A 54,188-nucleotide genomic window follows, 5' to 3' on the forward strand; every position below is an offset into this window, starting at 1 on the left:
GCCCAACCCCTTGTCTTCCCTCGGGCTCCGCCCGCCCCCGCCATCCCCGTGGTGGCCCGGAAGCGGGCGCTTTGCGCTCCCAGCCCAACGACCTCACGCCCACGGGACCGCCAGCACCAGCGTGTAGGAACTACCGCCCTAAAGACTCTCAAGGGCCTAGACCAAACCCGGCAGGGCATGTTCGGCACGAAGCCGATGCCTCGTCCGCTCGCGCCGGCCTCGCCCACCGGCAAGAGTCTGCAACAACCCGGTCAAAATCAGCTGGAGAAGCCCTCCTTTGGCATTTCCAGGTCGGGTTTGGCGAGTTCTTCGACGTTGACGTCCTTGAAGGTGACTACTCGGACGTTCTTCACGAATCTTGCTGGGCGGTACATGTCCCAGACCCAGGCGTCCTGCATCTTGACGTCGAAGAAGACGTCGCCGTTCTCGGCGGTTCGCACGTCGAGGTCTACCGAGTTGGTCAGGTAGAAGCGGCGTTCGGTCTCCACGACATACGTGAACAGGCCGACCACGTCGCGGTACTCGCGGTAGAGCTGCAGTTCCATTTCGGTCTCGTATTTTTCGAGATCCTCCGCGCTCATGCCGGTCCTCCTGTTCCACACCCCGTCTGGGCCCCTGACCCATTCTCCCGCATGTCCATACCCAGCCTCGTCCGCGCCACTGTCACGAACGAGAACCGATGATGCGGGCTGGGTCCGTGGGTCGCCAGGGCCCTGCGGTGCGATTGGGTCACATATCCCTTGTGCAAGGCGAATCCGTACTCCGGGTGGACGTCGTGGAGCTCGGTCATCATTTGGTCACGTGTCACTTTGGCCACGATGGAGGCGGCGGCCACGCAGGCGGCGACCTGGTCGCCCTTCCAGACCGCCAGGGAGGGGGCGGGGAGGCCGGGGACGGGGAAACCGTCGGTGAGGATGTAGCCGGGCAGCAGGCCCAGGGCGGCGATCGCGCGGCGCATGCCGGCCACGTTGGACTTGTGCAGGCCGCGGGCGTCCAGCTCGTCCGGAGGGATGATCACCACGCTCACGGCGCGGGCGGTGGCCATGATCTTGTGGTGGAGTTCCTCGCGGCGGGCGGGGGTGAGCAGCTTGGAGTCCGCCAGGCCGTCGATGTCGCGGCCGAGGACGACCGCCGCGACGACCAGCGGGCCCGCGCACGCGCCGCGGCCCGCTTCGTCCACGCCGGCGACGGGGGCCAGGCCACGCCGGGCGAGGGCCCGTTCATATCCGTAGAGCCCCGAATCGCGACGTACGACGCTGGGACGGGGTCGATAGGCAACTGTCATGACAGAAGCAGCGTACGCCCCATCATGGGATCTTGGAGAACGTCTCCGGACGAGAGAAGAAAGCCAATCGGTCGAACGGCCAATACCGGGCAAAAGCCGTGCCAATCACGTCAGCTTCGGCGATGGTGCCGGTGAACTCGTCTTCCATGAAGGAGCGGGAGTCCATCGAGTTGGTCCGGTGGTCGCCCATCAGCCAGAGGCGGCCTTCCGGGACTTTGACCTCGAAGGTCTTGCCGGCGTAGTCGCCGGGATAGAGGTAGTTGTCCTCTTCCTGGATGGGGGTGCCGTTGACGGTGATGCGGCGCTGGGCGTCGCAGCACTTGACCGTGTCGCCGCCCTTGCCGATCACCCGTTTGATGGTGTCCTCGCCGTCCCAGCCCTTGAACACGACGATGTCGCCGCGGTCGATGCCGCCCAGTTTGAACACCACCACCCGGTCGTTGACCAGCAGCGTGTTCTCCATCGACTCGGACGGGATGTAGAACGACTGCATCACGAACAGGTGCACCAGCACGGCCACGACGATTCCGCCCACCGTGAACATGACGGTTTCGCGGAGGGTGGAGCGCTTCTTCTTTTTGGGCGCGGGGGGATCGGTCTCTTCAGCCACGGTCACCTGCGGTAGGTTACCGCCTCACCCGTATGCGGCGTCTAAGCGCCACAAGCGGGAAGGCCATTGTGAATCCGAGAAGGAGGGGGGCGGCGCCCGAGGCCGCCTGAGCCGCGTGCAGGGCGGGCTGGTCGAAGGTGTCGGGGATGGGCAGCACGGCGGCCCGGTCGAACGGCCAGACGATGACGAAGGCGCGGCCGATGACCTGGCCGATCGGGATGGTGCCGCCGCCGGGGTCGCCGCCGTGGGAGCGGGAGTCGAGCGAGACCGCGCGGTGGTCGCCCATCACCCAGAGGCGGTCGGCGGGGACGACGATCTCGAAGTTGCCGATGGACGGGACGTCGCCGGGGTAGAGGTAGGACTCCTCGTTCAGGGGCACGCCGTTGACGGTGACGCGGCCCTTGGCGTCGCAGCACTTGACCGTGTCGCCGGGGACGCCGATGACCCGCTTGATGTAGTCCTTCTCGCCGGGGACCACGCCGAAGGCGGTGCCGACCCAGCGGAAGAAGGCCGCGACGGGGTTGCCGGGCTCCTCGTATTCGGCTTCGCCGCCCCAGGAGTCGACGCCGGAGAACACCACCACGTCGCCGCGCTCGATGTCGCGGACCCGGTAGACGAGCTTGTTGACCAGCACCCGGTCGTTCTTGAGGAGGGTGTTCTCCATCGATTCCGACGGGATGTAGAACGCCTGGACCACGAAGGACTTGATGAGGAGCGCGAGCACCAGGGCGACGACCACCAGAACCGGCAGTTCACGCCAGAACGAGCCCTTCTTATCCTTGCCGCCCTTGGCATTCTGCTGGGTGTCTTCCGCGACCACGTCCACCCCGTCCTGGTCAGGGTCGATTGACCCCGCTTCGCTAGTCACAAAACACGCGAGCCCGCGACATGCATCGGGCTCGCCTGCTCATGAGCCTAGATGATGCCCGCGTCGCCGAGCGTTGCCGACGCGGCATCGACTTGCCAAATGCGGTGCCGGTGAATGGGAAACGCCCCCAAAACGATGAAAAGCCCGTACCGGCGCGGCACGGGCTCCTCATCTTCGCCGCCTTACTTCGCGGCGGGCAGCGCGTCGCGCTTCTCGCGGATGCGAGCCTTCTTGCCACGCAGGTCACGCATGTAGTACAGCTTGGCGCGACGGACGTCACCGCGGGTGACGAGGGTGATCTTCTCGAGTACCGGGCTGTGCACCGGGAAGGTGCGCTCCACCCCGACGCCGTAGCTGATCTTGCGGACGGTGAAAGTCTCACGGTTGCCGCCGCCCTGGCGGCGCAGGACGAAGCCCTTGAACACCTGGATTCGGGACCGGTTGCCTTCGACGACGCGGACGTGCACCTCAAGGGTGTCACCCGGGCGGAACGCCGGGATGTCCGTGCGGAGGGAAGCTTTCTCAAGCTCCTGGATCTTCGTGTGCATGACGGCGGTTCCTCATCGAAGCGAGCACACGGAGGTCCATCCGGCCTGTCCTCCGTGGGCAGGCGGCGTGAGGGACGCGCGTGCTGAGCTGAATAGTTCTGATCGGGCGCGATGCCCCGACCCTGCTGTGCCAACGTAGGCAACAGCAACTAAGTTTGCCACATCTTCAGGACTGAGGCGAAACGAGCCGCGTAATCGGCTCACCCGTCGGGGTTGAGGTCTGCTAGGGCCTGACGGTCCGCTTTGTCCAGATCTTGTACGGCCGGGAGCAGGTCAGGCCGTCTGATGTACGTGCGCCGAAGGGCTTCGTCACGACGCCAGCGGGCGATCTTGCCGTGGTGACCGGAAAGGAGGATTTCGGGAACCTCGTGGCCTCGCCAGACCGGAGGTTTGGTGTAAACGGGACCTTCAAGAAGGTTCTGCATGGCACCAGGGGCGAAGGAATCGTCGGTGACCGAGTTGGCGTTGCCGAGGACGCCAGGAAGCAGGCGGGCCACGGCCTCCACCATGACCAGAACCGCGGCCTCCCCACCCGCCAGCACGTAGTCGCCGATGCTGACCTCGTCGACCCGCAGCCGGGAGGCGTACTCGACCATGACCCGGGAGTCGATGCCCTCATAGCGGGCAGGCGCGAACAGCAACCACGGCTCCGCGGCGTATTCCAGCGCCACCGACTGCGTGAACCGGCGCCCGCTGGGCGTAGGAACGATCAGGCGTGGGGTACGGCCGGCAACCGGCCCCCCGACGGCGGCAACCTCGCCCTCAAGCCCAGAAACCAAACTTTCGCCAGCGATTCCACCTGAAGAGCCTGCGACCACACCATCACCAGAAGTTCCTCCCGAAGCAATCGAAGCGCCAGGGAACTCACCCGCGGAACGCGCGATGACAGCATCGATGGCCTCGCCCCACACCTCAGGCTTCATCACCATGCCAGGCCCGCCCCCATAGGGCGTGTCGTCGACGGTGTGGTGGACGTCGTGGGCCCAGTCACGGAGCTGGTGGAGGCGGATATCGAGGATGCCGCGTTCCCGGGCCTTCCCCATCAACGAGACGGAAAGCGGCGCGAAATACTCGGGAAAGATCGAGATGATGTCGATACGCATGATCAAGTGTCCAGGTCGAACAGACCAGGAGGCGCGGCGACGACCAGGAAGCCCCGGTCCAGGTCGATGTCGGGGACGAGCGCCTTGACGAACGGCACGTACGCGTCATCGCGACCTGCACGCCGTACCACCAGGAGATCCTGGCCGTGATGCAGGACGTCCGCGACCTCCCCGACGGCGGAACCGTCAGGGGTCTGGACGGCCAGACCGATCAGCTGGTGATCGTGGAACTCGTCGGGATCCTCGGAGGGCGGCAGGTCCGCGGAGTCGATGACCAGCAGCGTGTCCCTGAGGGCCTCGGCGGCCTCGCGGCCCTCGACGCCGGCCAGGCTGAGCATGAGGATGCCCTTGTGCCAGCGGGCGCCCTCGACCACCAGCGGCCCGCGCGCGGCGGGCTCGGTGGTCAGCGTGGTGCCGGGGGCGAAACGCTGATCGGGCGCGTCGGTGCGGACCTCCACGGTGACCTCGCCGCGAACGCCGTGCGGACGCCCGATCCTGCCCACGACTAGCTGCATGCGCTCTCCACAGTTACCCCCAGAAAACAAGCCAGGGGACCCCCGTGGGGGGTCCCCTGGTCTCGTGCGATTGTTCAGCGGGCCTCGTTCAGGTCGACCAGGTCGACCCGCACGTACTTGCCGTCGGCGAGAGCGTTGACGACAGTGCGCAGCGCCTTCGCCGTGCGACCCCCACGGCCGATGACCTTACCGAGGTCCTCAGGATGAACCCGGACCTCTAGGACGCGCCCGGTACGGATCTTCCGAGCCCGGACCTGGACCTCGTCGGGATGTTCGACGATGCCCTTAACCAGGTGTTCGAGGGCCTCTTCCAGCACCTCAGGCCTGGGCTTCCGGCTCAGCCTCGGCGGCGGTCTCGGCCTTCGGCTCGGCCTTGCGGGCCTTGCGCGGCGTGGTGGCGGCGCCGGCGGAGTCGCCGGAGAGCGTCTCCTTGGCGGCGGCCTCGTAGAGCGCGTGCCGGTCCGGCTTGGGCTCGGCGACCAGGAGCGGCGGCGGCGCGGCCTCGCCCTTGAACTTCTGCCAGTCGCCGGTCAGCTTGAAGATCTTCAGGACCGGGTCGGTCGGCTGCGCGCCGACGCCCAGCCAGTACTGCGCCCGCTCGGAGTCGACCCGGATCAGCGACGGGTTCTCCTTCGGGTGGTACAGACCGATCTCCTCGATCGCCCGGCCGTCCCGCTTGGTGCGGCTGTCGGCGACGACGATGCGGTATTGCGGGTTGCGGATCATGCCGAGCCGCTTGAGCTTGATCTTGACTGCCACGGGTGTGGTCTCTCCTGCTTCAGCAAGTGGGTGAGCGGTGTCTCATCGAGTGGGGCACGACGTGTCGACCGCCCGAGGGACAGGCGCGACAGGCGGGGGTGAGAGGGCACCCACCAGATCACGATGTTCCAACACCCCATTCTGCCAGATGTTCGTGCCTACTTCTGCCCAGGAAACTTGAACTTGGACGGATCGAAACCTGGCGGCAGCTGCTGGCCGAGGTTGCCGAGCGCGCCGGTCCCGGGTTTGGGCGTTTCCGCGACGGGCTTGGGCAGCCCGGCCTTGCGCGGGTCGCCGCTGACCCGGCGGCCCTTCTTGGGCTTGATCGCCTTCTGCTGGCGCCGCCCGCCGGGCATGCCGGGAATGCCCATGCCCTGGGACATGCGCTTCATCATCTTCTGCGCCTCGAAGAAGCGGATGACCAGGTTGTTGACCTCGGTCACGGTGACACCGGAACCACGCGCGATGCGCTCCCGCCGGGAGCCCTTGATGATCTTCGGTTCGGCCCGCTCGCCGGGCGTCATCGAGCGGATGATGGCGGCGATCCGGTCCAGGTCCTTGTCGTCGACCTGGTTGAGCTGGTCCCGCATCTGCCCCATGCCGGGCATCATGCCGAGCAGGTTCTTGATCGGCCCCATCTTGCGGACCATCATCATCTGGTCGAGAAAGTCGTCCAGCGTGAAGCCGTCGCCGGAGGCCATCTTGCTCGCCATCTTGGCGGCCTCGGCCTCGTCGAAGGTCTTCTGGGCCTGCTCGATCAGGGTGAGGATGTCACCCATGTCGAGGATGCGGCCCGCCATCCGGTCCGGGTGGAAGGCGTCGAAGTCCTCGAGCTTCTCGCCGGTGGAGGCGAACATGATCGGGCGGCCGGTGACGTGCCGGACCGACAGGGCGGCGCCGCCGCGGGCGTCGCCGTCCAGCTTGGTGAGCACGACGCCGTCGAAGCCGACGCCCGTCATGAAGGCCTGCGCGGTGGTCACCGCGTCCTGGCCGATCATGGCGTCGACCACGAACAGCACCTCGTCGGGGCTGACCGCGTCGCGGATGTCGGCGGCCTGCCGCATCAGCTCCTGGTCGATGCCGAGGCGGCCGGCGGTGTCGATGATGACCACGTCGTGCTGCTGCCGCTTGGCGTGCTCGACCGAGCGGCGGGCCACCTCGACCGGGTCGCCGACGCCGTTGCCCGGCTCGGGCGCGAACACGGCCACCTCGGCCCGCTCGGCCATCACCGACAGCTGCTGGACCGCGTTGGGCCGCTGCAGGTCGCAGGCGACGAGCAGGGGCACGTGGCCCTGCTCGCGCAGCCAGCGGGCCAGCTTGCCGGCCAGGGTGGTCTTGCCCGAGCCCTGCAGACCGGCGAGCATCAGCACGGTCGGCGGGGTCTTGGCGTAGCGGAGCCGCCGGGTCTCGCCGCCGAGGATGTCGATCAGCTCGTCATTGACGATCTTGACGACCTGCTGGGCGGGGTTGAGGGCCTGGGACACCTCGACGCCGCGGGCCCGTTCCTTGACATGGGCGACGAAGTCCTTGACCACCGGCAGCGCGACATCGGCTTCCAGCAGCGCGATGCGAATCTCGCGGCAGGTCGCGTCGATGTCCGCGTCGGACAGTCTGCCCTTGGCGCGAAGCGAGGAGAAGACCGAAGTCAGCCGGTCGGAAAGCGTCTCGAACACGTGATTGGCCAGCCTAGAAGTCGTGGGTCAGGGGACTACCCCAGGATCCCCAGCCTATCCGCTTACCAGCCGGGCGAGCCCACGCGCGTGGTGAGCGCGTGTTCCACCAGCGTGATGAGGGTGCTCTTCACCGACTCGCGGGTTCTGGCGTCGGTCTTGACCACGGGGATGTGCGGGGAGAGCGACAGGGCTTCCCTGATCTCCTCCTCGCCGTGGGCGTAGACGCCGTTGAACCCGTTGACGCCGACCACGAAGGGCAGCTTGGCTTCCTCGAAGTAGTCCACGGCGGGAAAACTGTCGGCCAACCGGCGGGTGTCCACCAGGACGACCGCGCCGATCGCGCCACGCACCAGGTCATCCCACATGAACCAGAAACGGTGCTGACCAGGCGTGCCGAACAGATACAGGATCAGATCCTGGTCCAGCGACACCCGGCCGAAGTCCATCGCCACCGTCGTGGTCGTCTTGTTGGGCGTCAATGCGACGTCGTCGATGTCCTTGGAGGCGTCGGTCATCACCGCCTCGGTCGTCAGCGGCACGATCTCCGACACCGCTCCGACGAAAGTCGTCTTGCCAACTCCGAAGCCGCCGGCAACGACGATCTTCGTCGAGGTCAGGCCACGGCTGGCAGTGCCGTGGCTATAGACGTCGAAGTCCACTGAGTACCCTTTCCAACAATCCCAAGTCCGGCTTCCCGGCGTCCAGCTGTGGCTGGTGCACGTGCACGAGCCCCTCCGCCGCCATGTCGGCGATCACCACGCGAGCCACGCCCAGGGGCATCCGCAGCAGCGCGGACACCTCGGCGACCGACCGCACCTGGCGGCAGAGCGAGCTGATGGCCCGCTGCTCGGGCGGCCGGTTGGACAGATCCTGGTGCATCGACGTCGCCGAGGAGACCAGGGCCTCCAGCGCGAGCTGCATGCGCGGCGCCGTCCTCCCGCCGGTGACCGCGTACGGCCGGACCGGCGAGGCGGGATCCCGCGGCGGGATCGGGGCACCATACGGCGGCCCCCACGAGTCCATGATTATCTCCTCGGGTGGGTGGCCTGGAGCTCAGCCCGCACCGCGGGAGTCAGAACCTGACCCGCACGTTCGACCAGGAGCGTCATCTGGTAGGCCACGAGGCCCATGTCGCAGTCGCTGGCGGCCAGCACGGCCAGGCAGGAACCGTCGCTGACCGACATGATCAGCAGCAGCCCGCGCTGCATCTCGACCATGGTCTGGGTGACCGGGCCGCCCTCGAACACCCGCGAGGCGCCCTGGGTGAGGCTGATCAGCCCGGCGGCGACGGCCGCGAGCTGGTCGGCCCGGTCCTTCGGGAAGCCGTCGGAGTACGCCAGCGGCAGCCCGTCGGCGGACACCACTACGGTGTGCGCCACGCCGGGCACCGAGCTGACGAAGTCGCTGATCAGCCAGTTGATGCCGCGCGCGGCATGGCTCATCTCTCGCACGGAACACCCCTGTACAGATAGGTAGATGTCGGCACGCTCACGGCTTTTCTCCTCTGCCGGCGCCCGGGTATCCCTCGTCTTCGCTGATCTCGCCTCTGGCTACCGCGCGGCCTTGCCGTACCCCCTGCTGGAGGCTGGACAGGCGGCTGCGCGCGCGTTCCGGCGAGAGGGCGGGCATCGGCGCGATGGCCGGCTTGCCCGCGTCGGCGGAACCGGGCACCAGGTTGGCCTTGGGCACCCGCTTGGGCAGGCCCGAGGAGGTGCTGGCCTCCCAGGAGGGCTGCTGGGCGGCCGCCTCCCAGCCGTTGTCTGCGGGTGTCTGGTTCCAGCTCTTGTCCTCGGGGCTGCGCTGGAACCAGGCCGATTCCACCGCCGCGAAGATGGGCAGGAAGTCCTCCGGCCGTTCTTCTCGTACGGCGGGCAGCGGGCCGGTGCTGTCCACATCCATCCCCGACATCCCGGGCATTCCCGAGAACCCAGAGATACCGGACAGACCGGAATCCCCACGCCGCTTCGGCAGCGGCGGCCCGTTGGAGACCGGGCCTGGCGCGCCGGGCGGGGTGCGCGGGTCGAACGGGGAGCGCATGACCTGCCCGGTGGCGGGTGCGTCGAACGGCGACCTGGCGGGCTGCTGGTCGAACGGGTTCTGCTGCCCCGGCGAGGTGCCGAACGCGCCCCGGCCGTCGAACGGCGAGGGCGGCAGGGCGCCGGCCGGGCCGCCGCCCAGCGCGTTCCGGCCGTCCGCGGGACCCCGGCCGTCGAACGCGGACCGCTGGGGTCCCCCGTTGTCGCCGCCGAACATGGCCTGCGGCAGCCCCGGCGGCGGGAAGGACGGGTGCTGTCCGCCGGGACCCGGCGTGGCGAAGGGCCCGCCGGGACCGTTCGGCGCGGGCGCCGACAGGGCCAGCGGCGGGGCGCCCCAGGCCACGGGCTCGGAGGACTGGCCCTGCGGCGACCAGCTGGGCGCGAAGGTGCCCGCGTACTGCTGCTGGGAGTACGCCGGAGCGCCCATCAGCGACTCCGGCAGCAGCACCATCGCGGTCAGGCCGCCGCTGTCGTGCGAGCGCAGCTGGACCCGGATGCCGTTGCGGAGCGCGAGCCGGCCGACCACGAACAGGCCCATCCGGCGGGACACCGACACGTCCACGACCGGCGGGTTGGCCAGCCGCCAGTTGGTCGCGGCGATCTCCTCCTGGGTCATCCCGATGCCGCCGTCGGTGACCGAGACCATCACGCCGCCGCCGTCGATCCGGTTGCCCGAGACGACCACCCGGGTGTCCCTGGCGGAGAACGAAAGCGCGTTCTCGACCAGCTCGGCCAGCAGGTGGATGACGTCGTTGACGGCCTGCCCGGCCAGCGCCACGTCGGACGGGATGTTGATGGCGACCCGCTCGTAGCCCTCGACCTCCGACAGCGCGGCCCGGATGACGTCGGTGAGCTCCACCGGCTGGCTCCACCGGCGGGCGGGTTCCTGCCCGGCGAGGACCAGGAGGTTCTCACTGTTACGGCGCATGCGGGTGGCCAGGTGGTCCAGCTTGAACAGGTTGCCGAGCCGCTGCTCGTCCTGCTCGCCCTGCTCCAGGCCGTCGATCAGGGCGATCTGCCGTTCCACCAGGGTCTGGGTACGGCGCGACAGGTTGACGAACATGGCGCTGACGTTGCTGCGCAGCTTGGCCTCGTCACCCGCCAGCCGGACCGCCTCCTGGTGGACCTCGTCGAAGGCCCGGGCCACTTCCCCGATCTCGTCGGTGGAGGAGACGCCGATGGGCTGCGGTTTCACCTCGGGGGTGTTGCCGGTGCCGTCGGAGTCGCGCAGCCGCTGGACCAGCTCGGGGAGCTTGTGGCCGGCGATCTCCAGGGCTTCGGAGCGGAGCCGGCGCAGCGGCCGGACCAGCGATCGGGCCATCGCGGTGGTGATGACCAGCACCAGGCCGAGGATCAGCACGACCACGATGATGTTGGCGATGGCGCCGCGCTGGTCGGCGGCGGCGAAGCCGTTGCTGCGGTCGACGATGGAGGCGATCTGGAGCTTCTCCACCTCGTGCATCTTGTCGATGCCGGCGCTGCTGACCTGGAACCACTCGTCGCCGTCCGGGCCTGGGCGGTCGTCCAGGTTGTTGAGCAGGCGGCGAGTCCTGATCACTTCGAGCGCCGACAGCCGGAGGAACTCCGCCCTGTCGATCTCCGGACCGGTCACGAGGTCGGCGTAACGCTGGCGTTCGACCGGGGTGGCCACCGTGCGGAACGCGTTCAGCTCGCTCTCCTGCCGCTTGCGGGCGGCGGTGAACGCGTCCAGTTCGAGCGGGTCGAGGCGGCCGACGGTGGTGCCGAGGGAGAGCGTGGACCGGACGAGGGAAGCCTCGTTCTTGGCCCGGGCCAGCGAGCCGAGGGCGGTGGCGCTGGCGTCGAGTTCCTCGTCGACGCCGCCCTGGCCGTTCTCGTCGTACAGGCGGATCAGGTCCGCGATGAACGCGGAGTACTTGTCGATCGCGAGCAGCGCGGGGAGCTGAGTTTCCACGGTCGTCTTGCGCAAGTTGGCCAGCTCGCCGAGGCGCCGGTCGAGCCGGGAGAGATTCTGCCGGCCGACTTCTCCGAAGGAGTCGGCGGCGGTCTCGACGCGGCCCCGGACCGCGTCGGCGAGCACATCTACCGAGCCGCGCTGGTTGCGGACCAGGCCCAGGGCGGGTTCGCCCGGCCGGCCGGTCTCGATGTAACGCGCCGTCAGATCGCGTTCCAGCTGGAGCTCGTGGATCAGGTCGCTCAGAATGCCGGTGAAGGCCGCCACGTCGCTGACCCTCTGATATTCGGCGGCGCTGTTGATCGATGTCACCACACGAAGCCCGCCCAGGAGCACCGCTCCGATGGTGGGGACCAGGATCAGGGCGACAAGGCGGCTGCGGACCCGCCAGTTCTTCAGCGCCATCCGGCTGCGCGTGTCTTCTTCGCCTTCGGGACCGGGAAGGGCCATCTGGGGCGTTTCGGACACGGTGCGGTGATCATTGTCGATCGTAGCCGTCCTCACAGGCCGCACCTTCCGCTAAAGAAAAATCAATTTATCCCGGGAAACCTCCCATAAGCCACGGGCAATTGGAGCATAAGACCACGAGATAGACCAATAGCCGTGACCGGATTGCCACGATCCAACACGTTGCGCTCAGTAATGTCGAGAGGTCAGAGCGAACTTCCCTGGTTGAACCCCAACTACGAACCTTCCATGGGATCACGCGTTCGATGGACCGGTCCAACCCCCCGAAACGCCTCATTTTGCACAAAAGTCGCCAACAGCCGACTTGTTTACAAGTTTGGTGACATAGTGCTCTCATTCCTGTTGAGGGGGTTTTTCCTCCGCTACGCTCGTCGCTCGTCGCCCGCCGTGTTCGAGATCATCTGACGATCCGCGGGCCATTCCCCCAGCTAAAGGAGACTCCATGAGACGCCTATTCCTGGGCCGACCGCTCGTGGTGAGCGTCCTGGCCGCATTGGCACTCACGGCATGCGGCGGCGCCGATACGAATACGACGGCGGACACCTCGAATAACGGCTTGGAAAAAACCGCCCTTACGGTCGGTATCCTTCCTATACCCGACTCGGCGCCGATCCAGATCGCGATCGACAAGGGTTTCTTCACCGCCGAAGGGCTGACCGTACGGACCTCCATCGAGGTCGGTGGCGCCACCGCCACACCCAAGCTGGTCGCCGGCCAGCTGGACGCGATTCTCAACAACTACGTCTCCCTGTTCTCCGCGCAGGAGAAGGGCGTGGGCAAGTTCAAGGTGGTCGCGGACAGCTACCAGGCCGCGCCCGACAACTTCGTCCTGATGGCCAACGCGGACGACGCCAGCATCTCGAGCCCGGCTGACCTGGGCGGCAAGAAGATCGCGGTCAACACGCTGAACAACATTGCCACCTTGGCCGTCACCGCCTCCGCCAAGGTGTCCGGCGTGACCATCGACCCCAAGCAGTTCGTGCCGATGCCGCTGCCGGACATGGGCGGCGCGCTGAAGAACGGCACCGTGGACGCGATCTGGGTGGCCGAACCGTTCATTTCGGCCTACTCCCAGCAGGGCGCCAAGAAGGTCGCCGACACGATGAGCGGCCCGATGGCTGACTTCCCCATCGCCGGCTGGGTGATGAACGACGAATTCGTCAGCAAGAACCCCAAGACGGTGGCCGCCTTCCAGCGCGCGCTGGCCAAGGCCCAGCAGCTGGCCGCCTCCGACCGCAAGTCGATCGAAGAGGTCCTGCCGAAATACACCAAGATCGACGCGGCCACCGCCTCCGTCATCGCGCTCGGGGTCTACTCCACCACCCTGAGCGAGGCGCGCCTGCAGCGGGTCGCCGACACGATGAAGGAGTACGGCTACCTGCAGGCCGGGTTCGATGTGAAGTCGGTGCTGCACGCGCCGACCGCGGGGTGACGTGTCCAGATTGATCAGCTCGACAGTGCTCCGTGGCGTCGTGGGCGCCACGGGGCTGCTTGTCGTTCTGGAGGCGGCGGGCAGGACCGGCCTCATCGACACCACATTCCTCCCGCTCACCTCCACCGTTCTGGGCAGGGCCGCCGAACTCGCCGTCGACGGGGAGTTCCTCGGCCACGCGCTCGCCAGCCTGGAGGCCTGGTTCTGGGCGCTCGCGCTGACCATCGCGATCGCGGTGCCGGCCGGTCTGCTGCTCGGGGTGGCCCGGCCCGCCGAAGTCGCGGCCCGGCCGCTGATCGAGTTCCTCCGGCCCATCCCGTCGGTGGCCCTCATCCCGCTGACTATCATGATCTTTCAGAATCCGGTGCACATGCGCATGTCGGTCGCGGTGTACGCGGCCACCTGGCCGGTGCTGATCAACACCATCTACGGCGTACGGGACGTCGACCCGCTGGCCAAGGAGACGCTGCGGAGCTTCGGTTTCGGTCCTGGCGCAACGGTGTTTCGGGTCGTGCTACCCAGCGCGGCTCCGTTCATCGCCACCGGGGTACGGCTGGCCGCCTCGGTCGCCATCATCCTGGTGGTCACCGCCGAGGTGGTGGCGGGCGGTATCGCCGGCATCGGCGTCTTCATCAGCACGGCGGGCAGCGGCAACCGGGTCGACCTGATGATCGCCGCGACCGCCTGGGTGGGCCTGTTCGGCATCGCCGTCAACTCGCTGCTGGTGGCCGCGGAGAAACGACTCTTCCGCTGGCATCACAGCCGGATGGCGGGTGTGTCGTGACCCGCGTACGCTCCAAACGGAAAAGCTTCGCGAGCAGGGTGGCCGGGCTCTGGATCGTGCCGGTGACGCTGGTGCTGTGGGAGCTGGCCACCCGGCTCGCCACCCAGCCCTACTTCCCCGCGCCGAGCACGATCGCGGTGCGCATCCAGGAGCTCTGGTTCTCCGGGCCGCTGACCCGGGGGCTGCTCACCGACGAGGCGATCGAGGCGTTCGCGCCGAGCCTCGGCCGGCTGTTCGCGGGCTGGATCCTGGCCAGCGCGGCCGGAATCCTGCTCGGGGTCGCCATCGGGCGGTCGGCCAGGCTGGCCGACTACCTGGACCCGATGTTGCAGTTCGGCCGGGCGGTGCCGCCACCACTGCTGGTGCCGATCTTCTTCGCGCTGTTCCAGATCGGCATGGCCACCCAGCTGGCGATCATCGTCTTCGGCGTGATCTGGCCGGTGCTGCTGAACACCGCGGACGGCTGCAAGACCGTGGATCGCCAGTATCTGGAGACGGCCCGGGTCTTCGGGTTCTCCCGCGCCGACGTGCTGTGGCGGGTGGTGATCCCGGCGGCCATGCCGAAGATCTTCGCAGGTCTGCGGCTCAGCCTGTCCCTGGCGCTGATCCTGATGGTGGTGTCCGAGCTGATCGGCAGCACCAGCGGGATCGGATACGGCCTGATCACCGCGCAGCAGAACTTCCTGTTCGCCGACGTATGGGCCTACATCGTCCTGCTCGGCGTGCTGGGATTCCTGCTCAACGCCTCGTTCCTCCTGCTGGAGGGCCGCATCCTGGCATGGCATCAGCGTGCCCGGCGGACGATCTAGAAGATCTCGGAAGATCTAGGAAGCTCCGGTGCTTGAGTTAGTCGATCTGACCCACAGTTACGGCGCATATCGCGCCATCGACCGCATCAATCTGACCGTCAAGCAGGGCGAGGTGGTCTGCGTCGTCGGCCCCTCCGGCTGCGGCAAGTCCACCCTGCTGCGGTCCATCGCGGGGCTGATCAAGCCCAGCGGCGGCGCCGTCCTGCTGGAAGGCCGGCCGGTCGAGAGCACGCCGGACAACCTGGCCGTGGTCTTCCAGGACTACAGCCGATCCCTCTACCCGTGGCTGTCGGCGCTGGCCAACGTCGGCCTGCCGCTGCGCCGCCGCGGCCTGGACCGCAAGGCCAGGGACGAGGCGGCGATGGCCGCGCTCACCGAGGTGGGCCTGGGCGCCGCCGCCGCCAAGTTCCCCTGGGAGCTGTCCGGCGGCATGCAGCAGCGAGTGTCGATCGCCCGGGCGCTGGCCTACCGGCCGTCGCTGCTGCTCATGGACGAGCCGTTCGGCTCGGTGGACGCGCAGACCAGGGAAGAGCTGGAAGACCTGGTGCTCCGGGTCTGCGCGCATCACGGCATGACCATCCTGCTGATCACCCACGACGTGGACGAGAGCGTCTACGTGGGGGACCGCGTGGTCGTGCTCAGCAAGGCGCCGGGAACCGTGGTGGGCGACCTCACCGTCGACCTGCCGGGACCCCGCGATCAGATCCGCACCCGCGAACTCGACGCCTTCGTCAAGCTCCGCGCCGACGTCGGCCGGATGGTTCGCGGCATAACCACCAATCATGAGATGGAGACCAGGTGACCGCTAACCCCGCCGACGCCGTCTGGGACGCGATTCACGGCATTTCACGCTTCGCCGCGCTGTCCACGATGGCCGAACTCGACTTCGCCGCCCATCTGCGGGACGGGCCGCTCAGCGCCGACCAGTTGGCCGCGCGCTGCGACGCCCACCCCCAGTCGGTCCGGCGGGTCCTCCGCGAGCTGGCGGGCATGGGGTTCGTCCGCAGCGTGCCGGAGGGCTATGAGGTCACCGAGGCAGGGCTGCTCCTGGCGGACGACTCGCCAGGCTCGTTGCGGTCGGGCATCCGGCTGGTAGGCGAGGAGGCGTACTGGAACGGCATGGGCAGGCTTCCCAAGACGGTCAAGTCCGGCGTCTCGGCCTTCCGCGAGCTGCACGGAGGGGTCTACGGCTATCTGGGCGCACACCCGGAGACCGCGGTCATCTTCGACGACTACATGTCCCGCCGGGCGATCCCGTTCGCCAGCGGCCTGGCCGACCACTACGACTTCGCCGGCGTCGAGCGGGTGGTGGACGTGGGCGGCGGGCGCGGGCATATCCTGTCCGCCGTGCTGGCCGCCCACCCGCGGACCCGCGGTGTGCTGTTCGACCTGGACCGGGTGATCCCGTCCGGGCGGGAGGCGATCGCGGCGGCCGGTCTGGCCGATCGATGCGAGTGCGTGGTGGGCGACTTCTTCGTCCAGGACGACATCCCGGTCGGGGACGTGTACATCCTCGCCAATGTCATCCACAACTGGGGCGACGACGACTCGGTCCGGATCCTGAGCAACATCCGGGCCGCGATGCCCTCCACGGGCAAGATCCTGGTAGTGGAGATCGTCCTCCCCGACGACGATTCTCCGCATGTCGGCTTGGACGCCGACATGCGGATGCTGGGCCTGATCGGGGAGGGGATGGAGCGGACCCGGGCGGAATATCAGACGCTGCTGGAGAAGAGCGGCCTGACCTTGTCCGAGATCGTCGAGCTGCCCGCCTGGGCGAGCGCGATTGTGGCGACTCCGATCTAACGGAGATCTAGCGGATTCCGCGGCTCAACCGGAATGACCGAAACCGCCGTCCCCGGCTAGCGCTGCCAGCCGGGGACGGCCACCCGCATGGTGAGCGCGTGCTCGACCAGCGTGATGAGCGTGCTCTTCACCGAGTCCCTGGCCCGCGCGTCGGTGCGGACCACGGGGATGTGCGGAGACAGCGTGAGCGCCTCCCTGATCTCGTTCTCCCCGTGCGGGTAGGTCCCGTCGAAGCCGTTGACGCCGACCACGAAGGGCAGCTGGGCCTCCTCGAAATAGTCCACGGCGGGAAAACTGTCGGCCAACCGGCGCGTGTCCACCAGGACCACCGCGCCGATCGCGCCACGCACCAGGTCATCCCACATGAACCAGAAACGGTGCTGACCAGGCGTGCCGAACAGATACAGGATCAGATCCTGATCCAGCGACACCCGGCCGAAGTCCATCGCCACCGTGGTCGTCGTCTTGTGCGGGGTCAGCCCGACGTCGTCGATTCCGGCCGAGGCGTCGGTCATCACCGCCTCCGTGGTCAGCGGCACGATCTCCGACACCGCTCCCACGAAAGTCGTCTTCCCGACCCCGAAGCCGCCCGCAACGACGATCTTCGTTGAGGTGAGGCCCCGGCCGGCGCCCGCGGCGCCTGCCCCGGGGTTATAGCCGTCGAAGTCCACTGAGCACCCTTTCCAACAAGCCCAAGTCCGGCTTACCCGCGTCCAGCTGCGGCTGGTGCACGTGCACCAACCCCTCGGCCGCCATGTCGGCGATCACCACCCGGGCCACCCCGAGCGGCATCCGCAGCAGCGCCGAGATCTCCGCCACCGAGCGCACCTGCCGACACAACGAACTGATCGCCTGGCGCTCCGGGGTCAACGTCGAGAGATCGACGTGCCCGGCGGTCGCCGAGGAGACCAGGGCCTCCATAGCGAGCTGCATCCGCGGCGACGTCCGGCCACCGGTTACCGCGTACGGCCGTACCAGCGAGCTGGTTTCCGCCGGGGGCTCGCCTGTCCAGCCGCCTGCCACCGCGTCCTCCTAGTGTCGATCAACGGGGATGCGAGGATTGGAGCTCGGCCCGCACCGCTGGCGTGAGAACCTGACCCGCGCGCTCGACGAGGAGCGTCATCTGGTAGGCCACCAAGCCCATGTCACAATCGGCCGCCGCCAGCACGGCCAGACACGAACCATCGCTGATCGACATGATCAGGAGCAGCCCGCGCTGCATCTCGACCACCGTCTGCGTGACCGGGCCACCCTCGAACACCCGGGACGCGCCCTGCGTCAGGCTGATCAGACCGGCGGCCACCGCCGCCAGCTGGTCGGCCCGATCCTTGGGGAACCCCTCGGAGTACGCCAGGGGCAATCCGTCGGCGGAGACCACCACGGTGTGGGCCACGCCTGGGACGTTGTTCACAAAATCAGTGATCAGCCAATTGACGCCGCGAGCGGCCTGGCTCATTTCCCTCATGCCTCATCCTTATCGCTCTCAGGACCGCTGTGGACGGCCCCAGGCCATCCTTGCTCCTCGCTGATGTCACCCCTGGCCACCGCACGGCCTTGCCGTACGCCCTGCTGGAAGCTCGACAGGCGGCTGCGCACCCGCTCGGGGGAGACCCCGGGCATCGGGCCGGGCGGTGCGGCGGGAACGGCGGCGGGCGCAACGGCGGCCGCCGCGACCGCCGAGGACGGCTTGGAGTCCGCGGAACCGGGGACCAAGTTGGCCTTGGGCACCCGCTTCGGCAGACCGGAAGAGGTTACCCCGCCCAGGGCGGGCTCGGCTGCGGCCTTGGCGGCCTGCCAGCCCGCGTCAGCCGGGGACGACCAGGCCTTGCGCTCGGCCGGACCGCCTTCCGCGTCCCCGTCGGGCTCTTCCGAGCTGGGCGCGGACCGGCGGAACCAGTCGGACTCGACCGCCGCGAAGATCGGGAGGAACTCGTCGATCTCCTCCAGCGGTGAGCTGCGGACCACCGGCAGCGGGCCGGTGTTGTCCACGTCCGGCTCGAACGGGCCGCGTAACGGCCGCCCCGGCCAGCCGTTGCCCCGCTCTCCTGGAGCGCCCTGCGGCCCGCCAGGCCAGCTGGGGCTGCCGGGCGTGGGCGGCTGCCCGGGCCAGGACGTCTCGGGCGGGGCGCCGTTGTCGAAGGGTCGGGGGGAGGCGTAGGAACCGGAGGAGAAGGCGCCGGAGTCGAACGGGTTCGGCCCGGTCGTGTTGCCGGCCCCGAATCCACCGGAGGTGCTGGGATCGAACGGATTGGGACCGGTCGTGTTGAATCCGCCGGAGGTGCTCGGGTCGAACGGGTTGGGACCGGTCGCGTTCCCGGCGCCGAAGGCACCGGATTCGAACGGGCTGCGCCCGCCCGGGTCGAACGGATTGCGGTTGGGCCCGGTGTCGAACGGGTTGCTCCCGGCAGCCGGTTCGAACGGGTTGCGCGTGCCGAACGGGTTGGTGGTGGACCCGGTGTCGAACGGGCCGCGCTCCTGGCCACGCTCCAGGGCGGGCGGCGTACGGTCGAAGCCGCCCTGCTGGTTGCGCTGCTCGAAGTTCTCGAACCGGCCACGCCGCCACGGCTCGGGCGCGCCCATGCCAGGGGCGTCCGCGCCGAAGACCGGCGGGCGGGCCATCGTCTCGAACGAGGTGGGGCTGGCCAGCGCGGGCTGCCCGAACGCCGGAGCGGGCGGCAGGCCGTACTGCTGGGGGCCGCCGGGCAGCGCGGCGGGCTGCTGCGGCATGCCGGGGAACGCGGCGGGCTGGGAGAGCAGCGACTCGGGCAGCAGCACCATGGCGGTCAGGCCGCCCATGTCCTGCTGGCGCAGCTGCACCCGGATGCCGTGCCGCAGGGCCAGCCGGCCGACCACGAACAGGCCCATCCGGCGGGACACCGACACGTCCACGACGGGCGGGTTGGCCAGCCGCCAGTTGGCGGCGGCGAGCTCCTCGCCGGTCATGCCGATGCCGACGTCGCTGACGGAGATCATCAGTCCGCCGCCGTCGATCCGGTTGCTGGAGACGGCGACCTTGGTCTCCCGGGGGGAGAAGGAGATCGCGTTCTCGACCAGCTCGGCGACCAGGTGCACGACGTCGTTGACCGACTGGCCGACGACGGCGACGCCCGGCTGGATCTGGATGTTGACCCGCTCGTAGTTCTCCACCTCCGACAGCGAGGCGCGGACCACGTCCACCACGGGGACCGGCTGGCCCCACCGGCGCGCGGGCTCCTGCCCGGCGAGGACCAGGAGGTTCTCACTGTTACGGCGCATGCGGGTGGCCAGGTGGTCCAGCTTGAACAGGTTGCCGAGCCGCTGGTCGTCCTGCTCGCCCTGCTCCAGGCCCTCGATGAGGGACAGCTGGCGTTCCACCAGCGTCTGGGTGCGGCGGGACAGGTTGACGAACATCGAGTTGACGTTGCTGCGCAGCTTGGCCTCGTCGCCCGCCAGCCGGACCGCCTCGCGGTGGACCTCGTCGAAGGCCCGGGCCACTTCCCCGATCTCGTCGCTGGTGGTGACCCCGATCGGGAACACGTCGGGGGCCTCGGCGGACTCGCCGGACTCGCGCAGCCGCTGGACCGTGTCCGGCAGCCGGGATCCGGCGATCTCCAGGGCCTCCCGGCGCAGCCGGCGCAGCGGGCGGGTGAGCGAGCTCGCCACCAGGGCGGTGATGGCCAGCACGACGGCCAGCAGGACCAGGATCAGGACGCCGGAGATGATGGCGCTGCGCTGCTCGCTGTCCTGCAGCGACTGGCTGTGCGTGACCACCTCGGCGCCGAGGTCCTTCTCCACTTCGCGCATCAGGTCGATGGTGGAGGAGGCCGCGTTGTACCAGCTGGAGGCGTCGTTGCTGCGGAGCAGGTCGAGGTTGCCGATGAAGGTGCCCGCGCGGACCTGGGCGAGCGCGAGCGCGCGCATCGAGTGCGTGCGCTCGACCTCGGGACCCTGCACCGTGCTCTTGTAGAGGGCGGCGATCGCGGGCGACGCCTCCTTCTGGAAGGTCACCAGGTCCGCGTCGTGGTTGCGGACGGCCGTGAGGAAGTCGGAGAGGTCGTCGTAGTCCAGCTTGCCCTTGGCGATGATCGCGACGGTCAGGATGCCGCGGCTCCTGGACAGGTTCTCCTTGGCCCGGCTGAGCGCGGTCAGCGCCAGGCTGTCGCCGAACAGCTGCTGGTCGGCGCCGCTGCGGCCGAGGTCCTCGTGGAGCACGCTGATGTCGGCGATCATGCGCGTGTACATGCCGATGGCGCCTCGGGCGGGCACCTGGCTGTTGATGAGGCCCTTGCGGTGCCCCTCCAGGCCCTGGAGCCAGCCGGTGATGCGCTTGGCCTGGTTGAGCACGCGGGTGGGCTGCGACTCGTCCAGCGTCTGGAGCGACTCGATCACCCGGCCCCGGATGCCGTCCACCTTGTTCTGCTGGTTGAGTACCTGGTTCTTCCGGGAGTTGCGGAAGCCCTCGGCGCTGTACATGGCCATCAGGTCGCGTTCTCTGGCCAGCTCGTGGTTGATCTCGTCCAGCTGGACCACGAGTTCGGCGACCTGGGTGAGCCGGCGGTACTCGGCCGACGTGCTGATCGCCGCGGTGAGCTGAACACCGGCGAACAGCACGCCGACGACCGTCGGCAGGAGGATCAGCGCGACCAGGCGGGAGCGCACCCGCCAGTTGCCCAGCCGCATAAACGCAGCGCGGGAGCCGGAGGAAGCCGCCGAAGCCGTGGGCTCCGGCCCGTTCCCTATCGCTCGGCCACCTCGCGGGTCGTGCGTTGTCACTGGCTTCTAAACCTCTCGCCTGTCACGCGTGTGCCTTCTGTGGCATCAGAAATTGGAACACACCATTACCAGATCGGCGAATCACACATCATGCACGAATCCGGACGTATGGCATGTTATTACTTGGCAGCGACCTTCTCGATGACATCTGCGGCAACCCGCAACCCGTCCCGGCGGCGGATCTCCGCGCCGGCGACGGCCAGGCGTTCGCGCAGCTCGGTGTCGCCGAGCAGGCGGTCGAGCGCCGCGTAGAGCTCTTCGTCGGTGAACGTGTAGGTGTTCAGGCGGACGCCGTAACCGGTCTCGTGGACCCGCTGGGCGTTGTCGTACTGGTCCCAGAACAGCGGCAGCACGATCATCGGCTTGCCGAAGTGCAGCGCCTCGGTGGTGGTGTTGTTGCCGCCGTGGGTGATGACGAGGTCGACCAGCGGAATGATCTTAGTCTGCGGCACGAACTCCGCACCCCACATATTGGGCGCGAGCTCGATTTCCGCATGCAGCGGGCCCTTGGAGACGATGTATTTGTGCGGTGTACGGCCCAGCGCGTCGATCACCCGCCGCATCAGCTCCACATCGGCCGAACCGAGCGAGCCGAGCGAGAAGTAGATCAACGCCTCATCGCCGCGCTCGAACGGAAGCGTGAAAGACTCATCGGTCTCGCGGACCGAGGAGTCCAGCCGGGTCCACGACGGATCCAGCGGGCGCTCTGCGGTGTAGTCGATGATCTCGGGGTAGACGTAGAGGTTGGCGTCGCCCTCGTGGATGAAGTCCAGGTCCGGCAGCGGCGGGGCGCCCTGCTCGACCACCCAGGCATTGAACGCGGTCCAGATCTCCCGGTGGGTGCGGTCGTACTCGGCCCGGAACTCCGCCCAGCCGGTGCCGTCGGCGGGCAGGCCGGAGAAGACCGGGGCCACGCCGTCGCCGCGCACCTCCAGCGGGTTGCACGACATGATCCGGACGAACGGCACGCCCGCGGTCAGCAGCGCCGGGAAGGTGATGACGTTGTCCTCGACGATCACATCCGGCTTGACCCGGGCGATGATGTCCTTCAGCTGCGGCTCGCAGTACTTCGCGCCGTCGATCAGCGCGTCCCAGATCGGCTTGGTGACCGTCTCCAGCTGCACCTGGGTGGACTTGCGGTATTCCGGCGCGGTGTCGCGGATGAAGTCCTTCCAGAACTGGCCGGCGTCCTGCTCCCCCGCGTCCTCGGCGGGCTCGGCCAGGTCGACCAGGTCCTCCTCGAACCCGAGGGCGGTCAGCTTGCCCTTCCAGGACGCCTCCGCGGCGAAGACCACCCGGTGCCCGCGGCGGCGCAGCACGTCGCCGATGCCGATGCAGTTGTTGGTGGGCCCGTAGGCGCTCTCCGGCATGAAGAGCACCGTCAGCGGCTGCTCAACCATTCGTCTGTCTCCCGATCGCAATCAATGTCCGGTGGGGACGGCAGGGCGGCGGGCGCCACAAGCGCCCGCCGCCACACCAACGGCCTTACTGAGCTGCCTGGACCTCGGTCGACAGGCGGGTGTACTTCACCGAGTCCTGGCCGAGGTCGATGATCGACTCACCCTCCAGCAACTTCGCGGGCGTCATCGCGAGCGGCGGGTAGGACGCGTAGAGCGCGGGGTCCACGCTGTCCATCGCGGCCTTGTTGGGGACCTTGTAGAGGATGTTCGCGGCCACCCACCCGTGCACCTTCGGGTCCAGGATGTAGTTGATGAAGGCGTGCGCCGCCTCCTTGTTCTTGGAGGACTTCAGGATCACCATCGTGTCCGCCCAGAGGTCGCTGCCCTCGGTCGGGATGACGAACTTGACCTTCGGCTTGTCCGTCGGGCACCAGCCGTCCCAGGCCACGGCCATGGCCGCCTGGCCCTCGGCCACCTTCGTGCCGAAGGTGGTGTCGTCGAAGGCGAGCATCGTCGACTTGGCCTTGAGCAGCAGATCCTTGGCCGCGGCCAGGTCGGCGTCGGAGGTGGTGTTGATCGACTTCTTGAGGGCCTTCAGCGCGGGCAGCGCGAGCCAGCGCTCGGTGGTCATCATGAGGACCTTGCCGACGGCCTTGCCCTTCGGGACGAGGATGTCGTTCCAGCTGGTCGGCGGCGCGTCCACCAGGTCGGTGCGGTAGCAGATGCCGGTGGTGCCCCAGGTGTAGGGCACGGAGAAGACGTTGCCCTTGTCGTAGGACAGGTTGGCGGCCTCGGGGTAGAGGTTGGCCAGGTTCGGGATCAGCTCGGGGTGCAGGGGCTCGAGCAGACCGGCCTCGTTGAGCGCCTGCGCGTACTGACCGGAGACGAACACCAGGTCGAAGCTGGTGTCCTGGCCGGTGGTCAGCTTGCCCATGATTTCTTCGTTGGTGGCATGCGGAGCGATCTTCAGATCGAACTTCAGATCCTTCTTGATCCGCTCGGGGAGGTCCGGCGGGCTGTACCCCTCCCAGATCGACATGGAGAGGCTCTGCTTGCTGAGATCAGCGTTGGGGTCGAGCTGAACCGTCGTGGCGCTAGGCGCCGCCGCCGCGGTGGAGTCCGGCGAGGTGCTTGATCCACCACACGCGGCCAGCGCGAGGACAAGTCCGGCGGCAGTGAAAGCAGCCGGCAGTTGACGGGTGTACCGGATACGGGACACGACCGCTACTCCTTCATAGGTGCCTTGATGCCTGCGAGCAGCAGACCAAAGAGGGAGTGTTGCAGTCCATATCAAGATAGATCAAGACTTTTCGGGACATTGTTAGCTGGACGTTCACGGTCCGATTTGAATCCGGATTCAGCTCACGTCCCGGTCCACTTTGCAAACCCGGACAAATCACCATAAATCACCATTTAATGATCTTTATCTGGGCAAAGCTAAGGGCCATGTGCCGGTTCCAGCGCATGGCCCTTATTGCCTATTTTCTGGCTAGTACGGTCTCCCGTACGCCGACCGCACCGTCAGCACATATTCCACCAAGGTGATCAAAGTCGACTTGACCGCCTCCCGGGAACGCGCGTCCGTACGGATGACCGGAATGGTGGCGGCCAGCGACAGCGCCTCCCGCACCTCCTCCTCGGCGTGCAGGAACTGCCCGTCCCAGCCGTTCATCGCCACCACGAAGGGCAGCTGGGCCTCTTCGAAGTAGTCGATGGCCGGGAAGCTGTCGGCCAACCGGCGGCTGTCCACCAGCACGACCGCGCCGATCGCGCCCCGCACCAGGTCATCCCACATGAACCAGAAACGGTGCTGCCCGGGCGTGCCGAACAGGTACAGGATCAGGTCCTGGTCGAGGGAGAGCCGGCCGAAGTCCATGGCCACCGTGGTGGTGGTCTTGTTCGGCGTCAGCCCGAGGTCGTCGATGCCGGTGCTGGCATCGGTCATCACCGCTTCGGTCGTCAGCGGAAGGATCTCCGAGACGGCACCGACGAAGGTCGTCTTGCCCACGCCGAACCCGCCCGCCACGACGATCTTCGTCGAGGTCAGGCCGCGACTAGAGCCTGCGAAGTCCACTGAGCACCCTTTCGAGCAAATTGTGGTCTGGTTGTCCCTGGTTGAGCTGCGGCATGTGCAGGCGGACCAGACCCTCGTCGGCCAGGTCGGCGATCAGCACCCGCGCCACGCCGAGGGGGACCCGGAGCAGCGCGGAGATCTCCGCGACCGAACGCACGGAACGGCAGAGCGTCATGATCGCTTCCTGCTCGGGCTCGAGCATCGAGTAGTCATCGCTCATGAACGTCACCGTGGAGACCAACGTCTCCATCGCCAGATGGTAACGCGGTTCCGCACGTCCTCCGGTGACGGCGTACGGACGGAAGAGCGGCTCGTCCTCCGTACCCTCAGGTCCACGCATCACCGAACATCACCGGCGACTGGTCTGCAGTTCGGCCCGCAACGCCGGCGTGAGCGTCTGACCTGCGCGCTCGACCAGCAGCGTCATCTGGTAGGCCACCAGACCCATGTCGCAGTCCGGCGCCGCCAGCACGGTCAGGCAGGAGCCGTCGCTGATGGCCATCACGAGCACCAGGCCGCGCTGCATCTCCACCACGGTCTGGGTCACCTCGCCGCCGTCGAACACCCGGGAGGCGCCCGCCGTGAGGCTGAGCAGCCCGGCGGCCACCGCCGCCAGCTGGTCGGCCCGGTCCGGGGGAAAGCCGTCGGAGTTCGCCAGCCGCAGGCCGTCGGCGGAGACCACCACGGCGTGCGCGACGCCGGGGGTGCCGCTCACGAACTCGGTGATCAGCCAGTCGAACCTGCGCGCCTCGACGCTCAGCTCGTTCACGAGCCCTCCCTCTCATTCGCCGATCCGTCGGCCGATTCGCCGGCCGCTTCCGCGCGGCCCCGCCGTACACCCTGCTGGAAGCTGGAGAACCGATCCCGCACCGCTTCTGGCGAGACCGGCGGGGCCGTGGCGGGCGGGGAGCTCGCCGCGTTCACCGATCCTGGCACCAGATTCGCCCGGGGCGTGCGGCGGGGCAGCCCCGCCGGCGTCACCCCGCCCGCGGCCGGCTCGTTGGCCGCCGCCGCCGCGCGGTAGCCGGTGTCCGCGCTGGACCGCCAGGCACTCTGCGGCGGTACGGCCTGCGGCGGCACGCCCGGCATGGGCACGCCCTGCGGCGGCGTGCTCTGCGGCGGCACGACCGGGGGCTTCTGGTCCGGACGGCGGAACCAGGCCGACTCCACCGAGGCGAAGATCGGCAGGTACTCGTCGCCGCGTTCCAGCGACTCCGCCCGCGGCTCGTACGACGGCGCGCCCAGCACCGGGAACGCTCCCGAATGCTCGGTGAAGGCCGGGAACGCGGCGGTGATCTCCCCCGCCTGCTCCGGCCGGCCCGGCGGCCGGGGCGGCGCGCCGAACGCGGACCACCCGTTGGACGAGGCCGGCTCCCTGGGCATCTCCCGCGGCGCGTGCCGGGGCGGTTCCTGCGGCGGGACCGGCCTGCGCACCGGCAGGCCGCTGGTGGTCGTGGGCATGTGGAACGCGCCGGTGGGCTCGATGGCCGCGGGCGTCGGCCAGGCCGGCACCTCGCCGTATCCGGTGGCCACCGGCTTGGCGTCCGGGTTGGCGATCAGCTCAGCCGGGAACAGCACCATCGCGATCAGCCCGGTCACGTCGCCCGGCCGCAGCTGCACCCGGATCCCGTGCCGCTGCGCCAGCCGGCCGACCACGAACAGACCCATCCGCCGGGAGACCGACACGTCCACGGTGGGCGGCTCGGCCAGCCGCCGGTTGATCTCCATGATCTCCTCGGGGGACAGCCCGATGCCGGTGTCGCTGACCGCGAGCAGGACCGCGCCGCCCTCGATCGGGCTGCTGGAGACGATCACCTTGGTGTCCCGCGAGGAGAACGCGACCGCGTTCTCGACCAGCTCCGCGACCAGGTGCACCACGTCGTTCGCCGCGTGCCCGGCCACGGCCGCGGAACGGTGCACCCGCACGGTGACCCGCTCGTAGCCCTCGACCTCCGACAGCGACGCCCGGACCACGTCCACCAGGCGGGCGGGCTGGCTGCGCTTGCGCGCGGGCTCGTGCCCGGCCAGGACCAGCAGGTTCTCGCTGTTGCGGCGCATGCGGGTGGCCAGGTGGTCCAGCTTGAACAGGTCGGCGAGGCGGGTGCCGTCCTGCTCGCCGCGTTCCAGGCCGTCGATGAGCGAGATCTGCCGCTCCACCAGGGTCTGGGTCCGGCGGGACAGGTTGACGAACATCGCGTTGACGTTGTTGCGCAGCTGCGACTCCTCGGCGGCCAGCCGGACCGCCTGCTGGTGCACCTCGTCGAAGGCCTGCGCCACCTCGCCGATCTCGTCGGCGCTGTCCACGGTGACCGAGTGGTCGTCGGCGGGCTGCTGGGGCTCACCGGCCTCGCGCATCCGCCGCACCACCTCGGGCAGGCGGATCCCGGCGATCTCCAGGGCCTCGGCCCGCAGCCGGCGCAGCGGGCGCACCATCGACCGGGCGATGAGCACGGTGGTGGCCAGCACCAGCAGGATCAGCGCGAGGATGAGGCCGCCCGCGATGAGGGCGCTGCGCTGCTCGGCGGACTGCAGCGCGGAGGCCCGGCCCAGCACCTGGTCGGCCACCTGCTGCTCCACGCCGGTGAGCGCCTCCAGGGCGGCCGTGTTGTCCTTGAACCACTCCTGCGCGGTGATCACCCGGCCGGGGATCGGGCGCAGCGCGTGGTTGCGGGAGCCGAGCGCGACCGCCCACGCCTTGGTCATCTCCACGTCCCTGGCGGCCGGCACGCTGCGGGCCTTGTAGAAGGCCGTGAACGCGGCCGTGTCGGCCTCGGCGTTGAACGCGGTGGTATAGCCGGCCTGCCGGGACCAGGAGCCGAGGAAGCGCTGCAGGTCGTCGGGGGTGAAGGCCTGGCGCGGCTCCAGCAGCTCCGTGGTCAGCACGGCGCGCTGCTGGGAGGCCTCGTCCTTGGCGTGGGCCAGCGCGGACAGGGCCCGGGAGGCGGCGACCACCTGCGGGTCGTCGCTGATCTCGCCGAGCTCGTCGTGCAGGCGCAGGATGGTGGCGATGGCCTGGCCGTAGTCGAAGAAGACCGAGGTCGCCGCGTCCTTGTCGCGTTCCGCGGCGTGGCTGTCGGCGATGACCTCCAGCCGGCTGAGCGTCTGCCTGGCCTCCTCGGCGGCGCGCTCGCCGTAGGACTCGTCGATCTGCTTGACGTCGTCGATGGAGGCGGCCAGCAGGCGGTCGACGGTGGCCTTCTGCTGGTTGAGGTCGTATTCCTGCTGCTGGATGACGCGGCCGGGATCGCGGAGCGAGGCACGCACCCCGATCAGGCCGTCCACCCAGGCCGTGCGGTCGCGTTCCGTCGCGAGCTGCTGGCTCAGGTCGCGCAGCCGGGCCGCGTACTCGGCGGCGGCCAGGGTGCGTTCGTTGGCGGCGATGCTGTCGACTGATTCGGTGACCCGGATGCCCGCCAGGATGACGGCGATCAGGGTCGGCGCGAGGATCAGGGCGGTCAGCCGGGTTGGCACGCGCCAGTTCCGCAGCGCGAAGCGTTTGGCCCGTTCCCGTTCTCCGGTCTTTTGTTCCGTGCTCACCGGCCCCCGCTAAAACGTCAAGTGCCATTGCTAGACAAGCGCGGACAATTCGACCACAAGGTCACGATGGTAAGAGGCCTTACCGATACAAGGGACGCAATCGTTACCAACTGGTAAGAGGAATGATCCCAAGGCACAGGCCGGACAGAAGATCATCTAAGTGCGATAAGCACCTGTTCCCGTACTTGGGTCCGCTGCTGCTCGTCCAGGATGGGCCGGCCGGCCCGGTCCACCACGTAGAAGACGTCGACCGCCTCCGCACCCAGAGTCTCCACCCGCGCCGCGCGTACGTCCAGGCCACAGTCCCCGAACGCCCTGCCGATCTTCCACAGCAGGCCGGGGCGATCGTGCGCGCGCACCTCGACCACGGTGGCCGTGCTGGACGCGTCGTCCACCAGCGTCACCCGCGGCGGCGCCACCGGCACCCGGGGCGGGCGCAGCGATCGGGTCCTGCGGGCCAGCCGCTGCTCGATGTCCAGCCGCCCGGCCAGCACCAGGCGCAGATCCGCCTCCAGGGTCGCCGGGTCGGGGGGTGAGCCGTACTCGGGGACCACCGCGAACTCGATCACGGCCGTGGACCCGGCCGAGGCGGCGGAGGCCGAGCGCACCACCATCCGGTGCGCGGCCAGCACCCCGGCCGCGCGCCACAGCAGCCCGGGCCGATCCGGGGCGACCACGGTGACCGCGCCGCCGTTGACCCGGATCGCGCCGCCGCCGTGCCGGGCCAGCGACGCCTGCTCGGGCGACAGGCTCGGCGCGGGCGCGGGCGGCGTGCCGTTCAGCGCCGACCTGACCCGGCGCACCAGGTCGGAGACCAGGGAGGCCTTCCAGCTGTTCCAGGCGGCCGGACCGGTGGCCTGGCCGTCGGCGACCGCCAGCGCGGCCAGCAGGTCGAGCACCTCGCGGGTGCCGACCGCGCCGGCCACCCGGGAGATCGTCATCGGGTCGTCCAGGTCGCGGCGGGTCGCGGTCTCCGGCAGCAGCAGGTGGTGGCGGACCATGGTGGCCAGCACGTCCACGTCGGCGGCGGGCAGCCCCATCCGGGTGGCGATGTCGCGGACCACCACCTCGCCGGTGCTGGAGTGGTCGCCCGGCCAGCCCTTGCCGATGTCGTGCAGCAGGGCGCCGATCAGCAGCAGGTCGGGGCGGGACACCTCGCGGGTGAACGCGGCGGCTCCGGCGGCCGTCTCGATCAGGTGCCGGTCCACGGTGAAGGTGTGGATCGGGTTGCGTTGCGGGCGGTGCCGTACCCGCTCCCAGTCGGGGATCAGCCGGACCAGCACGCCCGCCTGGTCGAGTTCCTCCCACACCGGCACCGCCGCGCGGCCCGCGCCGAGCAGGCCGACCAGGGCGTCCCTGGCCTCGTCCGGCCAGGGCACCGGCAGCGGCGGAGACTGGGCGGCCAGCATGCTCACGGTGGCCGGGGCCAGCGGCAGCCCGGCCTCGGCGGCGGCCGCGGCGGCGCGCAGCACCAGGACGGGGTCGTTGCGGGGGCTGACGCCGCGCGCCAGCACCACCTCGCCGCCGTGCTCCACCACGCCGTCGGCGAGCGGGCGGCGGCCCCGCGGGGCGGGCCCGGACAGCAGCCGGTCCACCGTCCGCCAGGTGGCGTCGAAGGCGTGCGCGATCGTGCGCCCGGCCTCGGCCAGGCGGCGCATCAGCGCCTCGGCGTCCAGCAGGCCGAGCGTGCCGGCCACCGCGTCCTGCTCCTGCAGCACCAGCCGGTCGGTGCCGCGCGCGGTGACCAGGTGCAGCCCGTGCCGGATGTCCAGCAGCAGCTCGTACGCCTCCCGCACCCGGGGCCCGGGGGCGGAGGCGACCCAGGCGGCGGCCACGGCCTGCATCGCCTGCACGTCGCGGATGCCGCCGCGCGCGTCCTTCAGATCGGGCTCGAGCAGGAAGGCCAGCTCCCCGCTGGAGTCGGCCCGGTTGTCCGCGGCCTCCCGCAGCTCGCCCAGGCGCCGCCGCGAATCGGCCCGCCACTCCACCAGGACGGCTTCGCGCGCGGCCCGGGTGAGCTCGGGATCGCCGCTGATGTGCCGGGCCTGGATGAGGCCGAGCACGGCCTTCAGATCCTCCCGGGCCACCTTGGCGGCCTCGTCGACAGTGCGGACGGAGTGGTCCAAGCCGATCCCGGAGTCCCAGATCGGATACCAGATGCGGTCGGCGATCTGGGCGACGTCGTCGCGGCCGTTGTGCAGCAGGACCAGGTCCAGGTCGCTGCCGGGGGCCAGCTCCCCCCGGCCCAGGCTGCCGACCGCGACGAGCGCGACCCCGCTTCCCGCGGTGGCGCGCTCGCCGCCTCTCTCGATTTCGGGGAGCCCGCTCTTCCCGTTCCGCTGGCTGATCGCCGTGCGGAACAGATCGGTGAGCCAGCGGTCGATATCCGCGGCCCGCTCCTTGCGGGCCGCGGCGAACGAGCGAGCTTCCCCTCTCATCATTCGGTTACAGCGCCTCCGGCCCGCGTTCCCCGGTGCGGACGCGGATCACCGTGTCCACCGGCACGGACCAGACCTTGCCGTCGCCGATCTTGCCGGTCTGCGCGGCCTTGGTGATGACGTCGATGACGTCCTCGGTGTCCTCGTCCTCGGCCAGCACCTCGACGCGGACCTTGGGCACCAGGTCGACCTGGTACTCGGCGCCGCGGTAGACCTCGGTGTGGCCCTTCTGGCGGCCGTAGCCGCTGGCCTCGCTGACCGTGATGCCCTTGACGCCGAACTGCTCCAGAGCGGCCTTGACGTCGTCGAGCTTGAACGGCTTGATGATTGCGGTGATGAGCTTCATGCGTCCACCTTCTTGGCCTCAGCCGGAACCGCCGGCCCGTTCGGCGAGGTTACGCCCGAGGAGTGGATCGTGCCGAGGTCGTAGCCGGTCTCGGCGTGCGTGGTGATGTCGATGCCGGTGACCTCGTCCTCCTGCGTGACCCGGAAGCCCATCGTCTTGTCGATGATCTTGCCGACGATGTAGGTCACGACGAAGGAGTACAGGCCGACCGCCACCGGACCGAGGACCTGGACTCCCAGCTGGGAGATCGGACCGCCGACGAGGATGCCCTTCTCCTGGCCGTCGGCGAAGGGGTAGGCCGAGACGAAGCCGAGCGCGACCGCGCCGATCACGCCGCCGACCAGGTGCACGCCGACCACGTCGAGCGAGTCGTCGTAGTTGAGCTTGTACTTCAGGCCCACCGCGAAGGCGCAGATGCCACCGGCGAGGATGCCGATCACGGCCGCCGCCCACGGGTCGACGAAACCACAGGCCGGGGTGATGGCGACGAGGCCGGCGACCGCGCCGGAGGCGATGCCGAGGGTGGTCGAGTGGCCGTCGCGCACCTTCTCCACGACGATCCAGGTGCCGGCCGCGATGGCGGTCGCGATCTGGGTGTTCATGAAGGCGAGGCCGGTGGTGCCGTCGACCGCCAGCTCGGAGCCGGCGTTGAAGCCGAACCAGCCGAACCACAGCAGACCGGCGCCGAGCAGCACCAGGGTCAGGTTGTGGGGGCGCATCGGATCCTTGCCCCAGCCGGAGCGCTTGCCCAGCACCAGCGCCAGCGCGAGCGCCGCGGCACCGGCGTTGATGTGCACGACCGTGCCACCGGCGAAGTCCTCGATGCCGAGGTTGGCCAGCCAGCCGCCGCCCCAGACCCAGTGGGCGACCGGGAAGTAGACCAGCGTGGCCCACACCGCGGCGAAGACCACCCACGCGCCGAACTTGGCCCGGTCCGCGATGGCACCGCTGATCAGAGCGACCGTGATGATCGCGAAGGTGAGTTGGAAGGCCGAGAAGACCAGGTTGGGCATCCCGGAGCCGTCGTCCTTGGTGGCTGTCTCAACGAGACCGGAAAGTCCCAAGTTGTCCAGACCGCCGACGAGCTTGTTGACGAAGCCCGTGCCATCTCCGGCGGCGTCGAAGGCGAGCGAGTGACCATACAGGACCCAGGCCACCGTCACCACGACGATACTGACCCAGGACATCATCATCATGTTCAGGACACTCTTTGCCCTGGTCATGCCCCCATAGAAGAACGCGAGACCTGGCGTCATGAGCAACACGAGTGCTGTTGCCGCGAGCATCCAGGCAGTGGAGCCGGTATCGATTTCCATCGACGCGGCCCTCCTTCCCATTGGCGTGTGGCCGGTTATCACGTGCGCAGTGGGCTTCACCCAGGCTTCATTGACCGGCTGGCACACTGACGTTTTTCGGATGAGAGCGCCTCCGCCACCGGCTCACACCGACCGCTCGGGTCCTCTTCCGTGGGCGCCAGCGTCTTCTTCTGCCGTTTCAGGTCACGACGTGGCGTGTTTCACATCTGTGAAACTCGTTTGTGGCATGTTTCGGGAAGGTTTCGGATCGTGTGGAAACGCAAAAACGCGCACCCCCAAAGGGGTGCGCGTTGGTAAAACCCTGGTCAAGCCGCCGCGTGGGCCATCTTCCGCAGCCGGGCCAGCGCGTCCCGCTCCACCCGGCGGGCCCGGTCCCTGCCGATGCCATACCGCTCGCCGACCTCGGTGAGGGTGTGCTCGCGGCCGTCCACCAGGCCGTAACGCCAGCGCAGCATCTCCCTGGCCTGCCCCTCCAGGCCGGTCAGCCACTGCTCCAGGCGCTCCTTCTCCAGGGTGGCCATGGCCTGCTGCTCGGGGTCCGCCCAGGTGTCGTCGGCGATCATGTCGCCGAGCTCGGTCTCGTCCTCGTCGCCCACGCCCAGTTGCAGCGAGACCGGATCGGAGGCCCAGCGGCGCAGTTCCCTGACCCGCTCGATCGGCAGGTCCAGCACCTCGGCCAGATCCACGTCGGTGGGTTCGGTGTCGAATTCGGCGAGCATGTCCCGGCGCACCCGCATCAGCCGGGTCATCTGCTCACCGGCGTGCGTCGGCAGCCGCACCGGCCTGGCCTGCTCGTGGATGGCGCGCCCCACCGACTGCCGGATCCACCATGTCGCATATGTCGAGAATTTGTAGCCACGCCGATAGTCGAATTTCTCCACCGCGCGCACCAGGCCCAGATTCCCCTCCTGCACCAGGTCGATCAGCGGCATGCCACGCCCCGAGTATTTCCGCGCCACCGCCACCACCAGCCGCAGGTTGGCCTGGATGAACTCGTCCTTGGCCCGGTGCCCGGAGACCGCGATGCGTTCCAGCTCCTCGTCCAGCGCGTCGCCCACCTTGGGTTCCGCGTCGCCGGCGTCGAGCAGCTGTTCCGCGAAGAGGCCGGCCTCGATGCGCTTGGCGAGCTCCACCTCCTCCTCCGCGGTCAACAGCGGCACACGCCCGATCTCCGCCAGATAGGTTCCCAGCAGATCGCGATCCGCTACCTCTCCGGTGCGATTCCCCGTCGCCATTTCGATGGCACCTCGTTCCGCCGCGGCATCATTCATCAACAGCTTCGTCCTGCAACGACCAACGGATCGATCAGGGCAAAGATTCCCTTAACAAATACGACCCGGGAACGGTTTTGGTTTCCTCCTACAGGAGGATGCGCACCCGGAATTCGGGGCGTCTGCCCCGGGAAACGGGAATCAAACGACGCGCCGCCCCGCCTGCCACACCTGCGCCACCAGCGGAACTCCCGGCCGGTAGGCCAGATGCACGTACGAGGGCGCGTCCAGGATGACGAGATCCGCGCGGGCGCCCGGCCGCAGCGTCCCGACGTCGGCGCGCCGCAGCGCCGCCGCCCCGCCCCGGGTCGCCGCGCGCACCGCCTCCAACGGCGTCATGCCCATCTCCCGTACGGCCAGCGCCACGCAGAACGGCATCGACGAGGTGAACGAGGACCCCGGATTGCAGTCCGTCGCCAGCGCCACCGTCACTCCGGCGTCGAGCAGCCGCCGCGCGTCCGGATACGGCGAGCGGGTCGAGAACTCCGCCCCCGGCAGCAGGGTGGCCACCACCCCGCTGGCGGCCAGCAGGTCCACGTCCTGGTCGCTCAGATGGGTGCAGTGGTCGGCCGAGGCCGCCCCCAGCTCGCAGGCCACCCGCACCCCCGGCCCCTCCCCCAGCTGGCCGGCGTGCACCCGGGCCTGCAGCCCGGCCTTCAGCCCGGCGGCCAGGATCTCCCTGGTCTGGTCCTCGTCGAACGCGCCGCGCTCGCAGAACACGTCCACCCACTTGGCGTACGGCGCGCAGGCGTCCAGCATCGGGCCCGCCGCCAGCCGCACGTAGCGGTCGGGGTCGCCGTCCGGGACGACGTGGGCGCCCAGGTAGGTGGTCTCGGGGGTGAACGCGGAGGCGATCTCCAGGGATCTGCGCTCGTCCTCGACGGTCAGGCCGTACCCGCTCTTGATCTCCATGGTGGTGGTGCCCTGGGCGATCATCTCCGAGACCAGCGCGGCCGTGTTGGCGGCCAGCGCCGGGGTGGTGGCCGCGCGGGTGGCGGCCACGGTGGTGCGGATGCCGCCCGCCGAGTACGGCCGGCCCGCCATCCTGGCCGCGAACTCGGCGCTGCGGTCCCCGGCGAAGACCAGGTGGGCGTGGCTGTCCACGAAACCCGGCAGGATCGCGCGGCCGCCCACGTCCACGTTGCGGTCGGCCAGCGGGGCGGCGGCGGCTTCTCCCACCCAGACCACGGCCCCGCTCTCGACGACCAGCGCGGCGTCCGCGATCTCCTCCCGCTCCGGATCGCCGGTATAGAGGTGCCCGATCCCATGGAACAGCGTTGCCGTCATCTTCCCCACCCTGAATTCCGGCGTCAGCCGCGGACCGCGTCGATGGCGGTCCGCAGCAGCGCGCCGACCTCGCCCAGCGTGTGCCTGCCGTCCTCGACGATCCGCCGCCCGCCCGACACCACCGAGCTGACATCCGCCCCGATCGCCGCGAACATCACCGATTCCACCGCCGAACCGGCGGTCGCGCCAGCCGTACGGACCGAGTCGAGCCGGACCGTGACCAGATCGGCGTGCGCGCCCGGGAGCAGGAATCCGGCGTCGGGGAACCCGAGCGAGGCGTGCCCCGCGGCGGTGGCGGCGTTCAGCAGTTCGGCGGCCTGCCAGTGGCCGCGTTCCTGGGTGGCCAGGCGCTCGTCCAGCTCGACCGCGCGGGCCTCCTCGAACAGGTCCACGATCGCGTGGCTGTCGGAGCCGAGGGTGATCGGGCAGCCTGATTCCCGCAGGTGGCGGGCCGGGCCGATGCCGTCGGCCAGGTCGCGTTCGGTGGTCGGGCACATGCAGACGTGCGTGCCGGAACCGGACAGCAGCGCGATGTCCTCCTCCGACAGGTGGGTGGCGTGCACGGCCGTGGAACGCGGGCCGAGCGCGCCGTGCTCGTGCAGCACCCTGACTGGCGAGGCGGCGTAGGCGGCCACGCAGGCGTCGTTCTCGGCGCGCTGCTCGGAGACGTGCGCGTGCAGCGGGCCCGCCTGCCGGTGCGCGAACTCCACCACCGTGGGCATCTGCTCGGGCGGGACCGCGCGCACGGAGTGAATGGCGGCGCCGATCTCCACGTCCTCCTCGCCGTGATAGGCGGCGGCCAGCTCTTCAGCGCGTTCGGCCCAGCGGTGCGCGTTCCCATCACCGAACCGCACCTGCGGCCCTTGCAGCGCGGCCCCGAATCCGCCGTTCAGGTAGCAGGTGTCCAGCATCGCGACGCGCAGCCCCGCCTCGCGGGCGGCCTGGATCAGCGCGTGCCCCATCTCGTTCCCGTCCTTGTACGGCGTGCCGTCGGGACCGTGGTGGACGTAGTGGAACTCGCCGACGGAGGTGATTCCGGCCAGCGCCATCTCGGCGTACACGGCCTTGGCCAGGGCGTAGTAGTTGTCGGGGTCTAGGCGGGCGGCCACCGCGTACATCTGCTCGCGCCAGGTCCAGAACGAGCCGCGCTCGGTCTGGGTGTGGCCGCGCAGCGCCCGGTGGAAGGCGTGCGAGTGGGCGTTGGCCAGGCCTGGGATGGTGAAGCCGGGCAGCCGCACCGCGCCGGGCGGGGGGTCGGCGTGGCGGGTGACGTCGAGGATCCAGCGGCCCTCGATCGTGATCAGGACGCCGGAGATGACCTCGCCCGGGGGAAGCCAGGCCAGCTCGCACCAGTAGCGGGTCATGTCGCCTCCCCGCACAGGTCGGCCAGGACGGCCGCGAGAGCGGTGACCCCGGCCGCGCAGTCGCCGGGCTCGGCGAACTCGGCGGGCGAGTGGGAGACACCGGTGGGGTTGCGGACGAACAACATCGCGGCGGGGATCCCGGCGGAGGCGAGGATCCCGGCGTCGTGGCCGGCTCCCGTCGGCAGGATCGGGGCGGGGTGCCCGGCGATGGCGGCCACGCGGTCGCGCAGCGCGGCCGGGAAGGTGACCTCCGGGGTCCAGGATTCGCAGACGACCTCCTGGCCCTCGGAGAGTTCGGCCACCAGGCGGCGCACCGCGTCCTCGTCGGCGCCGCGGGCGTCCAGCCAGGCCGAGACCAGGGACGGGATCGCGTTGGCGTTGTTCGGCTGGATCATGACCTTGCCGAAGGTGGCGACCACGCCCAGTTTCTCGGCGACGCCGCGGGCGGCCAGCACCGCCTGCGCGTACTTGAGCGTGGGGTCGTCCCGGTCGGCCAGGGCCGTCGTGCCGGCGTGGTCGGCGGTGCCGTGGAAGTCGAAGCGCCAGCGGCCGTGCGGCCAGATCGCGGCGGCCACCCCGACCGGCGCGGTCAGCGCCCGGCCCTGCTCGATGTGCAACTCCACGAACACGCCCACCCGGGCGAGGGTCTCCCGGTCCCGGCCGAGCGCGGCGGGGTCGCGGCCCTGGGCGCGCATGACCTCGGCCAGCGTGACCCCGTCGTCCCCGGTCAGGCCGCGCGCCCGCTCGGGCGGCAGGATGCCGGTGAGCAGCCGGGATCCGACGCAGGGCACGCCGAACCTGGCGCCCTCCTCGTCGCTGAAGCTGACGATCCCGAGCGGCCGGTTCGGCGTGAACCCGCGCGCCCGGAGCACGTCCACGGCGCGGAAGGCCGACACCACGCCCAGCGGCCCGTCGAAGGCGCCGCCCTCGCGGACGGAGTCCAGATGGCTGCCGGTGACGACGCCCGGTTTCCTGTCCGGGTCTCCCCACCAGGCCCAGAGGTTCCCGTTGCGGTCCTCGTGCCGGTCCATGCCGCGCGCGTCGGCCTCCTGCCGGAACCACTCACGAAGCTCCAGCTCAGGCGGCGACCACGCGTCCCGCCGGTAACCACCGGTCCGCCCGTTCCTCCCGATCCCCGCTAGAACTTCGAGCATGTTCACCACCTTAGTGAATGAAACCATTCAGTGACATGGCCGATCCTCCGGATCGGCGGGCTTGGCCGCCTTCAGCCTGTGTCTTCCCTCGTCACTCCGGGTCGCTTCGCTCCCCTGCGTTCCTCAGTCCAGACACAGGCGCGGCCAAGCCGCTTGATTGCCCTGGATAGGAGTGATGGCCGGGTTAAGAAGGTGCGATTGTCCAGACACAGGCGCGGGACATACGACTAATGGTGCGGGGGTTGCACGGAGGGGCGGATGGTTATTTCGGTGAGGTGGGCGTCTGGGGAGGTGGTGACCGCGGCCAGGACTGCGCGGGCGACTGAATCCGGAGTCAGGTAGCGATCCGGCTGGAACTCGCCGCCTTCATGTTCGCGCACCTCGCGTTGCATGTCGGTGGCGATCCGGCCGGGGTAGATCGTGGTGACGCGGATGCCGTGAGGTTCCTCTTCCTGGCGGAGCACGTCGGCGAAGGCGCGGAGGGCGAACTTGCTGGCGGCGTAGGAGACCCAGCCCGGGTGGGCCCGCAGCCCGGAGCCGGAGTTGATGATCACGACATGGCCCCGGGTGGCGCGCAGTTCCGGCAGCAGGAGCCGGGTGAGTTCGGCGACCGCGATGACGTTCAGCTCGTAGGTGTCGCGCCAGACCTCGGCCGGGGTGTCCGCGACGCTGCCCAGCTTGACCATGCCCGCGCTGTGCACCAGCAGGTCCACCTGGCCGACCCCGGCCACGTCGAACGGGCTGAGCGCGGTCAGATCCACCGGCAGCGGGCGGGCGCCGAGCTCCGCGCACATCAGGTCGAGGCCCGATCCCCCGCGCCCGCCGAGAACGAGGTCGTAATCCGGGGCCAGGGCGCGGGCGATCGCCGCCCCGAGACCGCGCGAGGCACCGGTGACCAGGGCTGTTGGACGTTCGCTCATGCCGGCCAGTTTATCCCGTTGACGTGATCATTCAAATTTGTATATAAATTTGAGCATGTCGTCTACCCGGATCCTCATCCTCGGCACTCTCCTTGACGGCCCGCTGCACGGCTACGAGGTGCGCCGCCGCCTCGAACTGTGGGGCGCGAGCCAGTGGGCCAACGTGGCCTTCGGGTCGATCTACCACGGCCTGGCCAAGATGGCGGAGGAGGGCCTGCTCACGGTGGTCGAGCAGGGCAAGGGCGGGAAGACCGTCTACGAGCTGACCGCGGACGGCCGGCTGGAGTTCCAGCGGCGGCTGCTCACCTCCTGGTGGGAGGTCCAGCCCATCGTGGACCCGTTCCAGGTCGCGCTCACCTTCATGAACCGGCTCGCGCCCGCGGATCTGGTGGTCGCCATGGAGGCCAGGGCCGAGCAGTTGCGGGCGGCCATCTCGATGACCGAGCGGGCGATAGGCGGCAAGCAGGCCTTCGGCGCGCCCCGGCACGTGGACGAGTGCCTGCGGCTCAACGCCGCCCAGCTCACCGCCCAGCTCGCCTGGGTGAGCGAGGCGATCGGGCGGGTGAAGGACGGGGAGCTTCCCTAGCAGCGGAACTTCGCGGAATTGTCGGTGGTGACGGGCAGGATGGGGGGCATGCCGGCGGCCGGGAAAACCCCTTGACCCTCACGCCGGGTCACCCCTCATGCTGGCTATCCCCCTGAATACGGAGTAAATATGATCATCGAAGCGAATGATCTTCGTAAGACCTTCATCGCCAAACGTGGCCGTGGCAAGACCGAGGAAGTCCAAGCCGTGCAGGGCATCGACCTGGGCGTCGAGGAGGGTGAGATCTTCGCGGCGCTGGGTCCCAACGGCGCCGGGAAGACCACGACGGTCCGGATGCTGGCCACCTTCACCGCCCCCACCTCCGGCACGGCCAGAGTGGCCGGGTTCGACGTGGTGAAGGAGGCGGCCAAGGTCCGGGAGAACATCGGTTACGTCAGCCAGGCGGGCGGGGTCGACGACAACGCGCCGGGTCTGGAGAGCCTGATGCTGGCGGCCAGGCTCAGCGGCATGTCGCGTAAACAGGCCAGGATCAGAGCCGACGAGCTGTTGCAGGCGTTCAGTCTGTCCGAGATCGCCAACCGCCCGGCCAAGACCCTGTCCGGCGGGCAGAAGCGCCGGTTCGCGCTGGCCATCGGCCTGGTCACCAAGCCGCCGCTGGTCTTCCTCGACGAGCCGACCACCGGTCTCGACCCGCAGAACCGGGCGAACCTGTGGGACGAGGTGCGTGACCTGCGCGCCCAGGGCACCAGCGTGCTGCTGACCACCCACTACCTGGACGAGGCCGACGCGCTCTGCGACCGGCTGGTCATCATCGACCACGGCAAGATCGTCGCCGAGGGCACGCCCACCGAGCTCAAGAAGGAAGTGGCGGGCGACGTGGTCACCCTGAGGCTCAAGGGCATCGACGAGGCGCGCGAGCTGCTGGCCGCTCAGGACTACATCAAGGAGGTCCGCGCGGAGGATGACGTGCTGCGCGCCTACCTGGACGACGGGGAGCACGGGCTGCCGCATCTGCTGCGGGCGCTTGAGGAGCGCAACCTCACCCTCGACTCGATCTCGCTGGATCGGGCCACGCTCGACGACGTCTTCCTCCGCCACACCGGCCGCTCGCTCCGCGACGCCGCCTGAACCTCGAAGGATTTTCCCCCCATGCTTCGCCATACGTCCCTTTTCCTGGGCTACGAGCTCAGGTTCCTGCTCCGCAATCCGGTCTGGCCGGTGTTCGGCATCGTGCAGCCGGTCATGTATCTGATCTTCTTCGCGCCGCTGCTGGGCAGCACGACCCCGAGCGGGTCGATGCCCGAGGTGCTGGCCATGTTCACGCCCGGCTCGATGATGATGATCGCCCTGTTCGGGTCGCTGTTCGCCGGGTTCGGGCTGATCAACGAGACCCGCAACGGCGTGCTCGAGCGGCTCGCGGTCAGTCCGGCCTGGCCTCCGGCGATCATCCTCGGCCGGGTGGCCAAGGACATGATCACCCTGGTGCTCCAGGCCATCCTGGTGATGGGCGTGGCCATGCTGATGGGCCTGCGGATCGGACTGCTGGCCTTCCTGATCATGCTCGCCCTGATGGCCACGACCGGTCTGTTCGCCGCCAGCCTCTCCTACGGCCTGGCGCTGGCGCTCCGCGACGAGAACGGCATGTCGCAGATCGTGCAGTTCTTCGCCATGCCGCTGACCCTGATCGCGGGCCTGTTCCTGCCGATCTCGCTCGGGCCCGACTGGCTGCAGACCGCCGCCAAGTTCAACCCGCTCTACTACGGCGTCGAAGCCGGTCGCGCGCTCTTCCGGGATGATCTGTCCGACAGCACCATCCCCACCGCTTTCGGCCTGCTCGCCGTCCTCGCCGTGATCACCCTGATCTGGTCGATGCGCTCTCTCCGCAAGATGGCGGGGTGACGAAGACCCCTCGTTGCTCGGTCATCCGCTCGTACTCTTCCAGGCGAGCCTGAGTTCGCAGCGGCGCCGCGTCGGCCATGGCCTCCACCAGCACCATGGCCAGGGCCAGCGGCGCCGCGTGCGAATCGAACACCAGCCGCTCCCCCACCGGCGCGTCCAGGATCACGTCGGCGGCGAACGGCACATCGGCCCTATCCGTGATCACCGCCACCCGCAACCCCAGCTCCCGCGCCAGCTCCAGCGCCGCCACGGCCTCCACCGGATACCTCGGCAACACCACCGCCAGCACCCAGGCCGCCCCCGCCCGCCGCGCACCGTGCAACCCATCCGCCAGCTCCGACCCCCCGTGGGTCAGCAACCGCACATCCGGATGAATCCGCCGCGCGAAGTACGCGAACGTCGTCGCCAGCCCACTCGACACCCGCACCCCCACCACCGGCAAAGGCTCCGACCCCGCCAACGCCACCCCAAGCTCCGCGATCACCCCCATGAGCCCATCAGCAGCCGAACTGGCCGAGCCCGCCACTGACCTAGCCTCCGGCGACTGCCCGCTGATGCGATTACGAAGAGCGGTGAGGTTGCGAATCTCGATATCCAAGGCATCCCGGACCAGCGCCCGCTCCCCCAAAAGATCGGCATGCCCGCCCCCGGCCCCACCGAGAACCAGCGGCCGAAGCGCCTGCCGAAGCTCCGGATAACCCGCGAACCCCAGAGCCGCCGCAAACCGCGTCACCGAAGGCTGACTAACCCCCACCCGCTCCGCCAACTCAACACTCGACAAAAAAATCGCCTCATGCAGATGCTCCCCCAAATAATGAGCAATCCTCCGCTGCACCGGCGAAAGCCGCCTCCCCTCCACCAACCACCCAAGCCCCTCGCTCACACCCACTCCTTCAGCCCTTCTCATGAAGCACCCAACAGAATGAGCAGGTCACCGGGTTACCCGCCGTTATCCGGCGCCGTTAACGCGGGCGGTGGTTCTCACCGCACCGGCGCCAAGCGGCAGCGGCACTCTGCTAGGCGTTTTGGACCACCACACCAGATGGCCATGTCACTCACCGTTATCCGGCACCGTTAACGCGGGCGGTGGTTCTCACCGCACCGGCGCCAAGCGGCAGCGGCACTCTGCTAGTTGTTTAGGCCACCCACACCAGATCGCCAAGTTGCTCACCGGCATCTGACACCGTTAACGCTGGCGATGGTGCTCACCGACTCGACGCCAAGAGCGGCAGCGGCATTTGGGTGTTCTTGGAAAGCGGACCGATGACGGCAGGCCCCCCTTTGGCGCCGGGTCGGCGAGGACTGGTGCGGAGGGGAACGGCGCCGGATGACGGCGAGCAACTTGGGGCCCCTGGGGGCCGCAGAGCAATAACTCATAGATCCTCAAGCCACTGACCTCGGCGAACCCTTGGTGAGCACGCATGTTAATTCTCTGCGGGCCCTTAGTTTTCGTGCATTGGGATGCGGACGCCTTGGGTCGTGGCGACTTCGGTGGCTGAGGTGTAGCCGGCGTCGGCGTGGCGGATGACGCCCATGCCGGGGTCGTTGGTGAGGACGCGGTTGAGTTTTTCGGCGGCGAGGGGGGTGCCGTCGGCGACGGTGACCTGGCCGGCGTGGATGGAGCGGCCGATGCCGACGCCGCCGCCGTGGTGGAGGGAGACCCAGGAAGCGCCGGAGGCGACGTTGACCATGGCGTTGAGCAGGGGCCAGTCGGCGATGGCGTCGGAGCCGTCGGCCATGCCCTCGGTTTCGCGGTAGGGGGATGCGACGCTGCCGCAGTCGAGGTGGTCGCGGCCGATGACCACGGGGGCACTGATGGTCCCGTCGGCGACCATGGCGTTGAAACGCTCCCCGGCGCGGTCGCGCTCGCCGTACCCGAGCCAGCAGATGCGGGCGGGCAGGCCCTGGAATCGCACGCGTTCTCCGGCCAGCCTGATCCAGCGGGCGAGCGGCTCGTTGTCGGGGAACAGGTCGAGGATGGCCTGGTCAGTGGCGTGGATGTCGCGCGGGTCGCCGCTGAGCGCGGCCCACCGGAACGGGCCCTTGCCCTCGCAGAACAGCGGCCGGATGTAGGCGGGCACGAAGCCGGGGAACGCGAACGCGCGCGCGTATCCGGCCAGCTGGGCTTCGCCGCGGATGGAGTTGCCGTAGTCGAAGACCTCGGCGCCCGCGTCCTGGAAGCCGACCATCGCCGCCACGTGGGCGGCCATCGACTCCCGCGCCCGGGTGGTGAACCCGGCCGGGTCCTTCTCCCGGGCCGCCGTCATCTCCTCGAACGCGACCCCGACCGGCAGGTACATCAGCGGATCGTGCGCGGAGGTCTGGTCGGTGACCACGTCGATCTCCGCGCCCCGGCGCAGCAGCTCCGGCACGACCTCGGCGGCGTTGCCCTCCACCCCGATGCTGAGGGGGCGCCGCGCGTCCCGCGCCTCGTAGGCCAGCCGCAGCGCCTCGTCCAGGTCGGCGGCCCGCACATCCAGATACCGATGCTCGATGCGCCGCGAGATGCTCCGCGGATCGCAGTCGACGCAGATCGCCACCCCGCCGTTCATGGTGACCGCGAGCGGCTGCGCCCCGCCCATGCCGCCGAGCCCGGCGGTAAGCGTGATCGTCCCGGCCAGCGAGCCGCCGAACCGCTTGGCGGCCACGGCGGCGAACGTCTCGTACGTCCCCTGCAGGATCCCCTGCGTCCCGATATAGATCCACGAACCCGCGGTCATCTGGCCGTACATGGTGAGCCCGGCCGCCTCAAGCCGCCGGAACTCCTCCCAGTTCGCCCAGTCCGGCACCAGATTGGAGTTGGCGATCAGCACCCGGGGCGCCCACTCGTGCGTCCGCATCACCCCGACCGGGCGGCCGGACTGCACCAGCAGCGTCTCGTCGCCGGCGAGCGTGGTCAGCGTGCGCACGATCGCCTGGAAGGACGGCCAGTCCCGGGCGGCCTTGCCGGAACCGCCGTACACGACGAGCTGCTCAGGATGTTCGGCCACCTCGGGGTCGAGGTTGTTCTGGAGCATCCGGAGGGCGGCCTCCTGCGGCCAGCCCTGCGCGGTGAGCGCGGTGCCGCGCGGCGCACGAACGGTAGGCATCGGCCGTCCTCCTGAATGAAAGCATTCACGTTGGTCACTCGAAGGATACGGCGCGGGCGCCACTCGGGGCACCCCGGTGTCCTGTGATCCCGGGGTGCCCGTACCCGAGATCCCGGCGCGTACCGCACGTACGCGTAGCCCGGGAGCGGGCTGTGGCGAAGGAGAGGCTCCGCACTGACGGAGGTGCCCCCCATTCCGGCGGCAGATCGTCAGCGTGCGGCAAATCTTCGATCACGGTGTCGCGGTGGCCAGGAACTGGGTGGTGGCGAGCTCGCGGTAGAGGTCGTCATCGGCGAGGAGTTCGGCGTGGGTGCCGGTGGCGCGGACCCGGCCTGACTCCATCACGATGATGCGGTCGGCTCCGGTCACCGTGGACAGCCGGTGCGCGATCACCAGGACCGTGGTGTCCGTGGCCACCTCCGCGATGACCTCGCGCAGCCGCAGCTCGTTGACCGCGTCCAGCTGCGAGGTGGCCTCGTCCAGCAGGAGCAGCCGGGGCCGCCGCAGCAGCGCCCTGGCGATGGCGACCCGCTGCCGCTCCCCGCCGGACAGCAGCACCCCGCGATGCCCGACCTGCGTCTCCAGGCCTTCGGGCAGGCGCGCGACCAGATCGTCCAGTTTGGTACGGGCGAGCGAGTGCCGTACCTCCGCCTCGGTGGCGTCCGGGGCGGCGAAGGTGAGGTTCTCCCGGAGGGTGCCGTCCAGGACGGGAGCGTCCTGTTCCACGTAGCCGACGGCGGCCCGCAGTTCGGCGAGATCCCAGTCCCGGATATCCCGCCCCGACATCGTGATATTTCCGGATAGGGGGGAGTAGAAGCGCTCCAGCAGCGCGAACACCGTGGACTTGCCCGCGCCGGACGGCCCGACCAAAGCCGACAACCCGCCCGCGCGGACCTCGAAGCTCACCCCGTCGTGCACGATCGGCCGATCATCCCCGTAGCGGAACACGACGTCATCGAACGTGACCCCGATCGGCGGTCCGTCGGCGCGCAGCGCGGCGACGGTCGGCTCGCCGGGCAGCTCCTCGATCTCCCGGATCCGGGTGATGGCGGCCAGCCCGTTCTGCAGCTGGGTGAAGCTCTGCACCAGCTGCCCGATCGGCGCCACCAGGTAGAACAGGTACAGCAGAAACGCGATCAGCGACGCGACCGCCATCGACCCGTCGGCCACCCGGGCCCCGCCCACGCCGAGCACGGCCAGGAACGCCAGCTGCACCGACATCCAGGCGCTCACCCCGGCGGCCGACTGCCAGGCCGACGCCGTCACGCCACGGTCCCTGGCCTGCCGCGCCGCCGCCGACACGACCTCGATCTCGCGATGTTCCGCGCCGCTCGCCTTCACCGTACGGAATGCCTGCAGCGCCCGGTCCAGCGCGGAACCCATCTCCCCCAGCGCCACCTGCGCCAGCGTGGACGCCTTCCGGATCCGCGGCAGGATCAGCGCGTTCACCAGGCCGACGCTGGCCACCACGCCCAGCGTGATCAGCAGCAGCACCACGTCCATGACCGCCATCAGCACCGCGGCTCCGGCGAACATGAACACCGAGCCGACGGCGGTGACCAGGGCGTCCGTACAGACCGCGCGGAGCAGCGTGGTGTCGGCCGTGACCCGGGAGAGCAGGTCGCCGGGCTTGAGCCGGTCCACCTCGGCCACCCGCAGCCGCAGGATCCGATCCACCAGCCGGGTCCTGGCCCCGAACACGATGCCCTCGCCCATGCGCTCCAGCACGAACCGCCCGACGGCCGAGATGATCGAACCGGCCAGCACCGCCCCGCACAGCAGAAGCAGCGGGCCGAGCAGGGTCTGGCCGGTGCCGAACGCCTCGATCACGCTCTTGGCCAGCAGCGGCATGGCCAGCCCGGCCGCGCTCCCGATCAGGGCGAGCACCGCGCCGAGCACCAGCGTGCCCCGATGCGGGCGCAGGTAATCGAGTAACAGCCGCCACGACGCCCGCTCGCCCAGCGCGTTCAGCCGTCCTTCCGGAACAGCCGCCCCCCGCCGAACTTCTTGTGCACGGCCTGCTTGCTGACCCCCAGGGCCACTGCTATCTGCACCCATGAAATCCCCTGTACGCGTGCCCGCCGCACCTGCACCGCCGCCAGCCGGTCGGCCTGTCGCCGCAGCTCGGCCGCCGCGACGAGCCCGCGCAGGGGATCGTCCCCTTCGGCTGTGGTCACGAGAGCCACGAGTTCTCCGTTCATAAGGGTCAACCTATGTTGACCACCCGGCTTGGTCAATCTAGGTTGACCCGCATCCCCGGGTCAACCCGGGTTGACCCGATTCCGCTCTGCGCGTACGGCGACGGAGGTGAATCTTTCATCGGATTCCAGGGCGACATTTCCCATATCCCGCCGTGGATGTCCGCCACCGGGACGGTCAGCTCCCCGCAACATCCTGTACACACCCGCGAAATCCCCCGAGTCTGGGAGCGCGCCGGGCCGTCCCAAGAAGACCGGTTCACCAGCCCAACCGACCCTGCGGTCAATCCGCCGGGGCACACTTCTCCGGCCATTTGCTTAACCGGTTAATGCAGAAAGGCAGATCATGAGAAAATGGATCGCACTCTCCGGTGCGACGGTCCTCGCCCTGCTCGTGTCCCTGTTCGTCACCGCGCTCCCCGCCGACGCCGCGGTCGGCCTGCGGATCAGCGGCCGGAACATCGTCGAGGCCAACGGCAACAACTTCATCATCCGCGGCACCAGCCACGCGCACACCTGGTTCCCGACCCAGACGAGCTCGATCGCGAACATCAAGGCCAAGGGCGCCAACGCGGTCCGCATCGTGCTCAGCGGCGGCCGGTGGCAGCCCGCCAACAACGCCGCCGACGTGGCCAACATCATCTCGCTGTGCAAGGCCAGCCGGCTGGTCTGCATCCTGGAAAATCATGACACGACCGGGTTCGGCGAGCAGGGCGGGTCGATCAGCCTGGACGCGGCGGTCAACTACTGGATCAGCATCCAGAGCGCGCTGACCGGCCAGGAGAACACGGTCATCATCAACATCGGCAACGAGCCGGTCGGCAACAACGCGGTCACCCCGAACTGGACCCAGGCCACCAGCGCGGCCATCACCCGGATGCGCAACGCCGGCTTCCAGCACCTGCTGATGGTGGACGCCCCCAACTGGGGCCAGGACTGGCAGTTCGCCATGCGCGACACGGCCGCGTCCGTGAAGGCCGCCGACCCGACGGGCAACACCGTCTTCTCGATCCACATGTACGGCGTGTTCGACACCGCGGCGGAGATCAACGCGTACCTGAACGCCTTCCAGACCGCCAACCTGCCCCTGGTGATCGGCGAGTTCGGCCACAACCACTCGGACGGCAACCCCGACGAGGACACGATCATGGCCCAGGCGCAGGCCCGTGGCCTCGGTTACCTCGGCTGGTCCTGGAGCGGCAACGGCGGCGGCGTGGAGTACCTGGACCAGGTCACCAACTTCGACCCCAACCAGCTGACCTCGTGGGGCACCCGCCTGTTCAACGGCCCCAACGGCATCGCCTCCACCGCCCAGGAGTGCTCGCTCTGCGGCGGCACCACCCCCACCGACACGACCCCGCCGACCACACCGGGCGCCCCGACCGCGTCCAGCGTGACCTCGACCGGGGCGACCATCTCCTGGGGCGCCTCCACCGACAGCGGCGGCTCCGGCCTGGCGGGCTACAACGTCTACCGCGAGCAGGGCACCACCGACCCCCTGCTCGGCCAGTCCACCAGCAACTCCCTCGCCCTCACCGGCCTGACGGCCAACACCCAGTACCAGGTGTACGTCCGAGCACGTGACGGCGCGGGCAACCTGTCCGGCAACTCGACCTTGGTCACCTTCACCACCACCGGCGGTACCACCGACACCACGCCGCCGACCACACCGGGCACCCCGACCGCGTCCGGCGTGACCTCCTCCGGCGCGACCCTCACCTGGACCGCCTCCACCGACTCGGGCGGTTCCGGCCTGGCCGGCTACAACGTCTACCGCGAGCAGGGCACGACCGACCCGCTGCTCGGCTCGCCGACGACCAACTCGATCACCCTGACCGGCCTGACCGCCAACACCCAGTACCAGGTCTACGTCCGGGCCCGGGACGGCGCCGGGAACCTGTCCGGGAACTCGTCCCTGGTCACCTTCACCACCACCGGCGGCGGCACCGGCGGCGGCTGCACCGTGGTCGCCACCACCCAGAACACCTGGAACAACGGGTACGTGATCCAACCGGTCACCGTCACGGCCGGAAGCTCGCCAATCACTTCGTGGACGGTCACCTTCACCCTCCCGGCCGGCCACACCGTCTCCGGGTCCTGGAACGCCACCTTCACGCAAAGCGGCCAGACCGTGACCGCCAAGAGCGTGAGCCACAACGGCAACCTCCCGGCGGGAGGCAGCGGCAACTTCGGCTTCCAGGGCAGCCGCCCCAACGGCAACACCGCCGTGCCGACCGGCTACACCTGCACCACTCCATAATCCTGACCAGCGGAAATGTGGCCCCGGGACCCCTGGGGCCACACTTTTTGAAAAAGAACCAATCCGCGAGCGTCCATGGGGCGAATAGGCGGTCGAGGAGTCCGGCCGGACACCTCATCTGACCCAAACCTCCCTACCGTCCCGAGAGGACCGTTTGACATGGAGCTCCGGATTAACCGGCGATCCCTGATCGCCGTTGGGGTCGCGGGGGCGCTGGCCGCCTCCTCGATCCTGCTTCTTCGCCCGGCCGCCCCGAGCGCCTCCTCGCACCGCGAGGCTCCGCTCATCTCCGGCGACCCGCGCAACGACAACACCGACGTGTACGCCTTCGTCAGCCCCGACAAGACCGACACGGTCACCCTGATCGCCAACTGGATCCCGTTCGAGGAGCCCAACGGAGGCCCGAACTTCTACTTCTTCGACACCAACTCCCGCTACAACATCAAGATCGACAACGATGGCGACGCCAAGCCCGACGTCACCTACCAGTGGACCTTCAAGAACATCGACAAGCGCGGCAACGGCAGCGGCACGTTCCTCTACAACAACGGCCCCGTGACGTCGCTGAAGGACGAGAACCTGCTGTTCAAGCAGAAGTACACGCTCAAGCGCATCACCGAGAAGGGCACCACCACGATCGGCACCGGCACCGTCGCGCCGAGCAACACCGGCCCCGCGTCGTTCCCCGACTACGCCAAGGTGCGCAGTGAGGCCGTAGACGGCATCAAGGGCGGCGGCAAGCAGTTCGCCGGCCAGTCCGACGAGGCCTTCTTCCTCGACCTGCGCGTGTTCGACCTGCTCTACGGCGGCAACCTGTCCGAGGTCGGCCAGGACACCACCCGCGGCTACAACGTGCACACGCTGGCCGTCCAGGTGCCCAAGAAGGAAGTCGCGCTCAAGGGCGACGTGACGCGCAACCCGGTCGTCGGCATCTGGTCGACCACCGACAAGTGGAGCCCGAGGGGCTACGTCCAGGTCTCGCGCCTGGGCCAGCCGCTGGTCAACGAGGTCGTGGTCCCGGCCCCGCTGAAGGACGCCTTCAACTCGCTCAGCCCCGACAAGGACGCGGACATCCCGGCCGTGGTGAAGAAGGTCACCAACCCCGAGGTGCCGATGTTGCTGGAGGGCATCTACGGCCTGAAGGCCCCGAAGACCCCGCGTAACGACCTGGTCGAGATCTTCCTGACCGGCATCGCGAAGAAGAACGGCCCGATCAAGGCCGACCTGAACTCGCAGATCCTGAACAAGGACGCCGGCAAGCTGCGCCCGTCGGAGATGCTGCGGCTCAACCTCACCATCCCGGTGACCGCCAGCCCGAACCGGCTCGGCGTGCTCGCGGGTGACCTGCAGGGCTTCCCGAACGGCCGCCGCCTCGGCGACGACGTGGTGGACATCGCCCTCCAGGCGATGGCGGGCGCCGCCCAGACCGGCCAGCTGGTCCCGGCCCTGGCGGCGGGCGACAAGGTCGACCGGAACGACGTGCCGTTCCTGACGACCTTCCCGTACATCCCCGGGCCCAGCAACCAGGCCGTGAACCAGACCTTCAACGGTTCCTGACCCATCCAGACCCCGCCGCCGCGGCTGAGCTGTCGCGGCGGCGGCCATTCCCATGCCGAGGAGGTCCTCAAAATGCTGGAAGTACCCACTAAAAAGCGCACGGTGGGCGTCATCGCGGGGGCCTTCCTCGCGGCGGTCGTCCTCACGGCGGGCGCCACCCTGATCCCCGGATCCGAAGCTCCCGCCCCCGCGGCTCCCGCCGTGGCGGTCGGCGCGAACGGCTCCGCGCCAGGCTCGATCCCCGCGCTCCAGGTCCGCTTGAAACGGCTGCCGAAAGACGACAGCGCATGGGCCGCCCTCGGGGCCGCCTACGTTCAGCAGGCCAGAATCACTGGGGATCCCTCGTTCTACCCCAAAGCCGAACAGGCCGTCGCCCGGTCGCTGGAGCTGAAGCCGGGCAACTTCGCCGGACTCACCGGCCAGGCCGCGCTCGCGGCGGGCCGCCACGACTTCGCCGCCGCCGTACGTCTCGCCGACCAAGCCGTCGCCGCCAACCCTTACGGGCCCGTCGCGTACGGCGTGCTGGCCGACGCGCACACCCAACTCGGCGCGTACGACCAGGCCACGAAGGCGATCACCAGGATGATGGAGCTCGCTCCGGGCGTCTCCTCCTTCACCCGGGCTTCCTACGACGCCGAGCTACACGGGGACCAGGTGACCGCGCGCCGCATGCTCGAATACGCGCTCCGCGACGCCTACCTCCCCGGCGATGTCGCCTTCTGCCAGCACTACCTGGGCGAGCTGGCCGTACACTCGGGCGATTTCGACCGGGCCCGCGAGCACTACCGGCTGGCGCTCTCCGCCGACCCGCAGTTCGTGCCCGCGCAGGCGGGTCTGGCCCGCGTCGCCGCGCTCACCGGAAACCTGACCGAAGCCGCTGACCAGTACGCGAGCGTCACCGGACGCCTCCCCCTCACCCAATACCTGGTCGAATACGGCGAAGTCCTCGAAAAGCTGGGCCGCGACGCCTCCGGCCAGTGGCGGCTGCTCACCGCACAGCGCGGGCTGATGCGCGCCAACGGCGTCTACGACGACGTCACCTGGGCCGAGTACGAGGCCGACCACGGCGACCCCGCGACCGCCGTCGAATACGCCAGGGCCGAATACGACCGCAACCCCAGTGTGATCGCCGCCGACGCGCTCGCCTGGGCCCTGCACCGGAACGGCGACGCCCGCCAAGCCCTGCCGTACGCGAAGGAGGCGACCGCCACCGGCTGGCGCAACGCCCTGTTCGCCCACCACCGGGCCGAGATCGAGCGAGCGCTCGATCTCCCGGCAGCCAAGTCCGAGGCCCTGGTCAAGACCTACAACCCGCGCTTCGACCCGGAGCTCCCAGCCCTGCAGAGGTTCTCATGACCACCGCCCTCGACCACCTGGCCGACCTGCGCGGCGCCGACGGCGCCCGGCGGCCATCCCGGCTCGGCCGCGGCTTCCGGCTGGCCCTCACCGCGGCTCTGACCGGCCTCGTCGTGGCCGTCGCGTCGCTGGCCGTGCTGATGGCCATCCCCGCGGTCGCGCAGGCACACCCGCTCGGCAACTTCACCGTCAATCACTACAACGGCCTGCGCCTCTACGCCGACCACGTCGAGAACACCGCCGTCGTGGACTCCGCCGAACTCCCCACTCTGCAGTCGGAACCGGCCATCGACACCGACGCCTCCGGCTCGGTCTCGGCCGCCGAGTCCCAGGCCCACGCCACCTCCCAGTGCGCCGCCCTGATCGCCGCGCAGCGCCTCACCGTGGGCGGCTCCCCCATCCCCTGGCAGGTCGACACCGCTTCCTTCGCCTACCACCCAGGCCAGGGCGGCCTCAAGACCAGCCGCCTGACCTGCGCCCTCACCGCCGCCGCCACCCCCACCGGCACGATCGCCTTCACCGATGACTTCCTCGCCGACCGCCTCGGCTGGCGCGAGATCACCCTCGCCTCGGATTCGGTACGGCTCGCGCCCACCGGCCTCCCCGTCACGAGCGTCACCAACGAACTCCGCGCCTACCCGGAGGACCTGCTCGCCTCCCCCCTCGACCAGCGCGCCACCACCGTGACCGTCGACCCCAACGGCACGATCCCCGGCCTGCCCGAGACGGCTTCCGCCCAGAGGATCTCGACCCCCGGCATCTCCGCTCCCGGCCCGATCGGCGCCTGGCTGGCCGGTCTCGACCGCACCTTCACCGACCTGGTCGGCTCCACCTCGCTCACTGTCCCCGTGGGCTTGCTGGCCGTCCTCCTCGCCGCCGTCCTCGGCGCGGGCCACGCCCTCATCCCCGGCCACGGCAAGACCATCATGGCCGCCTACCTGGCCGGCCGCCGCGGCCGCCCCCGCGACGCGCTCGTCGTCGGCATGACGGTCACCGTCACCCACACCGTCGGCGTCCTGGTCGTCGGTCTCCTCCTGAGCGCCTTCTCCGCCCTGGCCGGCGACTCCGTCCTCGCCTGGCTAGGCCTGGCCAGCGGCCTACTCATCACCGCCATCGGCGCCCGCCTCCTCTGGACATCCATCAAAGGCAACCCCAACGGCACTGCCTACGGCCACGGACATGGGCACGGCCATGGGCACGGACACGGCCATGGGCATGGGCATGGGCATGAGCACGCCGACGAACACAGCCACGCACACGATCACGCGGAAGAACACGGACATGGCCACGGGCACGGACATGGCCATGGGCACGGTCACGCGCTTGAAACCGAGAGAGTCGGTAGTGTCACGACGCTTGAGCGGAGCGACGTCGAGGTTCTCGCAGATCTCGAATCTCCTGAACCGGAGCACCCCAAGCAGCCTGCACGCAGTGGGCGGCGAATCGGCCTGGTCGGCATGGGCATCGCCGGTGGCCTCGTGCCCAGCCCATCCGCCCTGATCGTGCTCCTCGGCGCAATCGCCCTCGGCCGCACCTGGTTCGGCATCGGCCTGGTCGCCGCCTACGGCATCGGAATGGCCGCCACCCTAACCGCCACCGGCCTACTCCTCGTCAAACTAGCAAGCCGCCTCGACCGCCTAACCACCACAGGCACAGGCCTCCTCTCCAGAATCTCCACCCTCGCCCCAATCGGCACCGCCTTGATCGTCATCACCCTCGGCCTAGGCCTGGCCATCCGCTCCCTCACCGGAAGCCTCTAAGAACACCTAACTGGCCGGGCCAAGTCCCAGTTCGAGATAGCCATCGATCGAATCCTGATGACCGAGGACCCGGCCATGGTGTTCAGCCAGTTCGCCGCCGATCTCCAGAACTATGTGCACCTGATCAACACCCTGGTGCAGCAGCTCGCGTCAATCTCACGGATCCCGTTCCACTATTTCCTCCTCAACGGCGGGCAGGCCCAGCCCGATGCGGCGATCACCTCAGCGGAGGCGGGCCTGGCCAACAAGCCCCGCGAACGGATGATCCACTTCGGTGAGGCCTGGGAACAGGCGATGAGGTGGCTGTGCGCGGTGCCGCGCTGGGTCTTGCCGTCCACGATCAAGAGGATCAGCCCGTCGGGGGTCTTCATATAGATCGGCGAGCTGGGCGGCCCGGTGAGCGGCGCACGCGGCGTCGAGGTGTACTGCGTTGCCTGCGCGACCGTGTCACACACGGGGTCGCTGTCTCAAGATCGGAGAACTCCCTCAACCCAGCGATGGCGGTGGGTAGGTAGATCTTTTCACCAGCATCGTGACCTGCGGTTTTACCGCGGATCAAGGCCAGGTTTTGAGTTCCTAACGGAAGTCAAGCCGATCAAGCTTTGAAGGATCAGGGTAGGCGGGGTCGACGCCGGGACTGGGTGTCACGGCGTTGCGCGTCGGTTGGGGGTGGTGAGGGCCGGTCAGGCCGTCGTGTGGCGGGTAGCCTTGCTGCTGGACGGGCCGGCTGCCGGAGCGTCGTGTGGCGACTCCTGACCGCGTCGGCTCGTCCCCTGTTTCGTGCCCTGTTTCGTGTCCTGTTTCGTGTCCTGTTTGGTGCCCTGTTTCAGCCGTGTGCTGGCGCGTTTGGGCCGGTTCTTGGCGCGGTCGGCGTCGCTGACCGCGTATCGCTCGGCGCAGATCGCCTTGGCCTCCTCCACGGTGAGGGGGCGGCCGTCGAGATCGCGGAGTTGGTAGGGGGTGCGGCTGCGCCAGCAGGCGGCCAGCCGGGTGACCAGGACGGCGGCCAGGGTGCAGACGGCGGAGTTGTGGTG

50 protein-coding genes are annotated in these 54,188 nt (G+C 69.2%); 13 read left to right on the forward strand and 37 right to left on the reverse strand.

What is annotated here, in order from left to right; all coding sequences use genetic code 11:
* Window positions 1-257: 257 nt before the first annotated feature.
* The 14 genes from Amac_RS45545 to Amac_RS45610 form a co-directional block, all read right to left on the reverse strand.
* On the reverse strand, window positions 258-581 hold the full coding sequence (locus Amac_RS45545) for a DUF2469 domain-containing protein (RefSeq protein WP_030511723.1): 324 nt from the start codon (window positions 579-581) through the stop codon (window positions 258-260).
* Window positions 578-1,285 carry a ribonuclease HII gene (locus Amac_RS45550; RefSeq protein ID WP_155346807.1) on the reverse strand — a complete coding sequence of 236 codons (708 nt, stop codon included), beginning with the start codon at window positions 1,283-1,285 and terminating at the stop codon, window positions 578-580. Before Amac_RS45550 ends, Amac_RS45545 begins: the two co-directional genes overlap by 4 nt.
* Window positions 1,286-1,307: 22 nt before the next feature.
* On the reverse strand, window positions 1,308-1,901 hold the full coding sequence (lepB, locus tag Amac_RS45555; protein ID WP_246269125.1) for a signal peptidase I: 594 nt from the start codon (window positions 1,899-1,901) through the stop codon (window positions 1,308-1,310).
* Between the two features lie 10 nt (window positions 1,902-1,911).
* Window positions 1,912-2,763: a signal peptidase I gene (lepB, locus tag Amac_RS45560; RefSeq protein WP_373869944.1), complete on the reverse strand. Its 852-nt coding sequence runs from the start codon at window positions 2,761-2,763 to the stop codon at window positions 1,912-1,914.
* Window positions 2,764-2,945: 182 nt separating this feature from the next.
* Entirely contained in the window at window positions 2,946-3,311 is a 366-nt protein-coding gene (rplS, locus tag Amac_RS45565) for a 50S ribosomal protein L19 (RefSeq protein WP_155360681.1), read from the reverse strand.
* Between the two features lie 200 nt (window positions 3,312-3,511).
* A complete protein-coding gene (trmD, locus tag Amac_RS45570) occupies window positions 3,512-4,414 on the reverse strand; it encodes a tRNA (guanosine(37)-N1)-methyltransferase TrmD (RefSeq protein ID WP_155360682.1) in 903 nt (300 codons plus the stop codon).
* Between the two features lie 2 nt (window positions 4,415-4,416).
* Window positions 4,417-4,929 (reverse strand): ribosome maturation factor RimM, encoded by a 513-nt coding sequence (rimM, locus tag Amac_RS45575; protein WP_155360683.1) that lies wholly within the window; start codon window positions 4,927-4,929, stop codon window positions 4,417-4,419.
* A gap of 74 nt (window positions 4,930-5,003) precedes the next feature.
* Complete coding sequence (locus Amac_RS45580) at window positions 5,004-5,246, reverse strand: RNA-binding protein (protein ID WP_155346803.1); 243 nt, start codon at window positions 5,244-5,246, stop codon at window positions 5,004-5,006.
* 1 nt (window position 5,247) lies between these two features.
* Complete coding sequence (gene rpsP, locus Amac_RS45585) at window positions 5,248-5,688, reverse strand: 30S ribosomal protein S16 (protein ID WP_155346802.1); 441 nt, start codon at window positions 5,686-5,688, stop codon at window positions 5,248-5,250.
* Window positions 5,689-5,846: 158 nt separating this feature from the next.
* The gene (gene ffh / locus Amac_RS45590; RefSeq protein WP_155360684.1) at window positions 5,847-7,361 is read right to left on the reverse strand and encodes a signal recognition particle protein; all 1,515 of its coding nucleotides are present in this window, start codon (window positions 7,359-7,361) and stop codon (window positions 5,847-5,849) included.
* Window positions 7,362-7,423: 62 nt separating this feature from the next.
* On the reverse strand, window positions 7,424-7,978 hold the full coding sequence (locus tag Amac_RS45595; RefSeq protein ID WP_155360716.1) for a GTP-binding protein: 555 nt from the start codon (window positions 7,976-7,978) through the stop codon (window positions 7,424-7,426).
* Window positions 7,979-8,000: 22 nt separating this feature from the next.
* Window positions 8,001-8,384 (reverse strand): DUF742 domain-containing protein, encoded by a 384-nt coding sequence (locus Amac_RS45600; protein ID WP_155360685.1) that lies wholly within the window; start codon window positions 8,382-8,384, stop codon window positions 8,001-8,003.
* Between the two features lie 2 nt (window positions 8,385-8,386).
* Complete coding sequence (locus tag Amac_RS45605; RefSeq protein ID WP_155338167.1) at window positions 8,387-8,812, reverse strand: roadblock/LC7 domain-containing protein; 426 nt, start codon at window positions 8,810-8,812, stop codon at window positions 8,387-8,389.
* Window positions 8,813-8,849: 37 nt separating this feature from the next.
* Window positions 8,850-11,834, reverse strand: coding sequence for a sensor histidine kinase (locus tag Amac_RS45610; protein WP_155360686.1), 2,985 nt, complete (start codon window positions 11,832-11,834; stop codon window positions 8,850-8,852).
* Window positions 11,835-12,240: 406 nt separating this feature from the next.
* On the opposite strand from Amac_RS45610, the gene Amac_RS45615 reads away from it, so the two are divergent.
* The 5 genes from Amac_RS45615 to Amac_RS45635 are packed head-to-tail and all read left to right on the forward strand — an operon-like array spanning window position 12,241 to window position 16,629.
* Complete coding sequence (locus Amac_RS45615) at window positions 12,241-13,230, forward strand: ABC transporter substrate-binding protein (protein ID WP_246269126.1); 990 nt, start codon at window positions 12,241-12,243, stop codon at window positions 13,228-13,230.
* Between the two features lies 1 nt (window position 13,231).
* Window positions 13,232-14,014 (forward strand): ABC transporter permease, encoded by a 783-nt coding sequence (locus Amac_RS45620; RefSeq protein WP_246269127.1) that lies wholly within the window; start codon window positions 13,232-13,234, stop codon window positions 14,012-14,014.
* Window positions 14,011-14,823 (forward strand): ABC transporter permease, encoded by an 813-nt coding sequence (locus Amac_RS45625; RefSeq protein ID WP_246269128.1) that lies wholly within the window; start codon window positions 14,011-14,013, stop codon window positions 14,821-14,823. Before Amac_RS45620 ends, Amac_RS45625 begins: the two co-directional genes overlap by 4 nt.
* Before the next feature lie 28 nt (window positions 14,824-14,851).
* A complete protein-coding gene (locus Amac_RS45630) occupies window positions 14,852-15,625 on the forward strand; it encodes an ABC transporter ATP-binding protein (RefSeq protein WP_155360687.1) in 774 nt (257 codons plus the stop codon).
* The gene (locus Amac_RS45635; RefSeq protein WP_246269129.1) at window positions 15,622-16,629 is read left to right on the forward strand and encodes a methyltransferase; all 1,008 of its coding nucleotides are present in this window, start codon (window positions 15,622-15,624) and stop codon (window positions 16,627-16,629) included. The genes Amac_RS45630 and Amac_RS45635 overlap by 4 nt, the downstream gene beginning before the upstream one ends.
* 56 nt (window positions 16,630-16,685) lie before the next feature.
* Here the strand turns inward: Amac_RS45635 and Amac_RS45640 are convergent, their stop codons facing one another.
* The 18 genes from Amac_RS45640 to Amac_RS45725 all read right to left on the reverse strand — a co-directional run bounded on the left by Amac_RS45640 (window position 16,686) and on the right by Amac_RS45725 (window position 38,488).
* Window positions 16,686-17,300: a GTP-binding protein gene (locus tag Amac_RS45640; RefSeq protein ID WP_155360688.1), complete on the reverse strand. Its 615-nt coding sequence runs from the start codon at window positions 17,298-17,300 to the stop codon at window positions 16,686-16,688.
* A complete protein-coding gene (locus Amac_RS45645; RefSeq protein ID WP_155360689.1) occupies window positions 17,281-17,652 on the reverse strand; it encodes a DUF742 domain-containing protein in 372 nt (123 codons plus the stop codon). Before Amac_RS45645 ends, Amac_RS45640 begins: the two co-directional genes overlap by 20 nt.
* A 19-nt stretch (window positions 17,653-17,671) precedes the next feature.
* A complete protein-coding gene (locus Amac_RS45650; RefSeq protein ID WP_155338173.1) occupies window positions 17,672-18,094 on the reverse strand; it encodes a roadblock/LC7 domain-containing protein in 423 nt (140 codons plus the stop codon).
* The gene (locus tag Amac_RS45655) at window positions 18,091-21,288 is read right to left on the reverse strand and encodes a nitrate- and nitrite sensing domain-containing protein (RefSeq protein ID WP_155360690.1); all 3,198 of its coding nucleotides are present in this window, start codon (window positions 21,286-21,288) and stop codon (window positions 18,091-18,093) included. The genes Amac_RS45650 and Amac_RS45655 overlap by 4 nt, the downstream gene beginning before the upstream one ends.
* Before the next feature lie 212 nt (window positions 21,289-21,500).
* Window positions 21,501-22,781, reverse strand: a complete 1,281-nt coding sequence (locus tag Amac_RS45660) for a glycosyltransferase (protein ID WP_155360691.1) — start codon at window positions 22,779-22,781, stop codon at window positions 21,501-21,503.
* Between the two features lie 85 nt (window positions 22,782-22,866).
* A complete protein-coding gene (locus tag Amac_RS45665) occupies window positions 22,867-24,000 on the reverse strand; it encodes a polyamine ABC transporter substrate-binding protein (protein ID WP_155360692.1) in 1,134 nt (377 codons plus the stop codon).
* Window positions 24,001-24,270: 270 nt separating this feature from the next.
* The gene (locus tag Amac_RS45670; protein WP_246264718.1) at window positions 24,271-24,855 is read right to left on the reverse strand and encodes a GTP-binding protein; all 585 of its coding nucleotides are present in this window, start codon (window positions 24,853-24,855) and stop codon (window positions 24,271-24,273) included.
* Complete coding sequence (locus tag Amac_RS45675; RefSeq protein WP_155360693.1) at window positions 24,836-25,195, reverse strand: DUF742 domain-containing protein; 360 nt, start codon at window positions 25,193-25,195, stop codon at window positions 24,836-24,838. Before Amac_RS45675 ends, Amac_RS45670 begins: the two co-directional genes overlap by 20 nt.
* Before the next feature lie 9 nt (window positions 25,196-25,204).
* Window positions 25,205-25,624 (reverse strand): roadblock/LC7 domain-containing protein, encoded by a 420-nt coding sequence (locus Amac_RS45680; protein ID WP_155360694.1) that lies wholly within the window; start codon window positions 25,622-25,624, stop codon window positions 25,205-25,207.
* Complete coding sequence (locus Amac_RS45685) at window positions 25,621-28,392, reverse strand: sensor histidine kinase (RefSeq protein WP_155360695.1); 2,772 nt, start codon at window positions 28,390-28,392, stop codon at window positions 25,621-25,623. The genes Amac_RS45680 and Amac_RS45685 overlap by 4 nt, the downstream gene beginning before the upstream one ends.
* A 152-nt stretch (window positions 28,393-28,544) precedes the next feature.
* Window positions 28,545-30,833, reverse strand: a complete 2,289-nt coding sequence (locus tag Amac_RS45690; protein ID WP_246269130.1) for a [protein-PII] uridylyltransferase — start codon at window positions 30,831-30,833, stop codon at window positions 28,545-28,547.
* 4 nt (window positions 30,834-30,837) lie between these two features.
* Entirely contained in the window at window positions 30,838-31,176 is a 339-nt protein-coding gene (locus Amac_RS45695; protein WP_155360696.1) for a P-II family nitrogen regulator, read from the reverse strand.
* Window positions 31,173-32,492, reverse strand: coding sequence for an ammonium transporter (locus tag Amac_RS45700; RefSeq protein ID WP_155360697.1), 1,320 nt, complete (start codon window positions 32,490-32,492; stop codon window positions 31,173-31,175). The genes Amac_RS45695 and Amac_RS45700 overlap by 4 nt, the downstream gene beginning before the upstream one ends.
* Before the next feature lie 305 nt (window positions 32,493-32,797).
* On the reverse strand, window positions 32,798-33,727 hold the full coding sequence (locus Amac_RS45705) for a sigma-70 family RNA polymerase sigma factor (protein ID WP_155360698.1): 930 nt from the start codon (window positions 33,725-33,727) through the stop codon (window positions 32,798-32,800).
* A 177-nt stretch (window positions 33,728-33,904) separates the two neighbouring features.
* On the reverse strand, window positions 33,905-35,050 hold the full coding sequence (hutI, locus tag Amac_RS45710) for an imidazolonepropionase (RefSeq protein ID WP_155360699.1): 1,146 nt from the start codon (window positions 35,048-35,050) through the stop codon (window positions 33,905-33,907).
* Window positions 35,051-35,073: 23 nt separating this feature from the next.
* Entirely contained in the window at window positions 35,074-36,414 is a 1,341-nt protein-coding gene (locus Amac_RS45715) for a formimidoylglutamate deiminase (RefSeq protein WP_155360700.1), read from the reverse strand.
* Window positions 36,411-37,568: an allantoate amidohydrolase gene (locus tag Amac_RS45720; protein WP_155360701.1), complete on the reverse strand. Its 1,158-nt coding sequence runs from the start codon at window positions 37,566-37,568 to the stop codon at window positions 36,411-36,413. Before Amac_RS45720 ends, Amac_RS45715 begins: the two co-directional genes overlap by 4 nt.
* 227 nt (window positions 37,569-37,795) lie before the next feature.
* Window positions 37,796-38,488, reverse strand: coding sequence for an SDR family oxidoreductase (locus tag Amac_RS45725; protein WP_155360702.1), 693 nt, complete (start codon window positions 38,486-38,488; stop codon window positions 37,796-37,798).
* Window positions 38,489-38,543: 55 nt separating this feature from the next.
* On the opposite strand from Amac_RS45725, the gene Amac_RS45730 reads away from it, so the two are divergent.
* From Amac_RS45730 to Amac_RS45740, 3 genes are all read left to right on the forward strand, one after another.
* The gene (locus tag Amac_RS45730) at window positions 38,544-39,074 is read left to right on the forward strand and encodes a PadR family transcriptional regulator (protein WP_155360703.1); all 531 of its coding nucleotides are present in this window, start codon (window positions 38,544-38,546) and stop codon (window positions 39,072-39,074) included.
* A 129-nt stretch (window positions 39,075-39,203) separates the two neighbouring features.
* Window positions 39,204-40,163 carry an ATP-binding cassette domain-containing protein gene (locus Amac_RS45735; RefSeq protein WP_155360704.1) on the forward strand — a complete coding sequence of 320 codons (960 nt, stop codon included), beginning with the start codon at window positions 39,204-39,206 and terminating at the stop codon, window positions 40,161-40,163.
* Between the two features lie 21 nt (window positions 40,164-40,184).
* The gene (locus Amac_RS45740; RefSeq protein ID WP_155360705.1) at window positions 40,185-40,934 is read left to right on the forward strand and encodes an ABC transporter permease; all 750 of its coding nucleotides are present in this window, start codon (window positions 40,185-40,187) and stop codon (window positions 40,932-40,934) included.
* On the opposite strand, the gene Amac_RS45745 is transcribed toward Amac_RS45740, so the two are convergent.
* From Amac_RS45745 to Amac_RS45760, 4 genes are all read right to left on the reverse strand, one after another.
* On the reverse strand, window positions 40,888-41,841 hold the full coding sequence (locus Amac_RS45745; RefSeq protein ID WP_155360706.1) for a MurR/RpiR family transcriptional regulator: 954 nt from the start codon (window positions 41,839-41,841) through the stop codon (window positions 40,888-40,890). The two genes, Amac_RS45740 and Amac_RS45745, sit on opposite strands and share 47 nt — an antisense overlap.
* Window positions 41,842-42,376: 535 nt before the next feature.
* Entirely contained in the window at window positions 42,377-44,023 is a 1,647-nt protein-coding gene (gene hutU / locus Amac_RS45750; protein WP_155360707.1) for a urocanate hydratase, read from the reverse strand.
* Window positions 44,024-44,254: 231 nt separating this feature from the next.
* Window positions 44,255-46,081 (reverse strand): ABC transporter ATP-binding protein, encoded by a 1,827-nt coding sequence (locus Amac_RS45755; RefSeq protein WP_155360708.1) that lies wholly within the window; start codon window positions 46,079-46,081, stop codon window positions 44,255-44,257.
* Entirely contained in the window at window positions 45,991-46,224 is a 234-nt protein-coding gene (locus tag Amac_RS45760; protein ID WP_155346776.1) for a hypothetical protein, read from the reverse strand. The genes Amac_RS45755 and Amac_RS45760 overlap by 91 nt, the downstream gene beginning before the upstream one ends.
* Window positions 46,225-46,567: 343 nt before the next feature.
* Here Amac_RS45760 and Amac_RS45765 point away from each other — a divergent pair, with 343 nt between their 5' ends.
* From Amac_RS45765 to Amac_RS45785, 5 genes are all read left to right on the forward strand, one after another.
* A complete protein-coding gene (locus Amac_RS45765) occupies window positions 46,568-48,481 on the forward strand; it encodes a cellulase family glycosylhydrolase (RefSeq protein WP_155360709.1) in 1,914 nt (637 codons plus the stop codon).
* 159 nt (window positions 48,482-48,640) lie between these two features.
* A complete protein-coding gene (locus tag Amac_RS45770; RefSeq protein WP_155360710.1) occupies window positions 48,641-50,038 on the forward strand; it encodes a DUF4331 domain-containing protein in 1,398 nt (465 codons plus the stop codon).
* A 72-nt stretch (window positions 50,039-50,110) separates the two neighbouring features.
* On the forward strand, window positions 50,111-51,394 hold the full coding sequence (locus tag Amac_RS45775) for a tetratricopeptide repeat protein (RefSeq protein WP_155360711.1): 1,284 nt from the start codon (window positions 50,111-50,113) through the stop codon (window positions 51,392-51,394).
* Window positions 51,391-53,154, forward strand: a complete 1,764-nt coding sequence (locus Amac_RS45780) for a sulfite exporter TauE/SafE family protein (protein ID WP_155360712.1) — start codon at window positions 51,391-51,393, stop codon at window positions 53,152-53,154. The genes Amac_RS45775 and Amac_RS45780 overlap by 4 nt, the downstream gene beginning before the upstream one ends.
* Window positions 53,155-53,211: 57 nt before the next feature.
* A complete protein-coding gene (locus Amac_RS45785) occupies window positions 53,212-53,529 on the forward strand; it encodes a hypothetical protein (protein ID WP_155360713.1) in 318 nt (105 codons plus the stop codon).
* Window positions 53,530-53,837: 308 nt separating this feature from the next.
* Here the strand turns inward: Amac_RS45785 and Amac_RS54150 are convergent.
* Window positions 53,838-54,188: hypothetical protein (locus tag Amac_RS54150; RefSeq protein WP_218041680.1), on the reverse strand; the 351-nt coding region annotated here is incomplete at its 5' end.

This window comes from Acrocarpospora macrocephala (genome assembly GCF_009687865.1).
Lineage (GTDB): Bacteria > Actinomycetota > Actinomycetes > Streptosporangiales > Streptosporangiaceae > Acrocarpospora > Acrocarpospora macrocephala.

Bases quoted from the DNA above. Each gene is read 5' to 3' on its own strand.
- Amac_RS45770 (WP_155360710.1), top strand. From the start codon at position 48,641: ATGGAGCTCCGGATTAACCGGCGATCCCTGATCGCCGTTGGGGTCGCG.
- Amac_RS45725 (WP_155360702.1), bottom strand. From the start codon at position 38,488: ATGAGCGAACGTCCAACAGCCCTGGTCACCGGTGCCTCGCGCGGTCTC.
- Amac_RS45780 (WP_155360712.1), top strand. From the start codon at position 51,391: ATGACCACCGCCCTCGACCACCTGGCCGACCTGCGCGGCGCCGACGGC.
- Amac_RS45715 (WP_155360700.1), bottom strand. From the start codon at position 36,414: ATGACCCGCTACTGGTGCGAGCTGGCCTGGCTTCCCCCGGGCGAGGTC.
- Amac_RS45700 (WP_155360697.1), bottom strand. From the start codon at position 32,492: ATGGAAATCGATACCGGCTCCACTGCCTGGATGCTCGCGGCAACAGCA.
- Amac_RS45760 (WP_155346776.1), bottom strand. From the start codon at position 46,224: ATGAACGGAGAACTCGTGGCTCTCGTGACCACAGCCGAAGGGGACGAT.
- Amac_RS45720 (WP_155360701.1), bottom strand. From the start codon at position 37,568: ATGCTCGAAGTTCTAGCGGGGATCGGGAGGAACGGGCGGACCGGTGGT.
- rplS (WP_155360681.1), bottom strand. From the start codon at position 3,311: ATGCACACGAAGATCCAGGAGCTTGAGAAAGCTTCCCTCCGCACGGAC.
- Amac_RS45730 (WP_155360703.1), top strand. From the start codon at position 38,544: ATGTCGTCTACCCGGATCCTCATCCTCGGCACTCTCCTTGACGGCCCG.
- Amac_RS45550 (WP_155346807.1), bottom strand. From the start codon at position 1,285: ATGACAGTTGCCTATCGACCCCGTCCCAGCGTCGTACGTCGCGATTCG.
- Amac_RS45705 (WP_155360698.1), bottom strand. From the start codon at position 33,727: ATGGCGACGGGGAATCGCACCGGAGAGGTAGCGGATCGCGATCTGCTG.
- Amac_RS45740 (WP_155360705.1), top strand. From the start codon at position 40,185: ATGCTTCGCCATACGTCCCTTTTCCTGGGCTACGAGCTCAGGTTCCTG.
- hutU (WP_155360707.1), bottom strand. From the start codon at position 44,023: ATGCCTACCGTTCGTGCGCCGCGCGGCACCGCGCTCACCGCGCAGGGC.
- Amac_RS45650 (WP_155338173.1), bottom strand. From the start codon at position 18,094: ATGAGGGAAATGAGCCAGGCCGCTCGCGGCGTCAATTGGCTGATCACT.
- rimM (WP_155360683.1), bottom strand. From the start codon at position 4,929: ATGCAGCTAGTCGTGGGCAGGATCGGGCGTCCGCACGGCGTTCGCGGC.
- trmD (WP_155360682.1), bottom strand. From the start codon at position 4,414: ATGCGTATCGACATCATCTCGATCTTTCCCGAGTATTTCGCGCCGCTT.
- Amac_RS45660 (WP_155360691.1), bottom strand. From the start codon at position 22,781: ATGGTTGAGCAGCCGCTGACGGTGCTCTTCATGCCGGAGAGCGCCTAC.
- Amac_RS45785 (WP_155360713.1), top strand. From the start codon at position 53,212: ATGACCGAGGACCCGGCCATGGTGTTCAGCCAGTTCGCCGCCGATCTC.
- Amac_RS45765 (WP_155360709.1), top strand. From the start codon at position 46,568: ATGAGAAAATGGATCGCACTCTCCGGTGCGACGGTCCTCGCCCTGCTC.
- hutI (WP_155360699.1), bottom strand. From the start codon at position 35,050: ATGACGGCAACGCTGTTCCATGGGATCGGGCACCTCTATACCGGCGAT.
- Amac_RS45600 (WP_155360685.1), bottom strand. From the start codon at position 8,384: ATGGACTCGTGGGGGCCGCCGTATGGTGCCCCGATCCCGCCGCGGGAT.
- Amac_RS45735 (WP_155360704.1), top strand. From the start codon at position 39,204: ATGATCATCGAAGCGAATGATCTTCGTAAGACCTTCATCGCCAAACGT.
- Amac_RS45775 (WP_155360711.1), top strand. From the start codon at position 50,111: ATGCTGGAAGTACCCACTAAAAAGCGCACGGTGGGCGTCATCGCGGGG.
- Amac_RS45545 (WP_030511723.1), bottom strand. From the start codon at position 581: ATGAGCGCGGAGGATCTCGAAAAATACGAGACCGAAATGGAACTGCAG.
- Amac_RS45745 (WP_155360706.1), bottom strand. From the start codon at position 41,841: ATGAGAAGGGCTGAAGGAGTGGGTGTGAGCGAGGGGCTTGGGTGGTTG.
- Amac_RS45675 (WP_155360693.1), bottom strand. From the start codon at position 25,195: ATGCGTGGACCTGAGGGTACGGAGGACGAGCCGCTCTTCCGTCCGTAC.
- Amac_RS45695 (WP_155360696.1), bottom strand. From the start codon at position 31,176: ATGAAGCTCATCACCGCAATCATCAAGCCGTTCAAGCTCGACGACGTC.
- Amac_RS45615 (WP_246269126.1), top strand. From the start codon at position 12,241: ATGAGACGCCTATTCCTGGGCCGACCGCTCGTGGTGAGCGTCCTGGCC.
- Amac_RS45755 (WP_155360708.1), bottom strand. From the start codon at position 46,081: ATGGGTGCAGATAGCAGTGGCCCTGGGGGTCAGCAAGCAGGCCGTGCA.
- Amac_RS45690 (WP_246269130.1), bottom strand. From the start codon at position 30,833: ATGATGAGAGGGGAAGCTCGCTCGTTCGCCGCGGCCCGCAAGGAGCGG.
- Amac_RS45655 (WP_155360690.1), bottom strand. From the start codon at position 21,288: ATGCGGCTGGGCAACTGGCGGGTGCGCTCCCGCCTGGTCGCGCTGATC.